Origin of the sequence: Pseudomonas medicaginis (assembly GCF_965119365.1) — a bacterium.
Taxonomy (GTDB): Bacteria; Pseudomonadota; Gammaproteobacteria; order Pseudomonadales; family Pseudomonadaceae; genus Aquipseudomonas.
This window is the reverse complement of record NZ_OZ221631.1, coordinates 1828219-1883453: the sequence shown is the minus strand read 5'-3', so window position 1 is coordinate 1883453 and position 55235 is coordinate 1828219. Positions and strand designations below refer to the sequence as shown.

The window sequence follows — 55235 nt, the reverse complement described above, 5'->3', positions numbered from 1 at the left end:
ACCACAGGGTCAGGCCGTACTCGTCACCCAGGGCCTGGGCGGCGCTGTTGTCCCGGGTGGCCATCAGCATCAGCGGCAGTTGCCGATCATAGGCGGCGACAGCCTGGATCACTGCGCGCAGTTGCGCCGGGTTGGCCATCATGTCGTTGTACATCGCCCCATGGGGTTTGACGTAGCTGACCCGCCCACCCTGGGCCCGGCAGATGCCGTCGAGGGCGCCGATCTGGTAGTGCAGCACGTCCTGCAATTCCTGGGCGCCATAGGCCATGGAACGGCGGCCGAAGCCCGCCAGGTCCTGATAGGCCGGGTGCGCGCCGATCCGCACGCCATGGCCCAGGGCCAGGCTGACGGTCTTGCGCATGATGCTCGGGTCGCCGGCGTGGAAGCCGCAGGCGATGTTGGCGCAATCGATGAAGGGCATCACCTCGGCGTCCAGACCCATGGTCCAGCTGCCGAAGCTCTCGCCGATGTCGCAATTCAGTAGCAGGCGGTTCACAGTGAACGCTCCTGTAGGTGCTTTCTTTGTTTAACTGTGGGGCTCATGCCCCACAGGTTATCAGTTACTCGGCTTCCAACTGCTTGCCTTGGGTTTCCGGCAGGCTCAGGGCCGCGAGGATCACCACACCATAGGACACCGCCGCGAACGCTCCGATACCCACGCTCAGGGGCACTTTCTGGCTCAGCAAGCCAATCAACAGCGGGAACAAGGCCGCCACCGCCCGGCCGATGTTGTAGCAGAAACCCTGGCCCGAACCCCGGATACGCGTAGGAAACAGCTCGGTGAGGAACGAGCCCATGCCGCTGAACATCCCGGAAGCGAAGAACCCCAGGGGAAAGCCCAGCCAGAGCATCACGTTATTGCTCACCGGCACCTGGGTGTACAGCAAGACGATGGTGAAAGAACCCACCGCGTACAGGACGAAGTTCTTCTTGCGCCCCAGGATGTCCGACAGGTACGCACTGATGACATAGCCCACGTAGGAGCCGACGATGACCATCGCCAGGTAGCCACCGGTGCCCAATACGCTCAAGCCACGTTCATTCTTGAGGAACGTCGGCAGCCAGGACGTGATGGCGTAGTAGCCACCCAACGCACCGGTGGTCAGCAGCGAGGCGCGAAAGGTGGTGAAGAGGATGCCCGGGGCAAAGATCTCGTAGAATTTCGCGGGATTTTCCGGCGTCAGCCGGGCCTTGGTCTGGTTATAGACTTCCGGGTCCTTGACCAGCCGGCGGACGAAAATCACGAACACCGCTGGCACGATGCCGAGGATGAACAGTGCACGCCAGGCGTCTTCCGGCGGCAATACCGAGAACAGCAGTGCATACAGGATCGCCGTCATGCCCCAGCCCAGCGCCCAGCCCGACTGCACCATGCCCACCGCCTTGCCGCGGTCCTTGGCCCGGATCACCTCGCCCATCAGCACCGCACCGGCGGTCCACTCACCGCCGAAGCCGAAGCCCATCAACGTGCGAGCGATCAACAGCTGTTCGTAGCTCTGGGCAAAGCCGCACAGGAAAGTGAAGAACGCGAACCACAGCACCGTCAGTTGCAGGGTGCGCACCCGACCGATGCGGTCGGAGAGAATGCCCGCCACCCAGCCACCGATGGCCGAGGCGATCAAGGTGCTGGTGTGGATCAGGCCGGCCTGGCCGGTGGTAATGCCCCACATCGCGATCAGGGTCGGCACGACGAAACTGAGCATCTGGGTGTCCATACCGTCCAGGGCGTAGCCGATCTTGCAGCTCCAGAAAGTGCGACGTTCCTGCTGATTGATGTTGCGGTACCAATCGAACGGGCCGGAACGGGCCTGGGGTTGGGGGACGCCGAGCGTGTCGGGTGCACTCATGGTGGTTCTCCACGGCTTTATTGTTGTGAGTCTCGACGACGATGACGTGGAGACCGTTGCCCCGATTCTTGAGCGCACAGCCGATCCCGTCCAACGAATAAAACCCTGGCTGGGTCATAAGAAAAACTTGATTGGTATAGGAGGGAGAGGCTGGCCGAGCACCGTTGTGGCGAGGGGATTTATCCCCGCTGGGGCGCGAAGCGGCCCCTGACAAGGCCACCACATGTGGCAGGCGTGATCATTTCTATCGTTGCATTGGGGGGCTGCTTCGCAGCCCAGCGGGGATAAATCCCCTCGCCACAACAACAACAACAACAACAACAACAACAACAACAACAACAACAACAACAACAAGGCCACTGTGGGCTACAGCCCGCGCAAATCCCGCTCTTCGATCGGCCGCCCCTGGCGCAGGCGCTTGCCGCCCAGCACCACCCAGTCGATCAGGCGGAACAGGCATTCCAGGCCGAACGACAGCAACATTGCGCCGCTGATGCCCCAGACCATGGCCTCGGGGGTCAGCAGGATCTGGTAGCTGTAGCCGTTCCAGGTCTCCTTGCGGATGTCCGGATCGGCGGCCAGCGCCACTTGCAGCAGGCGGATGTACCACGGCCCCTGCATGGCCTGGAATTGCTTGTCCAAGGCCTGCTGGCGCACGAGCAAGGTGTTCAGGCTGTCGGCATCGCTGCGAAAGATCGGGTCTTCGCTGGCGCGGTAATGGGCCACCAAGGCCTGCATGTCGCCCTTGAAGAACTGGTTGGCGGTGCCCTGGAAACCTTGCAGGCCGGTCTGCGCCTCGATCAGGTGAGCCTCGACCCGCTTGGCGTAATCATTGATGAAGCCCGGCACCTGGACACCCACCAACAGGCCCACCGCGAACAACACCAGCCGTAGATAACTGAGCAACATAGCGTGACGTCCTTATTCGGTCCGGCCGTGGCTGACGCATTCGCCGCGTCGCCACAGGCTCCATTGGCCCGGTTCGTAGCGGGTCCAGGTTTCGTTTTCGGTCAAGGGTTCGGTGGCGATCACCGTGACCACGTCGTTGGGTGTGGTTTCCGCCTGGAAATCGACAATCACATCCACGTCCTTGAGCCGCGCCGGGCCAAACGGCGCGCGACGGGTGATCTGGGCCAGTTTGGTCGAGCAATAGCAGAACAGCCAGTCGCCATCGCTGAGCAGGCAATTGAACACGCCTTTGCCGCGGTATTCGGCGCAGGCCTCGATCAACGACGGCAGCAGTTGTTCCACCTCCACCGGCTCGGGGAAGGCCTGGCGCACGCGGTTGAGCAGATCGCAGAAAGCCGCTTCGCTGTCGGTGTCGCCCACCGGGCGGTAGAAACTCACGCCGGGCCGGAAATCGGCGAGCTGGCCGTTGTGGGCAAAACACCAGTTGCGGCCCCACAACTCCCGCACGAACGGATGGGTATTGGACAGGCAGACCTTGCCGACGTTGGCCTGGCGGATATGCCCGATCACCACTTCGCTCTTGATCGGATAGCGCTGCACCAGGTTCGCCACTTCGGATTCACTGCTGGCGGCCGGGTCCTGGAACAGGCGCAGGCCACGGCCTTCATAGAAGGCGATGCCCCAACCGTCCCGGTGCGGCCCGGTCTTGCCGCCGCGCTGCATCAGCCCGGTGAAGCTGAACACGATGTCGGTCGGCACATTGGCGCTCATGCCCAGTAACTCACACATGCTCGAACTCTCGCTTCAAGGGGCAGGCCTGCTTACAGGCGCGGTTCGATTCGCGAACGCTGGGGGTTGCTCGGCACCGGCGGGCGACCGTAGCGGTCATCACCGGCCACGCCGAACGGTGGTTCGTCCTCCGGCTCATCGGCCGCCACGGCGGCTTTTGCAGCGACAGCCCGCTCCTTGCGCGCGTTGGCGGCCCGCTCGATGGGGAAGCGGACCAGCACGATCACCAGGTAGAGGCCGAAGGCGATCATGCCGTACATGAGCAGATCGGACGCCGCCCGCCAGACGTTGTTGCCGACCTTGAACAAGACGTCCAGGGCGACAATGGCCAAGGCCGGGGCCACTTTGTCCTTCACCGGGTCGACGACGGTGGGGCTGAACAGCAACACCGCCATCAGCAGGCGCAACGGCTCGCGCAACCAACGCCACATCCAGCGGGTCATGCGCATCCACACCAGCAGGCAACCCAGGGCGGCGAAGGCGTAGAGGCCCCAGGCGATCAGATAATCATTCTCGGTCATGGTGTCCATGGCAAGGCAGGCAAAGAGACGCTTATAGTAACGGCTTTTCGCGCGTCAGGCTGCCCCGGCGTCTGGCGAATGGCCTGTGCGGTGGCTTCTGTCCAGGTCGCGTGTCCCTTTTCGTACCACGTTCGAGAGCCTTTCATGTCCCTATCTGCCCACGTTTCCAACGCCCCGATTGCCCGCAGGGACGCCGGTGTTGACCCATACGCCTGGCTGCAGGAACGCGACACCGACGCCGTGCTCGACTACCTCAAGGCGGAAAACAGCTACCAGGAGACGCAACTCGCCGATCAGGCCGAACTGCGCGAAACCCTGTTCCAGGAAATCAAGGGCCGGATCCTCGAGACCGACCTGTCGCTGCCCTCGCCCTGGGGCCCGTACCTGTATTACACCCGCACCACGGCCGGCGACGAATACCCACGCCATTACCGCTGCCCGCGCCCGGCCGACGACAGCCTGACCGTGGACGAGAGCCGCGAACAACTGCTGCTGGACCCCAACGAGCTGGCCGGTGGCGGTTTCTTCTCTCTGGGCGCGTTCAGCATCAGCCCCGACCATCAGCGCCTGGCCTACAGCCTGGATACCACGGGCGAAGAGATCTACACCCTGTTCGTGAAGGAGTTGTCCAACGACAAGGTCAGCGAACTGTCCTTCGACAACTGCGACGGCAGCATGACCTGGGCCAACGACAGCCTGACGCTGTTTTTCGGTGAACTGGACGACACCCACCGCCCCCACAAACTCTGGCGCTATCGCCTGGACGGCACGGCCGCCGAAGAAGTGTTCCATGAGCCGGACGGGCGTTTCTTCCTGCATTGCTACCGTTCGAGTTCGGAAAAGCAGTTGATCCTGTCCCTGGGCAGCAAGACCACCAGTGAAGTTTGGGTACTGGACGCTGCGCAACCGCAGCGCCCCTTTACCTGCCTGGCGCCCCGCGTGGAAAACCATGAATACGACGTCGACCACGGCCTGCTCGATGGCCAATGGACCTGGTTGATCCGCAGCAACCGCGACGGGATCAACTTCGCCCTGTACCAGGCTGCCGACACGGGCGTGACACCGACCGAGGGCGACTGGCAGAACCTGATCCCCCACAGCGACACGGTGATGATCGACGGCCTGAGCCTGAACGCCTGGGCCATGACCTTGAGCCTGCGCGAGGGCGGCCTGCCGATCATCGAAGTGCATCCCCAGGGCTTGCCGGCGTATCGGGTGCAACTGCCGGACGCGGCCTATAGCCTGCACGTGCAGAACAGCCTGGAATTCGTCAGCGACCGCATCCGCCTGCGCTACGAGGCCTTGAACCGTCCGGCACAGATCCGTCAGTTGGATTTGGCCAGCGGCGCACAGGTCGTGCTCAAGCAAACCCCGGTACTGGGCCCGTTCGACGCCGATGCCTACGTCAGCCAGCGGCTTTGGGCGACTGCGCCGGACGGCACCCAGGTGCCCATCAGCCTGGTGGTCAAGCGCGAAGCCCTCGGTCGGCCAGTGCCGCTGTACCTGTACGGCTACGGTGCCTATGGCGAAAGCCTCGACCCGTGGTTTTCCCATGCACGGCTAAGCCTGCTCGACCGCGGCGTGGCGTTTGCCATCGCCCATGTGCGCGGTGGCGGCGAGCTGGGGGAAGCCTGGTATCGCGCCGGCAAACAGGAACACAAGCACAACACGTTCGGCGATTTCATCGCCTGTGCCGAGCATTTGATCGCCAACGGCTTCACCACCGCCGAGCAACTGGTGATCAGCGGCGGCAGCGCCGGTGGCCTGCTGATCGGCGCGGTGCTCAACCAACGCCCGGAGCTGTTCAAGGTTGCGATTGCCGAGGTGCCGTTCGTCGACGTGCTCAACACCATGCTCGACCCGGACTTGCCGCTGACCGTCACCGAATACGACGAATGGGGCAATCCAGAAGAGCCGGACGTTTATGATCGGATCCGAGCCTACGCCCCGTACGAAAACGTCAGCGCCCAGGCCTACCCGGCACTGCTGGTGATCGCCGGTTACAACGACAGCCGTGTGCAGTACTGGGAAGCGGCCAAGTGGGTGGCCAAATTGCGCGCCACCAAGACCGACGACAACCTCCTGCTGCTCAAGACCGAACTGGGCGCCGGCCACGGCGGAATGAGCGGGCGTTACCAGGGATTGCGTGACGTAGCGCTCGAATATGCATTTGTGTTGAAGGTTTTGGGATTGGGTTGAGGAACTCTGTGGGATGGCCGGGTCTTAGCTCCATGCGCTGGGCATCCCAGATCAGATAATTGTGGGAGCGAGCTTGCTCGCGATGGCGTCGGATCAGTCAGTATTGATGTTGACTGACACATCGCTATCGCGAGCAAGCTCGCTCCCACAAGGGTTCTTCTTCAATCCAAACCCGTAGCAGCCACAAGAAAAAGACCGTACCAACATGTCAGAACCGACCTTACTGAACAAAGAAATCCGCGACTGGCTGATGGACTGCGGTCTGTTCGACCAGTTGCTGGCTGTGGACTTCGCCGCAGCGGCCGGCTACTTCAGCATCAGCACCATCGCCGAGGGCGAGGCGATTTTCCGCGAGGGCGATGCCGGCAGCTTCATGTGCATCATCCACACCGGCCAGGTGGCCGTGCAGAAAACCGGCCCCGACGGCCAGCCCGTGACCATCGCCACGCTGCGCAGCGGCCGGGCCTTCGGCGAAATGGCCGTGCTCGACGGCGAACGGCGCTCGGCCAGTTGCATCGCCGCCAGTGATTGCCAGTTGCTGAACCTGGGCAAGGACTCCCTGGAAAAAATGCTCAACGACGCCCCCAAGATCGCCGCCAAGATCATCCGCGCCCTCGCCGTCTCCCTGTCCAAACGCCTGCGCATGGCCGATGGGCAGTTGTTGTCGCAGCAGGTCTGACAGCCAAACCACAATACCTGTGGGAGCGAGCTTGCTCGCGATGGCGGTGGATCAGCCAGCATCGAAGTCGACAGACGCACCGCTATCGCGAGCAAGCTCGCTCCCACAGGTTATCTGGCGCCTTGTCGATTTACCCCCCCGGCGACTTGGCCTTCACCGGCTTGGGCTCCATGCCCGGTATCGGTTGGTCCTTGGGCGGCCTGGGCATTTCGATGGGCGGCAGCAAGGGCGGCCCACCGCTTCCCGGACCTGCCTTGGGCACACCGTTGGGCGTGACCGGCGGATACGGCATGGGGGTGGCAGTGCCCGGCGAACCGGGGATGCTCGGCGGGTTGACCGGAATCGTCGGTTGTTGAGCCTGGGCGCAACTTATTGAGAGCGCCGCCAGGGCAATGGCCGTTAGAATGGTGCACTTCATCAATGGCTCCGTGGCTATTGTCTGCTTTAAGGCTAGTCGTTACCGCGCGGTTTGCCCTCCTACGAGATTTCCATGAAACGTTTCGTTCTGCTCGACACCACGCCCATCCCTGATAACGGCGGTGCCCTGTGCCTGTTCGAGTATGGCGAAGACTTCGTCATCAAGATCCAGGGCGGCGACGGCGGGCAGTTGATGAACACCCGCATGCACGGTTCCGAAGACGCCCTGGCGGAAATTCCTTGCCGCAAGGTCGCCGGTCGTGCCGGCTCGCGCGTGCTGATCGGCGGCCTTGGCATGGGTTTCACCCTCGCCTCGGCCCTCAAGCACCTGGGCAAGACCGCCGAAGTCGTGGTGGCCGAACTCGTGCCCGGCGTGGTGGAGTGGAACCGTGGCCCCCTGGGTGAAAAGGCCGGGCGGCCATTGTCGGACCCGCGCACAGTGATCCGCATGGAAGACGTGGCCAAGGTACTGCAAGCCGAACCCCTGGGGTTCGACGCGATCATGCTCGATGTCGACAACGGTCCGGAAGGCCTGACCCAGAAGGCCAACAGTTGGTTGTATTCAGCCGGTGGCCTGGCCGCCTGCGCCAAGGCCCTGCGGCCCAAGGGCGTACTGGCGGTGTGGTCGGCCAGCGCTGACCGGCAGTTTTCCGACAAGCTGAAGAAGGCCGGCTTCAAGGCCGAAGAGGTGCAAGTGTTCGCCCATGGCAACAAAGGCACCCGCCACACCATCTGGATTGCCGAGAAGCTCAAGGGCTGAGCTAAACTCTGTCCAACCGTCATCCGTCTTGTCTACAAAGGTGAACCCATGAGTTCGTCAACGCCACCGTCCAACACCGCCAAGCTGGACCGCATCCTCGCCGATGCCCAGCGCGACCGGGAGATGGGCTACCGCGACAAAGCCCTGAAAATGTACCCCCATGTCTGTGGCCGCTGCGCCCGTGAGTTTTCCGGCAAGCGCCTGAGCGAACTGACCGTTCACCACCGCGACCACAACCACGACAATAACCCCCAGGACGGTTCCAATTGGGAGTTGTTGTGCCTGTACTGCCATGACAACGAACACTCGCGCTACACCGACCAGCAATATTTCGGCGACGGCTCCCTGAGCACCCCGAAAATCGCCAAGGCGACCCACAACCCGTTCGCCGCGCTGGCCGGGCTGATGAAGAAGGACGAGTAATCCAGCCATTGTGGCGAGGGGATTTATCCCCGCCGGGTCGCGTAGCGGCCCCCCTGCGATAGGTCTGACACCACGCGGTGGCAATGAGACCTTGGGACTACTTCGCAGCCCAGCGGGGATAAATCCCCTCGCCACAGGAATTCCTTGAGCGACACGAATCCATTGTGGGAGCGAGCTTGCTCGCGAGGCGATCAAACAAGAACCACACATCTCGAAACTGACCACCCTCCCCCATTCCCCGTATAATCGCGCCTTTTCCCAAAGGCACCCCGCCCGTGGCCAACAAACGCTATAGCTGCATCGGTCTGTTCAACCCCAAGTCCCCGGAAAACGTCGGTTCGGTCATGCGTGCCGCCGGTTGCTATGGCGTGGCGTCGGTGTTCTATACCGGCAAGCGCTATGAGCGCGCCGCCGACTTCGTCACCGACACCAAGAAAGTCCACTACGACATCCCGCTGATCGGTATAGACGACCTGAAGAAAATCCTGCCCCTGGGTTGCGTGCCGGTGGCCGTCGAGTTGGTGGAAGGCGCTCGGCCACTGCCCGAATACACCCACCCGGACCGGGCCCTGTACATCTTCGGCCCGGAGGACGGTTCGCTGGACAAGGAGATTCGCGATTGGTGCGAGGACGTGGTGTATATCCCCACCACCGGTTGCATGAACCTGGCCGCCACAGTCAATGTCGTGCTGTATGACCGCATGGCCAAAGGCAACAACACCCGTTCGGGGCCGCAATTCCGCTGATCGGTGCAACATTCGATTGAACAAGGCAATCGCTCGGGCAGTCAGCTTTATACCAATCCCCACACTGGAGACAGATCATGAGCGATAACAATCCGTTCGAGCCGATCGAGAGCACCCCTTTCCAATCCCACCCGCCTCAAAACGTGCATGGCTGGGAACGCATTGGCTCACTGGCCGGCGGTGTGCTGATGATGGGCAAGGGCTTGCGCCGCGGCGGGGTCATCGGCCTGGCTCAACTGGCGATCGGCGGCCTGGCGATGGCGCGGGGCATCACCGGGCATTGCTCGGCCAAGAGCCTGTTGGAAAAGAATCGCCAGCATCTGCACAGCGCCCGCGCCCGCATCGAGCAGGCCGGTGACGAACTGAGCCGCTTGAAAGCCAATGCCGAGGCGGCGACTGGCACGGCTACGGTGACGGGGAATGATTCGCTGGATTCGCCGAAGGTTGGGCTCTGATTTTTGCAGCGTCGCTGATGGCCTCATCGCGAGCAAGCTCGCTCCCACAGGTTTTGTGAACGCCGAAAATCCAATGTGGGAGCGAGCTTGCTCGCGATGGCGGATCACTGAAGTAACCGGTTATCCAGCACGGTGGAGGCCCCACCCAGAACGCTCTCACTGAGCTGCACGAATTCCTCGGTATCGACCGTTTCCAGGCGCATCGCCCCTTGCAGCACATCATCCAGCGAACGCTTGTTGCGGGTTTTCAGGCGGATCTCGCGGTCCAGTTCCTGCAACAGCAACACCGCCTTGGCCACCGCCGCCGGGCCGATCTGCTCACCGCGCAAGGTGGTGACACCCTTGCTCTCGCGGGCCAGTCGGTCGTTCAAGGTCTGGTAACGCTCATCACTCAGGCCACCGGCGCGGCGCAGCAATTCAATGGCGTAGTACTCGGTCAACCCCTCACTGATCCAGTCGCTGCGATCCTGATCATTGACCCGGGCCAGCGCCTGCACCAACTCCCGCAACAACGGGCTGCTGCCCCGCTCGTTGACCAGCGGCGGTCGGCTGTGCAGGTAAATCGAGTCATGGCCAGCCTGGGCACCACGCCACAACGGGTCGCCCGCGCCGACAATCAGCAACTTGGCCGGATGACGCGGCACCAGCGCTTGCACCTGCGGCCAGACGAACGTCAGCAGCGTCAGCACATCCATCCGGCGCATGCCCTGGCCCCGGGGCGAGGCGACCGTCACTTCGGTTTCGCCCAGGCGTGTGCGGCGGCTGCCCAGTTTGCCGGCGAGCATCCAGCCGGTAGGGCGGTCGAACAGGCGCGAAGGGTTATCGATGCGGAAGCGTTGTTTGCCGATGCGCGGCCAGGGCGTCTCGATGCTTTTCCAGCCATTGGGCAATTCAACTTCAAGACGAGCCACCAGCTCGACGCCATCCTGCTGGTCGAGCTTGGCCGACGGCACCAGGTCGTCGCCGCGCAGCAATGCCCACGTCGGGGTCATGCGGGTTTCGAAGGTGGCGTTCTTGCGGGCATGGCTGATGCGCACGCGGTAGCTCAGGCTGGCCTTGTCGGCGGCCGGACGCCACACACCACGCGCCTCCTTGCCAGGGGTGAGCTGCCATTGGCCGTCGGCCTTGAAATCGCTGTAGCGGCTGCCGTCGCCGAGGTCGAAATCCAGGCTGCGCACTGCCGCCCCCCGGGCCAGGGTCAGGCGCACCTCGGCTTGATCGCTCTGTGGCAACAGGTGCACGTGATAATCCAGGTCGACCTTCTGCGCTGCCCACAGCGGCCCGCACACCGCCAGCAGCCCGGCCGCCAGCATCCGTTTCAATCCTGCAGCCATGGGTTCTCCCTGGTGGTGCGCCGCCCCGTGGTTCAGCCGGCGCGGAAAATCAGATGATCTTCCCAATCGTCTTCCGGCACGCTGCCTTCGGCCAGCATGCGCCCGGACTGGGAAATGCGTTCGTGGTGCACCGCATCGCGATCGCCGCAGACCAGGTGGTGCCACAACGGCAAGTCCTTGCCCTCGCTGACCAGCCGATAACCGCAGGTCGGCGGCAGCCATTTGAACTCATCGGCCTTGCCCGGGGTGAGCTGGATGCAATCGGGCACGAACTCACGGCGGTTGGGGTAGTCGGTGCACTGGCAGGTTTTCAGGTCCAGCAGTTTGCAGGCGATGCGTGTGTAGTAGACGCTGTTGTCATCTTCGTCTTCGAGTTTTTGCAGACAGCACAGGCCACAGCCATCGCACAGCGATTCCCACTCCTGCGGATCGAGCTGATCGAGGGTTTTGCGTATCCAGAACGGTTCGACTTTGGCGGCCATGGCTCAAGCATCAACATCAGGTGGTGAAAAGGCCGACAGTCTAGTGCCCGGGCCTCTTCAGGCCAAGCATTGGCGACTGTCGGTAGGCAGGGGCTTGTCAGGCCAGGCGGCGGGACGTAGGTTGCTGGATTGTCTTTTCAAACTCGAGCCAGGTAAGCCCATGAGCGCCAATTCCCGCATTGCCGATTACGCTATCCACCCTCAGTTCATCGAACGCTGGTCGCCCCGTGCCTTTACCGGCGAAAGCATTGCCGAAGACACCTTGTTGAGCTTCTTCGAAGCCGCGCGCTGGGCGCCGTCGGCGTACAACTCCCAACCGTGGCGTTTCTTGTACGCACGCCGCGACACGCCGAACTGGGAGCGTTTCCTGAGCCTGCTCAATGAATTCAACCGCGGCTGGGCCCAACACGCCTCGGCACTGGTGATCATTGTGTCGAAAACCACCTTCGCCGTTCCCGGTGCCACCGAAGAAACCCCAGCGCAGTCCCACACCTTCGATACGGGTGCGGCCTGGGGTCACTTGGCGCTGCAAGCCAGCCTCAGCGGTTGGCATACCCACGGCATGGCCGGTTTCGACCAGGAGTTGACCCGCAAGGAACTGAAGATCCCGGAAGGCTACGCCCTGCACGCCGCTGTGGCGATTGGCAAGCTGGGGGACAAATCGACGCTGGCCGAATACCTCCAGGCCCGCGAAACCCCAAGCCCGCGCCGGCCGTTGAGCGAACTGGTGGCAGAAGGCGATTTCAGCCTGTAACCCACTTTATGACCGCTGAAGACCCACTGTGGGAGCGAGCTTGCTCGCGATGGCGGTGTATCAATCAGCATCGATGTAGCTGATCTGACGCTATCGCGAGCAAGCTCGCTCCCACAGTTTGATCGGGGTCAGTTTCAGTAACCCCGGCTGAAATCCACTTCTCCGCGCAGCGCTTCGCCCGCCTGATAGGCCCGCAGGTTTTCCAGGAACAGTTGCGCCATCATCGGTGGCGAGGTCGGTGCCGAGCTGTGCCCGGTCAGCAGCAGGCCCCAGGCGGTCCAGAAGGGATGGCGCTGCGGCAGCGGCTCCTGACGGCAGACGTCGATCACCGCACCGGCCAGATGCCCGTCCTTCAGGGCTTGCACCAGGTCCGCGTCCACCACTGCCACGCCGCGGCCGACGTTGATGAACAACCCGGTGGGCTTGAATTGCTTGAACAACGCGGCGTCGTAGATGTCATGGGTATCCGGCGTGTTGGGCAGCAGGTTGATGACGTAGTCCGCTTCCCCCACCAGCCGCGGCAGATCCTCCAGTGCCCCCACTTCGATGAACGGCGCCAACTCACGGGCTTGACTGGCAATGCCATACAACTGCACGCCGAACGGTACCAGGAACTGCGCCACACGCTGGCCGATATCCCCCGTCCCGACGATCAACACCTTGCGCCCGGACAGGCCTTGCCCCTGGCGATTGTCCCACTTGCGCTCGACCTGGCTGACCAACCGGGCCAGCACCTCTCGCTCATGGCCCAGCATGTAGGTCAGCACGTACTCAGCCATCACCTGGCCGAAAATGCCCACTGCCCGGGTCAGGCGGTAATCGCGGCTCAAGCCGTCGGCCAGCAGCGGCGTGATGCCCGCCCAAGTCGATTGCAACCAACGAGGCTGGTGCCCTTGACGCAACAAGGTGGCCAGCAGATCAGGCTGGCCGAGCCAGACCGGGCAATCAGTGGCCAGTCGCGACAGTTCGGCGGAATCGCCGCTGGTCAGGACTTCAATATCGGGTGCAGCCTGACGCAGGAGCTGGGCATACACCGCGTGATCGTGTTCGGCAATCAGAACGCGCATGAATCAAACCTTTCAAAAACAGTGCAGACGACCGCCGGCAGAGTGTCGCTCCATCCCTGCGATCGTCGTCAATAAACCATTCCAGTGTTTCAAGAAAGTACCCAGGACAGGTACTTCAGATAACCGTCAGACCGGGTCGTTGCGGCGCAGCAACTCTTCGGGCAAATGCTCGATGTACTCATCCTCGGCCGGTGGCATCTGCAAGTGATAGCCCTGGGTGTCGAGGTTTTCCAGCACCTTGTTGATGTCTTCCCGGGACAGCTCACGCTCGGGGCTCAGCACCAGGTCGAAGGCGTGGATCGCCTTGCCAAAGGCGGCCATCAATGGCTCCGGCACGCGCTTCAAGGCATCGCTCTTGAGCACATACAGGTACATCTCGTTTTTCTTCGAGCTGCGGTAGATGGAGCAGATACGTTTCAAGGCTGTTCTCCGGCAGTGGCCAGGCTGTCGAGCAGCGCCTGGCCCATCAATTCGCGGCGCCAGCCACGCAGCGAATCGGGCAATTGGTAAGGGCCCTCGGGAAAGCCGCTCTTGATCAGCGCCTCGAGGGTTTTCTTGCGCAGCATCAGCTCCGGGGCAATCTCCAGGCGCTCGGCTTCAGCCTGCCCCAACGCCCGGAGGCGCTTGACCAGGGCCGAGGCCTCGATGGGCAACGGCTCGGCCACGGCCGGCGGCCACTGCTCGGGCGGGAGGCTGGCGGCGCGCTGGATCAGGTCCAGCAGGAACTGGCCGTCCTGGCGCACCGTACGCGGGTGCATGTCTTCGATCTTCGCCAGCGCACCGAGGTTATCCGGCTGGGTACGGGCCAGGGGCCACAGCGAATGCTCGCGGATAATGCGGTTGCGCGGCAGGTCGCGGGCCCGCGCCTCGCGCTCGCGCCAGGCACACAGCTCGCGCAGCACGGCCAATTGGGCGCGGGACAGTTTCCAGGCCAGCTTGGCCTCGCGGTAGACCTCGTACGGGTCGACTTCGCGACGCAGGTTGGCCACCAGTTCGGCGCCATCCTCCAGGACCCAGCGGTATTTTTCGTCGGAAAGCTTCGGGCGCAGTTGGACGAAAACTTCTGCCAGATGCACGGCATCCTCTGCCGCATAGCTGACCTGCGTCTCGGACAGGGGCCGTTGCAACCAGTCGGAACGGGTCTCGCCCTTGGGCAACTCGATACCCAGTACATCCTGCACCAGCCGCGAATAGCCCATGGAGAACCCCAGGTTCAGGTAGGCGGCGGCCAATTGGGTATCGAACAGCGGCGCAGGCAAGCTGCCGGTCAAGCGCAACAGCACTTCAAGGTCTTCGCTGCAGGCGTGCAACACCTTGAGCACGGCCGGGTTTTCCAGCAGGGCGGCCAAGGGCTGCCAATTGTCGATGGTCAAGGGGTCGATCAGGTAGGCACGCTTGCCGTCGCCGATCTGCAATAAACCGGCAATGGGATAAAAAGTGTCGACCCGCATGAATTCGGTGTCGAGGGCGACGAATGGCAACTGCTGCCACTCGGCGCAAAACTGACCGAGGCTATCGTTGTCGCGAATCCAGTGAATATCGATGGCCACACGGCTCTCCCTTGAAGAATGGCGCGCAGTATATATCGCCGCTGGCGATTGCGAGCATCCGTAGAGCAGCTGCCTGAGAGAAATCGCCTGCGAAAAAGCAAGAATAGTCCTACAACAAGATTTAACCGGTCTTACGCAGCACATAAACACGCGTCAGCGCGAAACCGGGCAGGAAATCCTGGTACCAAAGCACACTGAAACCGGCCTGGCGGAACTCTGCTTCGACATCGGCCTTGTCGGCCAGGCTCCGTTGCGGCACCTGGCCGAGCTTGAGGCGCCCTTCGACTTGCACCGAAACGATCACCGTGTCGCGACTGACCCGATGAAACTCGTGCAACAGCGCCAGGCGATGCTCGCTGGCCCTGACATGGCGAAACAGTTGCAAACAGAAAATACAATCCACCGCGTTGGCCGACAGCCCAAGGGTGAACGCCGAACTCGGGAAGGTCCTGACCCGCTGGAGCCACTCACCGCCATGGTGGGTGAGCGCATGTTCGAGCATGTCCGGCGACGGGTCCGCCGCCAGGATCACCCGGTTGGCATGCTCGGCCAGCACCGGCCAGAACCGCCCGGCGCCACAGGCCACATCCAGTACCAGCCCTGGCTCGCCCGCCACCTTCAGGGCGTTGCGCACCATGTGCGCGTCGCGCCAGAACGCCAGGCGCAAGCGCCGAGGCGTCGGCCGACAGCAAACCTGTGCGTGTTCCTGGTCATGCTGCCGGGCGTACTCAAGCTCGACGGTGGACGGGGGTAGCGCGGACATACAAACGGCTCTTGGAAAAGACTGGATGACAGGTTAACCAACCCTGCGTGAAAAAAAGGTCCAGGCGCTCATTTCCCTGCCAGGACACCGTCAATCACCGCGCCGCGACAATTGGCGAACAGGTCCAGGTCCCGGTTGTAGACCTGGCTGTTGACTTCCAGCAACCCAAGCATCGAATGGAACAGGTTGTCCTGGCTCAAGGGTTTTTCCCGGCTCAGTTGCAGGCAATGGGTGTCGACCGAAAAAGACTTCTGATAGCTGTCGGAAAACCAGGCCAGCATTGCCACGTGCTTCTGTTGCTCCGGGGCGAGCATGTAGGGCGTGCCATGGAGAAACAGGTTGTATTCGCCCAGGGACTCGCCATGGTCCGACAGGTAGAGCATGGCCGTGTCGACCTTGTCCTGGTTGGCCCGCAGCAGATCGATCAAGGTCGACAGCACATGGTCGGTGTACACCAGGGTGTTGTCGTAGCCATTGACGATGCTCTCGCGGCTGCAATTGTTCAGTGCATTGCTTTCACACACCGGGGTGAAATGCTCGTACTCCTTGGGATAGCGCTTGAAGTACTCTGGCCCGTGGCTGCCCATCTGGTGCAGCACCAGTACCGTGTCCTTGTCGAGCGTGTCGATGAAATGCTGCAGTCCCTGGAGCAGGATCTCGTCGCGGCACTCGCTGTTGGCGCACAAGGCCGGGTCCTTGAGATTGCTGACATCCTGCAGCGTGACCCGGTCGCAGGTGCCCTTGCAGCCGGACTGGTTGTCCCGCCAGATCACCTCCAGACCGGCGCGTTTGAGCACGTCCAGCAAACCCTCTTCGTTCTTGGCGATGCTGGCGTCGTAGTTCTTGCGTCCCATGTTGGAAAACATACAGGGCACCGACACGGCGGTTTCAGTGCCGCAGGAATGCACGTCGGTGAAGGCGATCAGGCCGGCCTCTTTGTCCAGTGTCGGTGTGGTATCGCGGTTATAGCCGAGGATGCCGAAGTTCTCGGCCCGGGCACTCTCGCCCACCACCAGTACGGTCAGGGATTTACGCCCGTGGGTTTGCCAGGCAGGGTTGCGGCTCGCGTCCTCGCCCAGCGCGATGAACGGCTGCTTGGCCGACGCGACCTGCTCACGCAAGTAGCCAAACGAAGCACCGATGTAATTGCTCGGCACGACCATCAAGCGCAACTCGTGGTGGTTGCGAAACAACGAAGACAGGCCTTGGTAGTTGGCCAGGGCGACCATGCCGATCACCGCGGCCGAGGCCACACCAACCAGCAACTTACTTAATAACTCTTTGGGCCAGCGACGGTAGCTGATCGGGGTCTTGAACAATAACCAGCAAGGCAGCACCCCCAATAACCCGAGGTAGATAAATAACTTCAGCGACAACAGATCGCGGACTTCCGTGGCATTGGTTTCAGCAAAGTTGCGCAACATACCCGCATCGATCAATACACCGTACTGGGCCATGAAATACGCCACGCCAGCACTGATCAGGAACAATAGCATCAGCACGGGCTTGAGCAGCGGACGGAAGGCCACGAGCGTCAACACCAGGTTGAACGCGCAGAAAATCATCAGGCCAAACGCCACGCACATCAGCAGACCACGAGCGTCAGCCGTCGTGATCGTCAGCAAGTGTTGCCAGAGCACGATGTTGAAACCCACTAACAAAAAGGCACTGGCGGCCAGTGTCACCCACTCGGGGCGCACGGCTTTAATAGTCAGCATGATGGTTGGCGTTTCCTGAAAGTTGCTCTTTGAAAAAGAAGTGCCGCAGGAAAATGTGAAAAATTCATTTCCAACGGCAGCACAAACTTTAGGTAGCCCACCATCAATTTTTCGTGAAAAAGTTGCTATTAAATAATTATTTAAGCGGCAACTCGACCCAGCAAATCCGCTTGAAACTTGAAGCTGCTCTTAAGCCTGATGCAGATACCAGCGCCAATCCTGCTCCCCGACTTCCCCCATGAACTGACGGTATTCAGCGCGCTTGACCGCCAGATAAACACCCAGGAACGCCTCGCCAAACGCTTGCCGCGCCCAGGCCGACGCCTCGAGGGCACGCAGGGTGGTGAGCCAGTCGGTGGGCAGCCGTTCGGTCGCCTGGGCATAGCCGTTGCCCTCCACAGGTTTCCCGGGATCGCACTGTTCACGTATGCCCCGATGGATGCCGGCCAATATCGCCGCCGCAGCCAGGTAAGGGTTGGCATCGGCACCGCAGATACGATGCTCGATGTGTCGCGAGAACGCCGGGCCGCCCGGTACCCTCAGGCTCACGGTGCGGTTGTCCACACCCCAGGTGGCCGCCAGCGGCGCATAGCTGTTGCTCTGGAAGCGCCTGTAGGAGTTGGCGTTCGGGCAAAACATCAACAGCGAATCGAGCAAGGTGGCGAGCATCCCGCCCACGGCATGGCGCAGCAGCGACGTGCCGTCGCCGGCTTCACTGGCAAACAGGTTGTGACCATCGCGATCCGCCAGGCTGACATGCATGTGCAGGCCGGAGCCCGCCAGGTGCTCGAACGGCTTGGCCATGAAACACGCCTGCATGCCGTGTTTGTGGGCCACGCCCTTGACCAGTCGTTTGTAGCGCACCGCTTCATCCATGGCTTGCAAGGCATCGCTGCGGTGTTCGAGGGTGATCTCCACTTGCCCCGGTGCGTATTCGGAAATCGCGGTCCGCGCCGGAATGCCTTGCAACTTGCACGCGGCGTACAGGTCGGCCAGGAACGGCTCGATCTGCTCCAGCTCACGCAAACCATAGACCTGGGTGGCCCGCGGTCGACCACCGTCGGCATCTCGCGCCGGCTGCGGCCGACCTTGGCTATCGCGTTGGGCGTCCAGCAGGTAAAACTCCAGTTCCGCCGCCATCACCGGGTAATAACCATCAGCCTGCAGGGCCTCGATGACCTGGCTGAGCAGATAACGCGGATCGGCGATGGTTGCTGGCATACCTTCCTGGGGATGCATGCTGACCTGCACCGCGGCCGTGGGGATCAACCGCCACGGCATGCGTTGCAAGCTACCGATGAGGGGATAGGCGCGGCAATCGATGTCACCGACGTCCCATACCAGCCCGGAGTTTTCCACATCATCGCCGTTGAGGGTCAGCCCGAGAATCGTACTGGGCAGCGGCCGGCCACTTTCGTAGACCGCCAGCAGCTCGTCCCGATGCAACCACTTGCCCCGGGGCACGCCGTTGTTATCGAGAATGAACAACTCGAACAGCTCGATATCGGGGTTCTGCGCAAGGAACGCCTGGGCGTGTTGCACGGGGGCAAAAAAAGTCTTGGCAAGGCTCATGAGAAGGCTCGTATTTACATGTCGGACGGGCGACTAGGCACCGTCAGTCTGTGCTCGCCATCGAGCGAACACGATGAATGATCAACAGCAAATACGGATATCTGGAGGGCGCGCATGACGGCAATGCCAGAGCGCCCAAAAGGCCAGCTCGGAAGGCAGTGCGCTGAGGGCTGGGGTCACCGCAGGCGTGAAGCGGCCGACCGGATCGACGGCGATGGATGAAGGGTATTGGAATGCCAGGGGCGAACCGTCCATGAGCACATCACAGGAAACACATCGCGCAAGCGTCCCACGGCACTCCAGGCGGGTAAACCTGGATTTGATGGAGCTTGGATCGACGCAAACTAAACATAGGCAAACGGATCAGTCGTTGATCGGCACGTCGTGTTCCCTACAGTATCTGTCCCGTTCCCGACCATGAAAGCGCCTGGCTGGCATTCTCTTGGCACCATCGTTCCGTTAGGATCATCAGCCTGGTTTGCGCAAGATCCGCGCAAGGAGCACAGCGAGAGACAGAACGGATGCTGAACAGTAACGCCCTCAGAAAGCTCGACATGCAGGACCTCATGGTGTTTAGCGCTGTGTACGAGCAAAGCAGTGTCACCGGCGTGTCCGAGGCATTGTGTGTCAGCCAGTCAACCGTCAGTTATTGCCTCAAGAAACTGCGCACCTGCTTCGAAGACGAACTGTTTATCAACACCCGCACCGGCATGCGCCCCACCGACAAGGCCGAGGGCATGTACGATCACGTGCGCACCATTTTGCAAAGCATCAATTTGTGCCACGCCGGCCCGCCAATCTTTGATCCGACCCGGCAAGCCATTACCTTCAACATCTGCGCACCGGAATATTTCGAACACCTGATCCTGCCGCAACTGCTGCAAGGCTTCGATTACGCCAACCTGCCGGTGGTGGTGAATGTGCACAAGCTCGAAGCCGACATTCCCGCCGAGGAGTTGCGCGACGGCAGCCTGGACCTGGTGATCTGCTTCGGCCCGCACTTGCACCGCAACCATGCCGATTTCAAGTCCCGGCAGTTGCTGGAGGACGATCTGGTCTGCGTCGTGGATAAGCGGGCGACGCCACTGGAAGCGCCGTTGAGTCTTCAATCTTTCGTGCAACGCCGACATGTGTTTCCGACACCCTGGGGGTCAGCGACCAACAGGGTGGAGGGCTGGCTGTCGCAGCAGGCCCATCAACGGCAAATCACCGCTCGCGCCAACAGCTACAGTGCCGCACTGAAGATGATCACCGGCACCGACTTCATCCTGACACTGCCCCGCCGCATTCAGAAATTGCTGGCAAACGAGGCGATATTCAATCACCACGAAGCGCCCAAGGGCCTGCCGGGATTTACCTTGTTCATGCAGTGGCACCCGGCCCTCGATCAGGACAGTGCCAACGCCTGGCTACGCGAACAGATCATCAAGGCCTGCGCCCACGCGACGCCTGATCGTCATTGACCGATCAGGGCCTTGGCATACGGTTCTCGGTCGATGTCGAGGATCTCCACGCACAGTTGCACGCTGACCTCGGCCGGCCATGGGCCCAGGTCCTGGACCACCGCCAGCAGGCTATCGGCCAACTGTTTCTTGATCTGCGGCGAGCGTCCGCTGAGCAACGCCAGCTTCACGTGCACGAAACCCCGCTCGCCCATCCCTGTGCCCACTCGAAAAGTCTCGAGCTTCACGGCCCGGCTCTTGATGTCGTGCTCGGCGGAAAATTGGCCGGAGGCCACCAAGGCATTGTTCAGGCGCAGCAGGGCGACCTCGGCCTTCAACTCGGGCAGGTTGGCGGTGTATTCCATGTGCAGGTGAGGCATGTGTTCGACTCCGATTCGAAAAGATGGCGAGGTGGTTTCAGCCGCCACAACCTTACCTCGACTTTATTCATTCAGGCAGGTTTTGTTTCACGGCAGGCCGCTGTCAGGCCTGTGCCGCGGGCACCCGTTCGCCCATGAAGGCCTCAAGTCGCGACCGCAGCCAGCGCTCGGCCGGGTCACTGTCGACATGGCTCAGCCAGACCATGGACAAATCCAGGGTCGGGGTCTTGAAGGGGAAGGGTTCATTGAACAGTTGCCCCGAAGCGGCCATGGCGGCGGCGGTATAGTCCGGCAGACTGGCGATCAGATCGGTGCCGGCCAGCAACGCCGGCAATGCGCTGTATTGCGGCACCGACAGTACGACCTGGCGCTTGCGCCCGATCTCGGCCAGCCATTCGTCAGCGAACCCGGCGACATTGGCGGTATGGGACACCAGCACATGGGGCCGCGAGCAGTACTCGTCCAGGGTCAGCGGCGTGTCCGATGCATCGGCGCGCAACACGCGAGGCTGGATGTGTCGCAACAGCTTGCGCTTGGCGTTGGCCGGCAGGCCCCGCGTCTGGCTGATGCCCACGGTGATGTCGCCCGATGCCAGCAAATCGGGGATGCGCCAGTAATCGACATGCTGGACCACAAACACGATTTGCGGCGCCTCATGCCGCAGGCTGCTCAACAGCGGGGGCAACAGGCCGAACTCGACATCGTCCGACAGGCCGATGCGAAACGTCATGGTGCTGTTGGCGGGATCGAAATCGTGGGTCAGGCTTAACGCCACCGACAGCGAATCGAGCGCTGGCGAGAGGTGCTGGATGATTTCCTCGGCCCGGGCCGTCGGCTCCATGCGGTGGCCGACGCGAATGAACAGCGGATCGTTGAACATCTTGCGCAAACGATTGAGGGCCGAGCTGATGGTCGGCTGGCCCAGGAACAGTTTTTCCGCCACCCGGGTCACGTTGCGCTCAAGCATCAGCGTTTCGAAAACCACCATCAGATTGATGTCGGCCTTGCGCAATTCGTTGCGGTTCATCCACTGCCCCCCCGATTCCTTGATGGGATGCAGTGTAGAAACGCCAGGGGCTGCGCGTCTATGCGCAAAAAGTCCGGGCGCCTGCGTAATACCCTCCATTCAAAGGATTGGAGGAGGTCCCTTGCTTTTGTGGCGCCTGGGAACAAGAGGCATGTCCGGAAAGCCCCCTTAAAAACTACTTGACCATTAACGATTTAAGCCCCAGCGCCATGACTCGTTCATCACCTCCCAGCCCCAGCGCTTTGGGGCTGATGGCATCGGGTAAATGGAAATGCACGCGCAACGGCTCATCCGCGCCCATCGCTTCACGAATGGCCGGTGTCAGGGGCAGTTCAAGGGTGTTGTCCTGCAGGCGGGTGAACTGCGTCGACAGTGCCATCACACCGTTGATCGAAACGTCCACTCGCTGGCGGGTGTGCTGGGGTTGCACGAACGCCGCCGCGTCGATCGAGAGGGCTCGCGCTTCTGGCGGTACGCGCAAGACGATCTCAGCCTCGGCCCCTTCCGACCACGTGCCCCAATCCTCTACGCGTCCCCAGCCACTGGCCAACATCGGGTTGATTCGGCTGAACACCTGGCGCTCGCCGATCTTCACCTGCAGGTCCAGCGTCTCATTGGCAAACGGTGGGCATCGGGCACATGATTTCCAACCCGGCGCCAGCACCACGAGGCCATCGATACGGGTCAACAGGTCAGTCTGGCGATTGACGCTCTTCGCCGCCTGGAGCGCGGCGCCAGGGTCGAGGATGTACAGCGAATCCGCTGCATACTCACCACGGACAAGCATCTGCTCGGCGTGCCGTCGGGCCTGTTCGATCTCCCGAGTGCCCATGCGTCCCAGATACACGCCGTCGGTCCCCAGGCCATGGTTCAGGGCGTACTGGCTGGTCAGCAGCCAGTTGTCCGGCTGGTTCTGTGGCAACAACGTCCGGACCTTCGAATAATGAGCGGCCGCGCTGGCCCAGAACGGATCGTTCAGCGACGTGGGCCAACTCGATGCGGCTGGCACCATCCGGCTCTTGCGCAGGCCGGCCCAACCCGCGTGGGTATCCAGGACCTGTACCACCAAGGCAATGGCCAGCAGGCACACCGCGGCCCGTGGCCTGTTGCCCCGGACCACCAGGAAGACCACGGCAAACACAATGGCGTAGAACACCGGCCAGAACATCCGACCGGCCGCGCGGAACACGTTCGCCAGTTTTTCAAGGCTGTCGGGAAGCCAGTAGTGCACATTCAACATGCCGACACCGAGGGTGTTGGTCAGTGAAAAGAGCGTCAATCCGATCAACGCCCACAACAACAGCCTTCTGTGGCGCACCGCCCTGCACAGACCGGTATTGCCTTGCAGCAAGGCCACGCCAGCGCAGATCGCCAGCATCAGGACACCCAAGCCCAGGTAGTTGAAGCCCTCGTAATCGCCCGCCCCCTGGGGCATGTCCCGCAGCAGGTACGACCAGCCACTGGGGTTGATCGGCGACATGAGGTTCAGGCGATACAACCCATAACCGCCCGCCACGGTCCCACCGCCCACGCTGAAGTAACCCGCCTGCCAGCAGCAGAACGCGACGAGCAGGAACAAGCCGCACAGCTCGACCAGGGCATTGCGCCGGGATAGCCGGGCCTTGACGGTACGGCTGGCAAGATCGGCCAGCCAGATCAACGCCACCATGGCCAGCAGATAGGCATGCACCAGTGCTGTCGCGGCCAGCAATCCGCCCCAGGCCAGCCGGCGCTTTTCCAGCCCGGGCCGCAACGCCAGGTACAGGGCCGCCAGGATCAGGAAATGCCCGGACAGCGACAAGTGCCCGCCCATGCGCAGAAACATCGGCGGCGAAAACACAAACAGGCCGGTCCCCAACAGCCGGATCCACACGGACGGCGTCAATAGGCCGACCAATTTCCAGGCAAACCAGGCTTGCAGGATGAAACAGGCCAGCAACCACAGGCCAAAATACTGGAACGTCTCGGGAAGCCAGGCATTGAAGGGTTTGAACAGAAAGGCCAGCAGCGGGTTGGAGTCGGAAAAAATGATGCCGTTGCCCAACTCCAAGCCATAGGACGGGTTCATGCCCAACGGAAAGGTCCAAGGCGAACTGCGGAAAAACGCCCAGCCCATGTAGTGGGTCGCCGCATCACCCTCCCCCAGCCAGGCGATGTTCGTCGGGTCCAGGACCCTGGGACCGATCACCAGCAGAAACGCCAGCGCACCCAGCAGTACGGGCAACAGGGAAAGCGGGTATGGCTTGCCGCGAACGGTCATCGATACGTCCAGAAATTATGCAAGATGAAGGTAAACACCGGGATGACCAGCGCGACGGCCGCGATGCCCGCCAGGTAACCCAGACCGACGCTCTGGGCCACCCAGGCCACGAGCATCGCCAGCCAGAAACCGACGGCAGAGACCACCAGGAAACGGCCGAGGGTCCGGCCGTGCAACCGGCTGGAAAAACTCCAGAGGGTGTTGATCAGGTACGACACCACGGTCGCGACCAGGAAGGCGAAACCATTGGCCAGCGGCGGGTTCGCCAGGATCAGGTGCATGAACAGCAGCGCCGCCACCACGTGGACCGCGGTGACGAGCAGGCCAGTCAGGGCAAAGCGCAAGGCACGTCGCAGCAATGGCGAGTGCGTCCAGGTCACGGCTTCTGCGCCAGGCAGAACACCGTCAGGCCGGCCATGCGATTGGCCCCCATGAACGGACGCTCCAGGCTGCACAGCGTCCTCAACACGCCATTGACCAGCGGATGATGACGCGCAAGCTGGGACTTGGCCGGTGCCCCGGCGGCTTGGCGTTGCAACAGCCGCAGGCCGGCAGCAATGGGAAACACCAGGCCGAAGTAATACGCACCTTGCTGGACCTGCAAACCGGCCTGCGCCACGACGGTTTCCAACTGTTTGAGGGTATAGCGGCGCTTGTGCTCGAGAAAATCGTCATGCCCGCTCCAGAGAAACTGGAACGCCGGCACGGTGATCAGGAAGCGGCTGCCGGACGGCACTTTGTCGACGTAGGCCTTGAGCAGCCCCACATCATCGTCAACGTGCTCCAGCACATCCATCAGCAACACCAGATCGGCATCCAACGAATCGATGGCGCGTCGGTAGCGGACCGGTTTACCGGCAGTGCTGGCGTCGGAGTCGACTGGATAGCTGATGTCCACGCACCAGGCCTGGGTCGTTGCGGTATGGGTCAGCAGGTGATGGGAGAAAAAGCCCGACCCGGCCCCCACGTCCAGCAGCGTATTGGCCGAGGTGCCCTTGAGCATGTGGAGCATGGCCCGCGCTTTCGATCGGTAGTACCAATGCCGCTCGATATCGGGACCGAGGATGTCGGTTTCCTTGAGGTCCATGATCAGTCCTTGGCGTCATAGATGCGCCGCACCAGGAAAACCGGTCGGCGCTTGGATTCGATATAGGTACGGCCCAGGTATTCACCCAGCACGCCGATGCCGATCAGTTGCAAACCGCCCAGGAACGTGACCGCGACCATCAGCGAGGCATAACCCGGCAGATCGACCCCGGAAATCAGGGTCCGTAACACGATGAATAGGGCGAAGGCGAAGGACACCAGGGAAACGCAGAGCCCCAGGTAGGTCCAGATACGCAACGGTTCGGTACTGAAACTGGTAATGCCTTCGAGGGCAAAATTCCACAGGCGCCAGCCATTGAACTTGCTTTCACCGGCCGCACGCCCAGGCCTGACGTAATCCACGTAGGTGGTTCGAAACCCGACCCAGGCGAACAGCCCTTTCATGAAGCGTCGGGATTCGGGCAGGGTTTGCAGGGCATCGACCACGCAGCGATCCATCAAGCGGAAATCACCGACGTTTTCCGGCAGCTTGTGGTCGGCAATTTTGTTGTGCAGCCGGTAGAAGCCATTGGCGGAAACCTGTTTGGCCCAGGAGTCGGAGTCTCGATTGATCCGATGCCCCAGCACCACCTCGGCGCCGGTTCGCCAGTGGGCAATCATTTCCAGAATCACTTCGGGCGGGTCCTGCAAATCGACATCGATCGGCACCACCGCCTGGCCACGGGCGGCTTGCAGGCCGGCACTCAAAGCCGCCTCCTTGCCGAAATTGCGGCTCAGGTCGACGATCCGGATACGCGGATCGGTCTGCTGCCTATCCAGCAGCAGCACCAAGGTGTCGTCGACGCTGCCGTCATTGACGAACACCAACTCCAGGTTCACCAGCGATTCATTGGCAAAGACCTGGTTGATCCTGGCGATGAACAGATCGATGGACTGGACTTCGTTGTAAACCGGAATGACAAGCGAAAGCGCTAGACGACCTTGCAGATCCGCTCCTGGATATTCAGTCACTTGATGGCTCTTTTTCTTATAGTGTTTTCAGTCCCATCGGGCTTCCGGCCCTTGGCGTCGAAATGTATTAAGCAGGACCGGACAGGGCAACGCAAGGATCAAACCTGAACTTATGGCAGTCATCTGCTCGCAACATGACTTTTTTCCAACATAGGGTCGAATGACTGATCCAGGAGCACGCCGACAACATTCGATAACCAATGGAAACGAATTTCCCATCGCCAAACCCTCCTGCTTGGCTAGGCTTGCAGCCACATGCTCAATGCATGTCTTGAGTGAATCAATCGCAGGGAGCGAACCGATGTACTTTGAGATCTATCGACAGACCCGAGGCACCCCGAGCAGCGGAAAAGGCCAATGGCGCTGGCGCTTGAGGGCCGGCAACCACGAAACGATCGCCAGTGGCGAATCCTATGTGAACAAGAGCGACTGCCTTCACGCCGTCAGGTTGATCAAGAACGTCCATGACGAGACACCCGTAAAAGAGATCTGAACAACGTCGCGTGATATTGACCCATTCCCCGGGCGACGAAACAGGTCGCTTGCTGGCCCAGCCTCTTCAACGGCTTGCCTGGATCACTGTGGCGAGGGAGCTTGCCCCCTCGCCACAGGTCGGTGTTTTGCTATGACGGAAGTTGTCAGGCAGGTAGGGTATACGGACAACAAGCAGGAGGCCGGTGCAATGACTCGATCCATCCACAACCGCGACTGGCTTGTGCGAGCGCCTGAATCGAGGAAAATGGAACGCATCGAGGCTTATTTCAGCGGCCATGGCTACACCACCCATCGCCATGACACTTACGCCATCGGAATCACGCTTTCCGGCGTCCAGAGTTTCAACTATCGCCACAGCCAACGTCATAGCCAGCCCGGCGGCACCATCGTCCTGCACCCGGACGAGGTGCACGATGGCGAAGCCGGGACGAGCGAGGGTTTTCGCTACCGGATGTTCTATATAGAACCCTCGTTGATCCAGCAGGTGCTGGGGGGCAAACCCTTGCCCTTCATCGAAGGTGGACTGTCCGACGACCCTCGTCTCAACATCGCGACCCGTCGATTATTGAACAGCCTGGACCACCCCCTCGACCCGCTGGAGGAAGAGGACGCCATCTACGATGTGGCCCAGGCACTCGATATCGCGGCGGGCAACAGGCGAGGACGGCGGTTGATCGACTACCCGGCGGCGGAACGTGCCCGCCTGTTCATCCACGATGCCCTCGACCAGGTGATTACCCTGGACGATCTGGTGCAGGCAAGCGGCAGGGACCGATGGAGCCTGTCCCGGGATTTCCGGGCGCTGTACGGCACCAGCCCTTATCGCTACATCACCCAGCGCCGCTTGAGCGAAGCCCGAAACCTGGCCTTCCACGGTACACCATTGAGCGAAGCGGCCCTGGCCTGTGGTTTTTTCGATCAGAGCCACATGACCCGGCTGCATACCCAGGCTTTCGGTATTTCACCGGCACGCTGGTTGAACATGCTGCGCTAAGGCATGGGCTGCGCGCCGCAAAAAGCTGCACGATCATCCAATACGCACGCGGGCTCGAACCATAAAGTAGGACGCACTACTCACCAAGGAGATGCCTCGATGACCCATTACGCCCCCATCAACTTCGCCCAGAAATACGCCCTGTTCCAGGAACAGTGGACGCCGAAAGTCGTGGCCGAGATGAACGACTACCAATTCAAGATCGCCCGGCTCGAAGGCGACTTCATCTGGCATGTCCACGCCGATACGGATGAAACGTTCATTGTGCTGGAGGGCGAGTTGCGTATCGATTTTCGCGACGGCGCGGTGACCATCGGCCCAGGCGAGATGTACGTGGTCAAAAAAGGTGTCGAGCATAAGCCCAGCGCCGCACAGGAAGTGAAACTGCTGTTGATCGAACCGCGCGGCGTCATCAATACCGGCGAAGAAACCAACGAGCGAACGGCGGTCAACGATGTGTGGATCTGACTGAGCCAGGCTCAATCGTATTCAGCTTCCTGGTGATCGCCCAACAACCGCCGCTGACGAGGTGTCGCGGCGACCAAGACCACAGGGTTGAACTGCCAATGCAAATAAGGTGAGAACTTCTGCGCGACCATCCGCCGACCATAGTGCACCTGAAGCAGGTAACGCGTGCGGTCGGCGGTCCGGTTATCGCTACCGGCGTGCCATAACTCACTGCGCAGTATCAGCACATCGCCCGCCCGGCACAGCACGGGCTGCGCGGGGCGCCCTTGCCACTGCATTTCGCCCTTCACGGGTGCCCGGCCGGCTTTGTGGCTGCCCGGAATGACCTGGGTCGGGCTCAAGTCGGCGTCGATGTCATCCAGGTAAAACTGCGCGGTAAAAACCTGCATTGGCAGTTCAAAGCCAGGGTCGGCCAACAGCCCTGGCGGCAATTGCATCGCCAGATAATCCAGGTGCAACGGTGCCCCGGTAAAACCGGGATGGCAGCGCCAGGCCGTTTGGCCGATGACATGGCAATCATCGCCCAGGGCCGCCTCGGCCAGCTCGATCACCCCCGCCACATCCAGGAACGGCAGCCAGAATGGATCGCGATTGAACACACATTTGTAATGATCGATGACACCGCTGTAGTCCCAATGCTGGGGCTTCAACTGGTCGATGGCATGGCGCAGGTCGGCGATCTGTCGGGCATCCAACACGCCGGGCATCAGGACGAAACCGTCCTGATGCAGCGCGCGGAGCTGGTCGTCAGTTGACACGGCCCCCCCTGTTTCAGGTGCGGAAGCGGCCGGTCAGTTCTGCCAGGTTTCTCGACAGGCTGGAAAGCTGTTGGCTGGCCTGCATGCTCTGGGCAGAGTTGGATGCCGCCTCGTTGGACAGATCACGGATGTCAGAAATATTGCGGGCGATTTCTTCGGTGACGCTGCTCTGTTCCTCACATGCACTGGCAATTTGCGCGGCCATGTCGTTGATCCGCTGGATCGAACCGCCAGTACCGCTGAGTACCTGGTCGACACCCGCGGCGCGCTCGACGCTGTCCCGGGCCTTGCCGCTGCCCACGTGCATGGCTTGTACAGCCTTGGCGACACCGCTCTGCAACCGCTCTATGCGAACCTGAATGTCCTTGGTCGAATCCTGTGTGCGCGCCGCAAGCGCCCTCACTTCATCGGCCACCACGGCAAAACCACGACCCTGCTCACCGGCCCGCGCGGCTTCGATGGCAGCGTTCAGCGCCAACAGGTTGGTCTGTTCAGCAATGCCACGGATCACCTCGAGCACGGCGCCAATACTGGACGTTTCCTGGGCCAATGCCTCGATCGTGCCCGAAGCGCTCTCCACTTCCTGGGCCAACTGGCGGATCGACTCGATGGTGCTGCTGACCACCTCGGCACCGTCACGAGACTGACTGCTCGCCTGTTGCGCGGCACCCGAGGCGTTCGCCGCGTTATGCGCCACTTCATGAACCGCTGCGCTCATCTGGGTAGCAGCGGTACTAACCTGATCGAGCGCCGCATGTTCGCTGCTGATCAACCGGTCATTCGTCGCGGCCATATCGGCCATGGCACGCGCTGCGGAATCGACCTCCCCGGTCACCCGCCCAACCTCGGCGATCAATGGCTGCAACTTGTCGAGAAAACGGTTGAAAGCACTGCCGAGTTGGCCCAATTCATCGGCCGAGCGTACCTCGAGACGCCCTTTCAAATCGCCACCGCCTTCGGCAATCTGCTCAACGCGGTGCAGCAGTCGACGCATAGGGTTCAGCACCACCAGTGGCAGGACGACAAGCACGAGGATGCAGCTGAGCAGGCCGATCAACAGAATCCCACCCTGTTGCACGCCGACGGCCTCGCCGTTTTCAATCGCTGCGTCGCCTTCGCGATGCGACGCCGCATCTTCCAGTTCACCCAGCTTGTCGATGGAATCCCGCATGGTTTCGAACAGGCGCTCGCTGTCACCAAAGCTCAGGGCACTGGCGCCCTGCGGATCACCTACAGACTGCTCGAGGACGCGCCGCGAAACCTGCATCCATTTCCCGAAGCTGTCATTGAACTGACTGACCAACGCCTGCGCCTCGGCACCGGGCTGCATCGCGGCATATTTCTGAACGCGGTCATAAGCCTGCTTCGCATTCTCGCCATGACTCGCGCTCAGGGCTTGCAGATGTTCCTTGGCATGACCATCCAGCAGGCTGCGCTCGGCGACAAAAGCTTGGTAGAGATCGCGGTCGGCATTGAGCAACAAGCTGATGGCCGGCAGATAACGCTTGGTCAATTGCGTGCTGGAGTCAGTCACCTGACCGATGCCGCGCATGCCCGTCCACCCCATCAGCACCAGCAACACAGCCAGGAAAGCGATCGGGAGGGTGATTTTCCAGCGAAAGCCCAGATCGGCAAAAAACCGCAGCATGGTGTCACTCCTTACACGGGGGGAATACCTGCCTATCGGCAGCCTTGTCTTGAGCTATAGACCATTAGTCTAATTGTTACAACGCTTTGGGTCTGGCAGACACCGGGGTTATGCAGGTCGCGGAGGGGGTTGGGCGGGATAAAAAAGGCGGGGGGAGGCAATTGCTGCGGGGAATTTTCTGACATTTCCCGCCCACATAATTTAGGGACTTTTCTGACTCCTCATCTGATTGATGATTTCTCCAGCGAGGCCCTATAGTCCAAGCGTCGTTCGTAAGAGCGGCTTGGGTTTGGCGACTCAATGACAAATGGTAAGAAAGCCCTCGATCAAATGGAGTTTGAAATGAATAGATACATGGCTCTTACCAGCAATGCCGACGATCAACCCCTCTTCGTCGATACCTCTGCGCCTTTGCACATCCTGCTCGACACGGCGGGCTATAGAATTCGCGCGGTCACCCAGCTTTTAGAGAACCTCGCAATGCGAGGGGACATTCCGAGCGACTCAGTGGTCCTCCAGGACTTTGCACAATTGTGCTGCATCTCCTTGAGGGATGGTTGCGACGTGCTCGATGTCATCGCCCGACGCTTGGATGCGGAACCTGTCTAGGGATAATACTTGTCAGTTAGACGTAATGTCTGTGGGAGCAAAGCTTGCTCGCGATAGCGGTAGAGTCGCCAATATCGTTGTCAGCCGGCTTACCTCAATCGCGAGCAAGCTTTGCTGCTTAACTGATTGGCGTTGACCCTAGGAGCTCATTTCGTCGAAACGAGCATGGTTCGATGACACCGAAACCCTCCGGGTTACCCGGAATCGATTAGTCACATAACCAATCAGCATAAATACACACACCTTGGAGGCTCCGATAGCTACCACAAAAAAAGTCGAAAAAGCGCGCAGAAAAGTCACTCACGAAGAGCTGACATTTCTTCACGTTCGACAAGCTGCACGTGATGGTCAGAAAGTGTTCGATAAATTTGTAATCACTGGCAAGCTTCCTATTGAAAAGTAGACTGGATGCCAGCCGTAAAAATCTCTGCCATTCTTGGAGAACGGGGACCTACCACGGTTATGTGTTTGATCTCCGAATAGTCGTCGGTAAATCGTATATTCCCGTCCTTGGGTTTGAAAAAGACTGGAGTTTATTAATTCAAGACTGCCCGTGATAAAAGGCAATCGTCTCTTTTAAGGACTCCGAAAACTCATAAATTTGATCGAGCGAATCAATAGGATGTCGAGTTTCATTTTTGTCTTTGTCAAAAATACCTAAATATTTTTGGGTTCTATTGAAGTGGAGTCTGGCGATTGGCTTTCGATTGTTATCGTCCAATAAAATCCCAAAGTAGCTCTGAGTGTCTCTGTGTGCGATTCGCTTCGAATCGATTACTGTGCGCACTATCGCTTTTATGATATGGAAACCCTCCAGTTCCTCCATCGTAGTAAGGACTCGATCCTCAGGCGCATCGTTTGTTTCAGGCTGGCTCTCGGATACAACCCGTTCAGCTGGAGTCGGTAGCGGAACACCGCTGATTGCGGACTTCAGGCGATCATTAATTTGATCGTTTAGGAACTGAGATGCAGCTTTTTTGGTAAGAAGCGCGAACTGCTCTCTTACTTTTTGAGTGATCACACCTTCATAGATTCGAGAAGCAAAGAAGCGCACAAAATCATCATCGGGCTGGGTAAACTGGGAGGCCATTTCCCTTTTTATCTGTCCTACGTACTTTAGTTCACCTGCCGCATTAATGATTGACTCAACGTCAAATGCGGATTTTGTGAGTTTTTGCAGCTCAGGTATCACGTGTTCGTCGACATCTAAAAGGTCTATTTCCAAAAATGGCTTTTCATCCATTTTGTTTGGAGCATCTAAATCGGTGAAAAATCTGTAGAATCTGCCGTTTGTTAAGATTGATATTCTTGCAGTAGTGACATGGAAATATCTGAATAACTGGCTCGCATGATTTATATTCAGCGATTCGCCAATTTTTTTAGTCTCAATAAGAATCTGAATTTGGCCATTTTTCAGGATCGCATAGTCAATTTTTTCGCCTTTTTTTGTACCAACATCACATATATATTCGGGCACGACTTCGGATGGGTCGAAAACGTCATAGCCAAGCACTGTGTGAATGAATGGCATTACAAAAGCAGTCTTAGTTGCTTCCTCAGTTTGGATTGTTGATGCTAACTGATTCACCTTCGCCGACATTGCGTTCAAGCGCTCTATAAATTCCATTTCCTAGCTCCGTAGCCATTTTCCCGAATGGGCCAATAGAGGCTTAACGCTACTACTTGTTAGGTTCGGTCGATACTGGATTTTCGTCCACGTTGGATACCCAAACAGTTTTAGAGCAATAACCAGTCCTCATGTAACGAAAAAACGGGGAAAGCGGGGACAGACCACGATTAGACAGGCTGATTACAGATGGACTCACAATCGTGGCCTGTTCCCAGCCTCCGCTGTCCAATCCACTCTTCAGACAGGTGAATGATTAACCGCATGCCCAGGCTGCGCATGAAGATCAATACCTAGCGCATGAATGACCTTGAGTACGGTATCGAATCTCGGTTTTGATCCGGGGGCGAATGCCTTGTACAAGCTTTCTCGCCCCATGCCGGAGTCTTTAGCAATTTGCGCCATGCCTCGGGCCTTGGCTACATAACCGATCGCTCGGAGAAACTCCTCGCTATCACCATCAGCCAACACCTGGGAAAGGTATTCACTGATTGCTTCGTCGCTATCGAGTAATGCAGCCATGTCAAATGTCGTCAGGTGTTGGCTCATGCTCAAATCTCCGAAACACCATCACCGACAGGTTTTCCTGCTGCGGCGCGATCAATGCGGCGGGCGATAGCGATTTTTGCTCGCAGATCACGAACCGATGAATGCCAAGAAAGTAACGTCTGCGTTTGCTGAATGAGATAACTCATGGGTAAACGTATCCAGTTGGATACTGAAAATCAAGATGCTGATGCTAGTCATCCCCCCGTATTCTCAATCAGGGCGGGGGAAAGAAACGGGAACAGATCACGATCTGATGATGAGTGAACTCAAACTGTGGCCTGTCCCCAGTCTTTCAAATCGAGGCGAAAATCATAGGTCAGGCGATCCGCGCCCCGACGTTCATGTTCGCGATGCTGCCGCACAATCCATGTCGCCGCGTTCGCCATACGCGACAATACGCCAAAAACGAAAAAGCCCCTGAAATGTTCAACCATTTCAGGGGCTTAGTCGTATTCAATTATGGCGGAGAGATAGGGATTTGAACCCTAGGTACTGTCGCCAGTACAACGGATTTCGAATCCGTCCCGTTCGGCCACTCCGGCATCTCTCCAGTGGCGCGCATCATACCAGCACATTCGCCGGAAGCGAACCCCCGAGCGAAATTTTTTCCGTGCTATCAGATGCTTGCGTCGATTACAGCGGTACACCCAGACGCTGGGCGACTTCTTCGTAGGCTTCGATGACGTCACCGAGGCCCTGGCGGAAGCGGTCCTTGTCCATCTTCTTCTTGGTGTCCTTGTCCCAGAGACGGCAGCCGTCCGGGCTGAATTCGTCGCCCAGGACGATGGAGCCGTCGCTGAACACACCGAATTCAAGCTTGAAGTCCACCAGCAGCAGGCCGGCGTCATCGAACAGCTTGGTCAGCACTTCGTTGACCTTGAGGGACAACTCCTTCATGCGGACCAATTGCTCGGCGGTGCCCCAACCGAATGCCACGACGTGGGATTCGTTGATGAACGGGTCGCCCTTGGCGTCGTCCTTCAGGAACAGCTCGAAGGTGTAAGGGTTGAGCTTCATGCCCTCTTCCACGCCCAGGCGCTTGACCAGGCTGCCGGCGGCGTAGTTACGCACGACGCATTCGACCGGGATCATGTCCAGCTTCTTGACCAGGCATTCGTTGTCGCCCAGCAGTTTGTCGAACTGGGTCGGCACGCCGGCGGCTTCGAGCTTCTGCATGATGAAGGCGTTGAACTTGTTGTTCACCATGCCCTTGCGGTCCAGCTGTTCGATGCGCTTGCCGTCGAACGCCGAGGTGTCGTTGCGAAACAGCAGGATCAAGCGGTCAGCGTCGTCGGTCTTGTAAACCGACTTGGCTTTGCCGCGGTAGAGTTCTTCACGTTTTTCCATGATGGGCTCCGCTTGCTAAGTAGTGGGCTAGGCGATATGTCGCCAGTCGAGCCCTGAATCTTGATCGGCCAGTTGCAGCCAGTCCGGGTCGCACCCGAGGGTGTCGACAAAACATTGCCGGGCCAGCTGCGGCAGGTTGTTCTTGCTGCTCAGATGGGCCAGGACCAGGTGTTGCAAGCCTTGCCAGCCCAACTCGGCCACCAGGAACGCGGCCTGGTGGTTGTTCAAATGTCCGTGCTCCCCGCCTACCCGCTGCTTGAGAAAGTACGGGTAGTAACCACGGGCCAACATGTCACGGCAGTGGTTGGACTCGATCATCAACGCATCGAGGTCCCGGTAACTGTCCATCACCCTGTCGCAATACGACCCCAGGTCGGTCAGCAACCCGAAGCGCCGCTCGCCGTCGCTGAACACATATTGCGTGGGTTCCCGGGCATCATGCGCCACGCTGACCACGCTGATGTCCAGGCCACCGATACGCAGCTGCTCGCCACCGGCCACGAAACCGGCCGGCTCGAGGGGCTTGCGCAGGCCTTCCAGTGTCCCACGGCTCAGGTACACCGGCAGATTGTAGCGCCGAGACAGCAAACCCACGCCATGCACATGGTCGGCATGTTCGTGGGTCACAAGTATCGCGCTCAGTTGCGCCGGGTGCACACCCAGGCGCAACAGGCGTTTCTCGGTTTCCCGCAGGGAGAAACCGCAATCGACCAACACGTATGTGCCAGCGCAGGCGACCAGCGTGCCGTTGCCCTGGCTACCGCTGCCGAGAACGGCAAAACGCATCGAATCAGCCCAGGTTATCCTGAATCACGCTCAACACCTTGCGAGCCACATCGGCCGGCGCCACGGTATTGATGTTCTTCTCGACGGTGACCTGTACGTTGTCGCCGACCTTGCTCAGGCGAACCTGATAACGCTCGGCGCGGGCCTCGATTTCTTCCTTGTCCGGCTTGCTGCCGAACAGGCCACTGAAGAAACCAGGTTTCTCGTCTTTCCTCTCGGCCTTTTCAGCGAGGTTGATGTAGTACAGGCCCAGGCTGCGGTTGATGTCTTCAACGCGCCACTCACCCTGCTCCAGCGCGCGGCCAACGCTCGACCAGGCACGGTCCAGGTCGGAGCCGACGTTGAGCACCGGGTTGCCACTGCCGTCTTCGCTCAGGCTGACGCGGCTCGGCGCGTCGAACTCCTTGGACGCCAGCATCGAGACCGAACCACCCTGCTCCGCGTTACGACTCATGCTGGCGAGCATGTCGTCCACCAACGCAGCGTCGAGGCCGGTATTGACCGAACGGTTGGTGAAGGCCACGTCGGCGGTGCTGCCGGCAGGTCGCTCGGCGCTGACCACATAGACCTCACTGGTGTTGCGCTGCACGCCCGGCTCGATACGCACCCGCACGCGGGTTTCGCTGTCGGCCGTGACACCGGCGGCGCTCATGCGCTTGGCCATGGCGGCGGACAGCTCATCGGAGCGCTGCCAGGTGGTGGTGAACTCGCCGGTTTGCGGGCGCTGCTCGTCCAGGCGGAAACCGTTGTCCTGGAAGAACTGGATTGCCACGGGCCAGACTTCGGCCGGTGGATGCTGGCCCATGACCCAGCTGGAATCGCCACTCTTCTGCAGGGTGTAGTCGCTGGCATCGGCCACGGCCGACAGCGGCTGCGGACGCGGGACGATGTATTCGCCCTTGACGCTGTCGTCCGCGACGTTGCGCGGAATCGGCAACAGCGGATCCAGGCGCTTGGCGACGTTGACGTCTTGCGGCAGTTGCATCGGTGCAGTCTGTTGCGCTTGCAGGTAGTCGCTACCACGGTCGCGGAAGTAACCTTCCGGCCCCCAGATCCATCCGCAGCCGCTGGTGCTGGAGATAATCAAGGCAAGTGCGGAAAGTCCGGCCATTCGCTTCATGCGTTGTACTTCCTCAATTAAACCAGGACGCCGGACTGGCGCATGGCCTGCCGCAGCGGTTCGTGACAGGGGGTGCTCAGCCAGGTCAGTGGCAGGCGGATGCCTTCGTGCATCAGGCCCATTTCAACCAAGGCCCACTTCACCGGAATCGGGTTGGCCTCGATGAACAGGTCCCTGTGCAACGGCATCAGTTTTTCGTTGATGGCCCGTGCGGCCTCGGCGTCGCCCTTGAGCGCGGCCTCGCACAGGTCGGCCATTTCCCGCGGGGCAACGTTGGCAGTAACGGAGATGTTGCCCTTGCCACCCAGCAGGATCAGCTCGACCGCTGTCGGATCATCGCCGGACAGCACGATGAAGTCCTTGCTCACGCCATCGAGGATGGCCTTGGCGCGCTTCATGTCGCCGGTGGCTTCCTTGATGCCGATGATGTTCGGCACGGTGGACAGGCGAATCACGGTCTCGGCCTGCATGTCGCAGGAGGTGCGGCCGGGAACGTTATAGAGGATCTGCGGGATGTCGACGGCTTCGGCAATGTGTTTGAAGTGCTGGTACAAGCCTTCCTGGGTCGGCTTGTTGTAGTACGGGACGACCAGCAGGCAGGCGTCGGCACCGGCTTCCTTGGCGTTGCGGGTCAGCTCGACGGCTTCGCGCGTCGAGTTGGCACCCGTACCGGCGATGACGGGGATGCGACCGTTGACCTGCTTGACCACGGCACGGATGACTTCGATGTGCTCATTGACGTCGAGGGTCGCCGACTCGCCGGTGGTACCGACGGCGACAATGGCATGGGTGCCGTTTTCAAGGTGGAAGTCCACGAGTTTGCTGAGGCTGGCCCAGTCAAGATGCCCTTGTGCATCCATGGGTGTGACCAGTGCCACCATACTGCCCGCAATCATGAAACCGCTCCTGCCGGAAAAAGAGAGCGGTAATGGTACTGGCGCCAAGATGCTTGTACAAGCGAACTACCATTCCCCTTGGCGATGGTTTTCGCTACCCTTCAGGCTTTGATCGGTACCGACAAGCTCATACGCCGGTTTCCAGCCTCCGTTTTCGACGCCACAAGCCCCGATCCTGGGTTTTTCCTGGTGCATTCCTGCTGTCACGGAATGCAGCGCAACCCCGGGCACAAGGCTTGAGCCGTTCGTTTTCCCGGGCCGGGCCCGTGTCGAGCGGCAAAAGTACCGACCGCTCATCGCTTTAGGAATGCTGCATGTCCACCCCCACAGTCCGCGAACAATTCCTTGTTATCAGTGCCCTCGGCGCCAACCCCATGGAGCTGACTAACGTCCTGTGCCGCGCCAGCCATGAAAATCGCTGCGCCGTCGTGACCTCACGCCTGACCCGCCACGGTGAATGCAGCGCACTCGTGCTTGAGATCTCCGGCAGCTGGGACGCCCTGGCGCGCCTGGAGGGCAGCCTGCCAGTGCTGGCCAAGAAGCATGCCTTTACCGTCAACGTCGTGCGCAGCGCCGCCCTGGAGAACCGTCCCCAGGCCCTGCCCTACGTGGCCTACGTAAGCTCGGCCTACCGTCCGGACATCATCAACGAGCTGTGCCAGTTCTTCATGGACCACCACGTCGAGCTGGAAAACCTGACCTGTGACACCTACCAGGCTCCACAGACCGGCGGCACCATGCTCAATGCCACGTTCACCGTGACCCTGCCCGCCGGCACCCAGATCAGTTGGCTGCGCGATCAGTTCCTGGATTTCGCCGATGCGATGAACCTGGATGCCCTGATCGAACCGTGGCGCCCACAAAACCCAATGTAAGGAAGCGTTCATGGCCGTTGCCGTCGACCAGCCAGTTACCGATTTCCAGGCACCCGCCACCAGCGGGCAGACCATCAGCCTCGCCGCCCTCAAGGGCAAGCAGGTGGTGATCTACTTCTACCCCAAGGACAGCACCCCGGGCTGCACCACCGAAGGCCAGGGTTTTCGCGATCAGTATGCGCAGTTCCAGGCCGCCAACACCGAAGTGTTCGGCGTCTCCCGGGACAGCCTCAAGTCCCACGAGAACTTCAAGTGCAAGCAGGAATTCCCGTTCGAGCTGATCAGCGACAAGGACGAGGCCGTCTGCCAGCTGTTCGACGTGATCAAGCTGAAAAAGCTCTATGGCAAGGAATACCTGGGCGTTGATCGCAGCACCTTCCTGATCGACAAGAACGGCGTGCTGCGCCAGGAATGGCGTGGCGTGAAAGTGCCCGGACATGTGGATGCGGTGTTGGCGGCGGCCCAGGCCCTCAACAAGGGCTGAAATTCTCGCTGCCTGTACTGGCGCCATCGCGAGCGAGCTCGCTCCCACACTGGATTGGTGGTGTTAATCAATCCCTGTGGGAGCGAGCTCGCTCGCGATGGCGCCATCAACCTCACCGACTCATTCAGATTGACCGCTACAACAACGGCGCCACAATCGGCTCCTTGCTCGGCCACGCATCCAGCACCGCCTTGAACAACGTCGCCAGGGGAATCGCAAAGAACACGCCCCAGAACCCCCACAGCCCGCCGAACAACAGTACCGCACAGATGATCGCCACCGGATGCAGGTTCACCGCCTCGGAGAACAGCAGCGGGACCAGCACGTTCCCGTCCAGGGTCTGGATAATCCCGTAGACGGCCATCAGGTAGATGAACTGATCGCTCCAGCCCCACTGGAACAGCGCAATCAAAGCCACCGGCACGGTCACCACCACGGTGCCGACGTAAGGCACCACCACCGAAATACCCACCAGCAGCGCCAACAGGGCGGCGTAATTGAGCCCCATGGCCACGAAGCCGATGTAGGTCACGCCGCCGCAGATGAAAATCTCGATGACTTTTCCGCGAATATAGTTGGCGATCTGCCGATTCATTTCCTGGGCCACACGGGTGATCAGCGTCCGCTCGCGCGGCAGATAGCCCCGGACCCAACGCCCGATCATTTCCCGATCCTTGAGAAAGAAAAACACCAGGATCGGCACCAGCACCAGGTAGATCATGATGTTGACCAGCAGCGGCAGGCTGGACAACGAAAACGTCAGCGCCCACTGGCCGAACTTGCCAATCTGCCCGCGCACCACTTCGATGGTCTGCAACACCTGCTCATCGGACACCAGGTGCGGATAACGCTCGGGCAGCAGCAACAACAGGGATTGCCATTTGGCGAGCATCCCTGGCAACTCGTTGAACAAGGTCACCAACTGGTGCCAGAGCAACGGCACGATCACCACGATAAACACCACCAGCACGCCCATGAACAGGGCGAACACCAGCCCGACGGCCGCGGCGCCGGGCAACCTCAGGCGTTCCAGCGTCGTGACCAGCCCTTGCATGAGGTACGCCAGCACCATCCCCGCCAGCACGGGCGCCAGCATGCCGCCCAGGGTGAGCACGGCGGTAAAGGCCAGGAACAGCAGCACTGCCAGGACCACCGCTTCTTCATCGGAGAAGTAGCGCTGAATCCAGTCGCGTAACACTTTGAACATTAAAAATCCTTAAGAGGCGCTGTCTTTTTTTTCAGGCCTTTTTCAGCCAGTAACGGTAGACGCCGTTTTCGTCTTCTTCACGCAGCAGCGTATGACCGGCCAATCGCGCGAAGGTGCGAAAGTCACGTTGCGAGCCCGCATCCGTGGCAATCACCTTGAGCACACTGCCGCTGGCCAGGCGGTTGAGTTCCAGCTTGGCCTTGAGCAATGGCAACGGACAGTTCAGGCCACTGGCGTCCAGTTCGGCATCGTGGGCTACAGCATCAGTCATGGGGCGCTCCGCGGCAGGTCGTTGAGCCGCCTAGAATATCTGGTCCCGGGCCCGGTGTCCGGCTACAGTAGGGTCTTTGTCAACTAAGGCCTCGTGCATGACATTTCTGCGCCCCACCCTGCTGACGCTCGCTTGCCTGCTTGCCTCACCGGGCTTCGCCGACGACCTGCCGTCACTTGGCGATGCCAGTTCTGCCATCGTCTCGCCAGAACAGGAGCACCAACTGGGCCGTGCCTGGCTGGCCCTGTTGCGCAGCCAGGTTTCACAACTCAACGATCCACAGCTTAAGGATTACGTCGAAACCAGCGTCTACAAGCTGGTGGAAACCAGTCAGGTCAACGACCGGCGGCTGGAGTTCATCCTGATCAACAGCCCGCAGCTCAACGCCTTCGCCGCGCCAGGTGGCATCGTCGGGGTCAACGGCGGCCTGTTCCTCAATGCGCAGACCGAAGGCGAATACGCCTCGGTCATGGCCCACGAACTGGCGCACTTGTCACAACGCCACTTCGCCCGCGGTGTCGAAGCCCAGCAGCGCATGCAAGTGCCAATGATGGCCGCACTGCTGGCCGGCATCGTGATTGCCGCCGCCGGTGGCGGTGACGCCGGGATCGCGGCCATCGCCGGGACCCAGGCCGCCGCCATTCAGGAACAACGGCGTTTCTCGCGTCAGAATGAACAGGAAGCCGACCGCATCGGCATCCAGAACCTGGAAAAGGCCGGCTACGACCCGCGCTCCATGCCGACCATGTTCGAGCGTCTGATGCGCCAGTACCGGTTCGACGCCAGGCCCCCGGAATTCCTGCTGACTCACCCGGTGACCGAGTCCCGGATCGCCGACACCCGCAACCGCGCCGAACAGGCCAAGCCGGGGGGCATCGAGGACAGCGTGCGTTATCAACTGATTCGCGCGCGGGTCCAACTGATCTATGAAGAAACCCCGGGCCTGGGCGCCAAGCGCTTCCGGGCACAGCTGGATGAGAACCCGAAGAACGACGTGGCGCGCTATGGCCTGGCGATCGCGCAGATCAAGGGCGGCCAGCTAAATGAAGCACGGGAGAACCTCAAGCCGTTGCTGGCCAAATCGCCCAACGAGATCATCTACAACCTGGCCCAGGTGGACCTGGACATCACCAGCAACAAACTGGCCGACGCTCAATCCCGCGTCGACCGAATGCTGGGCCAGTACCCCGGCAACTATCCGCTGAACCAGGTACGCGTCGACCTGCTGCTCAAGCAGAACCGCCCCGCCGATGCCGAGAAGGCCCTGGAGTCCTTGCTCAAGACCCGCCCGGACGACCCGGATGTCTGGTACATGGTGGCCGAAACCCGCGGGCTGTCGGGCAACATCATCGGCCTGCACCAGGCTCGTGCCGAGTACTTCGCGCTGGTGGGCGACTACCGTCAGGCCATTCAGCAGTTGGACTTCGCCAAACGGCGCGCCGGCACCAATTTCCCCCTGTCGTCACGCATCGATGCCCGGCAACGGGAACTCATGGAGCAGGAACGCATGGTCAAGGACATGATGGGCTGAGCATTTGCCAGACAATAAAAAACCGCCTCTATCGAGGCGGTTTTTTTGAGTCGCTAACCGGTCATTCGGCCAGCTTGAAGGTGATGAAGCTTGCACGCCCCTGGCGCAGGACCCGCATCGAGACCGAACGATTCTTCGGCAACGCCTTGGCGATGTCGGTGAACTCCTTGGCGGAACCGATGGCCTGGTTGTTCAGGTGCGTAATGATGTCGCCCGGCTGAAGGCCGATCAGGGCGGCAGGACCATCCTGCACCTCCTTGATCACCACACCGCCCTGAAGCTCCAGGGTGCGCTTCTGCTCTTCGGTCAGTTCGACCACGGCCACGCCCAGGCGGTTGCTGCTGCGCTCGACACCGGACTTGGGCAGCGAATCCAGCTCCTTGCCCTCCTCAGGAATCGCGCCAACGGTCAACTCGACGTTCTTGCGCTTGCCTTCGCGGATCACTTCCAGATTGGCTTTCGCGCCCGCCTTGAGGGCACCCACAAGGTGCGGCAGATCGGCGGACATGACGATCGGCTGACCATTCATGCTCAGGATCACGTCACCCACTTGCAGGCCGCCCTTGGCAGCCGGGCCACCTTCCTGGATCTGCGCCACCAGCGCACCGGCCGGTTTTTCCAGCCCGAACGACTCGGCCAGGTCCTTGTTCACTTCCTGGATCACGACGCCCAACCAGCCACGGCTGACCTTGCCTTCGCTTTTCAGTTGGTTGGACACGTCCATGGCAACGTCGATCGGAATCGCGAAGGACACGCCCATGAAGCCGCCCGAACGGGTGTAGATCTGGGAGTTGATGCCGACGACTTCACCCGCGAGGTTGAACAGCGGGCCACCGGAGTTACCCGGGTTGATCGGCACGTCGGTCTGGATGAACGGCACGTAGTTTTCGTTCGGCAGGCTGCGACCGATGGCGCTGACAATACCCTGGGTCACGGTGTGGTCGAAGCCGAACGGCGAACCAATGGCCACCACCCATTGCCCGGCTTTCAGGTCCTGGGATTTGCCCAGCTTGAGCACTGGCAGATCCTTGCCGTCGATTTTCAACAGTGCCACGTCGGAGCGCGGGTCGGTGCCGATCAGCTTGGCCTTGAGCTCGCTGCGGTCGGCCAGGCGTACCAGGATTTCGTCGGCATCGGCGATCACGTGGTTGTTGGTCAGGATGTAGCCATCAGGCGAAATGATGAAACCCGAGCCCAGGGATTGCGCCTCGCGCTGGCGACCACCGCCGGGCGAACGTGGCTGCTGCGGCATGCCGCGCTCGAAGAACTCGCGCAGCATCGGCGGCAGGCCCTCGAGGTCGGGCATTTGCTGATCCGATACGCGGCGATCCGGCAGCTTCTGGGTCGTACTGATGTTCACCACCGCGGGCGAAGCCTGCTCGACCAGTTGCGTGAAATCAGGCAATTCGACCGCCGCGGCAGGAACGGCCTGGCCGAGCACCAGCACGGTGGCAAAAATGGAGAGATAGGTTTTCAAGCGTGGTATCGACATACGGCTCCCGTTACGACGAGCATGGTTAAGCGATATGGAGCAAGGAATACCAGGGAAAAGATACGCCGGTATTTTTGTTCCGGAAACAGACAAGGCCAGAGCCGAGCGGCTCTGACCTATAGAAAAAAAACTGTTTTTTTGCAAATGAAAATACTGACAGGAAGTTTCGGCATTTCGATCAAACCCTGACGGCATCAGCCTCTCGCGCAAGCGAACCACCTGCGCAATCAGCCAGCTATTGAGTCGCCGTGACGTCGGAACGCATGGAGAGCGCGATCCGTTCCGCCGTACCGATCGGGATCTCACCGACCACCGTGACCATCATCTCGCCCTGGGGCGTCGTGAGCCTGCGGGAAACGGCAGCCGTCGGACCGAGCTGGGTGCGGGTATCGGTGGCGTTGGCACCGTTCAACGGCTCCAGGAACACCGAGAAGCGCGCCAGGCCGTCGTCATACATCAAGCTGCTGACCTGAACCTGGGTGTCCGGGTCCTTGCGCGCCGTACTGCTGGTCAGTTCGAAGCCAGGCGGTAGCCAGTCCGAGTGCCAGGCGGCCTTCGACGCAACCGCCTTACCGGGATCTTGCGCCACAGCCTTGCATTCGGCGCTGGCCTGCAGGTCACCGTCCGTGGGCACGGCAACGTTCAAGCGGGTGAACTGGAAGCGTTCGAGCAACTGGCCCTTGTCATTGAGCAACAGGGACTTGAGCGGCAGGCCGGTCTCTTTATCCAGGTGCAGCTCGAAGCCATAACGATGCTGGTCCTTGGGCGTCAATGCCACGATGACCGCTCGACGCCCGGCCACGCGCGACTCGCCAATGACGGCCAGGTCATACCAATTCTTGAGTTTTTGCGGATCGAGCGCACGTGAAGTGCTGTCCGGCGTATTGCCAAGCCCCGCAATCAAGGAGCCGCTGACGCATTGAGTATGTCCATCAATGCGCAGGACTTCCTGTGCCGAGCCGTCGAGCTGAAGCAACCGCTCGCGGACTTTGCCATCCTGGACGCGATGCCAGATGTTATGGGTAGAAAAACTACCGTTGCGCTCGTAAACGAAAGTGCCCTGGAAGCTCTGCTGTTGCTCGGCTTGACTCAGGCGGTTCAACCAGTCCTGAGCCTCATCGGCATGGGCTGGAATTGCACACCAGCCACCAAGCAGAAGCGTAAATAGAGGTATGGCGCGCAATGGCTTTCCTTATTAACGGTTTTCCAGGCTGGCGGCACGGGCGTAGGGCAACGCGCTTTCGGTACCTTTCAGGGCAGCTTGCTGGGCATGCTGACGCAGGTAGTTGGGCAGGCGCTGATCATGCCAGCCAGGCTGGCCTTGCAGAACACCGTTGACCATCGGGCCTGCGGTTTCCGAACCTTCGCTGTAACCGGCCAATACCGCTGGGCCTTTGACCTGTGGAGCGACCAAGCCAGGCTGGTTGGACTGCTGCGCCATCTGCACGCCAGCAATCTCATCCTGGTTGTACAGGCGCACACCCGCCAGCACGGCAACGGTGACTGAGGCAGCCACTGCCAAGCGACCCAGGCTGCGCCATGGTCCGCGGGAAGCCTTTGCCGGTACGGCTTCGTCAGCCAATGCTGCAGAAACGGCGGCGGCGATGTCCAGGCGGGGAAGCAACAAGTCCTTGTGCATGACAGCCCGGGCGATCTGGTAACGAGCCCAGGTCTCACGTGTTTCAACATCGTCGAAGGCATTCAATACCCGACGCAATTCAAGTTCGTCCGCTTCGTTATCCATAACTGCGGACAGCGATTCCTGCAGGGCTTCACGACTCATGGCGTTCCTCTCTTGGCTGTCGCCGCTGTCTCTAGTTTTCCTGCAACAACGGTTGCAGGGCTTTATCGATGGCCTCCCGAGCGCGGAAAATCCGGGAGCGCACGGTGCCCACAGGACATTGCATGACGCTCGCAATGTCTTCGTAACTCAGACCGTCGAACTCACGTAAAGTTAAAGCCGTACGCAAATCTTCAGGCAACTGCTGAATGGTTCGATGGACGGTGCCTTCGATCTCATCCCGCAGCAACGCACGTTCCGGTGATTCGAGATCCTTGAGGCCATGATCGCCATCGTAGAACTCGGCATCTTCAGAACTGACATCGCTATCCGGCGGCCGGCGGCCGCGTGAAACCAGATAGTTTTTCGCCGTGTTGATGGCGATGCGGTAAAGCCACGTGTAGAACGCGCTGTCCCCGCGGAAATTACCAAGTGCGCGGTAAGCCTTGATGAAGGCTTCCTGAGCAACATCCTGCGCTTCATGGGTGTCGTGCACGAAACGCACGATCAACCCGAGAATTTTGTGCTGGTATTTCAGCACTAGCAGATCGAAAGCTCGCTTGTCGCCGCGTTGGACGCGCTCGACCAGCTGCTGATCCTCTTCCTGGGTTAGCATGAACACTCCTCGATAAGCTCGAAGGAGGCTTGCATTACTAATTGTCCGGGCTTGCAAACATAGACTCGGGCTTTTCGCAAAAGTTCTCCCCCTTCCAAGCAAGTTTCCGGCGCGCTCTGATCTCGGCACGCACGAAAAACGCAGCAGGAGATTCCCCGGCTGCGCGAATAATCTGTCGCCGGGCCTGTTGGCAGAGACCTCAATTGAAATCTCGCACCCACCCGACGCTGCTCCCTTTTGCAGACAACCGTCTATTGAACGTAGGCGCTTGGCAAAAGTTCCCGCTATTTATAGCGCTGTGAATAGAATAATGGGCAACCATGACGGGATAAACAGCGTTCTGTCCTCGAAACGGCGGCCTTTGTCGATTCAAAGAAACACGGCGACCCGACGAAGCGTGTCGCTTTTCTGTCACGCTGGTTTCATATTGCCATGAATGCCCGACTATTGTGCCGATCCCCCCCTCTATATACTAGTGGGCTGCGTGGCTGCCCGACCCGTTGAAGCGGTGTCTGGCGCCAACCCCGACCCGGGTCGCCTTGAGCGGAAACCATTCGAATGAGCCAACAGTTTCAACACGATGTTCTGGTAATCGGCAGCGGAGCCGCTGGATTGAGCCTGGCCCTGACCTTGCCTGCGCATTTGCGCATCGCAGTACTGAGCAAGGGCGACCTGGCCAACGGTTCGACCTTCTGGGCCCAGGGCGGCGTCGCCGCCGTGCTGGACGACACCGACACCATTGAATCCCATGTCGACGACACCCTCAACGCCGGCGGTGGCCTTTGCGATCCGCAAGCGGTGCGTTTCACTGTCGAGCACAGCCGGGAAGCCATCCAGTGGCTGATCGACCAGGGCGTGCCGTTTACCCGTGACGAACAATCGGGCACGGAAGACGGCGGTTTCGAATTTCACCTGACCCGTGAAGGCGGCCACAGCCATCGGCGCATCATCCACGCGGCCGACGCCACGGGTGCGGCGATCTTCAAGACCCTGCTCGCCCAGGCTCGATTGCGGCCAAACATCGAATTGCTGGAACAGCGCGTCGCGGTCGACCTGATCACCGCGAAACGCCTGGGCCTGGAAGGTGATCGCTGCCTCGGCGCCTACGTGCTCAACCGCAGCACCGGCGAAGTCGACACCTACGGCGCGCGCTTCGTCATCCTGGCGTCCGGTGGTGCTGCGAAAGTCTACCTTTATACCAGCAACCCCGACGGCGCCTGCGGCGACGGCATCGCCATGGCCTGGCGTTCGGGTTGCCGAGTGGCGAACCTGGAGTTCAACCAGTTCCATCCCACCTGCCTCTATCACCCGCAGGCCAAGAGTTTCCTGGTCACCGAAGCCCTGCGGGGCGAAGGGGCCCATTTGAAGCTCCCCAACGGCGAACGTTTCATGCAACGCTTCGACGCCCGCGCCGAACTGGCACCACGTGACATCGTCGCCCGGGCCATCGACCATGAAATGAAGCGCCTGGGTATCGATTGCGTCTACCTGGACATCAGCCACAAGCCCGAAGCGTTCATCAAGAGCCACTTCCCGACGGTGTACGAGCGCTGCCTGGAGTTTTCCATCGACATCACCAAGCAACCGATCCCGGTAGTGCCGGCAGCGCATTACACCTGCGGTGGCGTGATGGTCGACCAACGGGGCCGCACCGACGTGCCTGGCCTGTACGCCATCGGCGAAACCAGCTTCACTGGCCTGCACGGCGCCAACCGCATGGCCAGCAACTCGCTGCTGGAATGTTTCGTCTACGCCCGCTCGGCGGCGGCAGACATCCTCGAGCAAATGCCGCAGATCGCCATTCCGGCCGCCCTGCCCTCGTGGGACGCCAGCCAGGTCACCGACTCGGACGAAGACGTGATCATTGCTCACAACTGGGACGAACTGCGGCGTTTCATGTGGGACTACGTGGGCATCGTGCGCACCAACAAGCGCCTGCAACGGGCGCAGCATCGAGTGCGCCTGCTGCTGGATGAAATCGACGAGTTCTACAGCAACTACAAAGTCAGCCGCGACCTGATCGAACTGCGCAACCTGGCCCAGGTGGCCGAACTGATGATTCGCTCAGCCATGGAGCGCAAGGAAAGCCGGGGACTGCATTACACCCTCGACTACCCGAACCTGCTGCCCGAGGCGCTGGACACTATCCTGGTGCCGCCCACCTACGCCGACTGAACCGGAGTCGCACCCGCAGGCGCCGATGGACGTCCGGCGCCAGTGCGTCGCGGGGCACGCACAGCGAGCGGACCCGCCGCTCGCCCTGCAGGCGAAAGCGCAGCACGATGATCGCCGGCAGCGCCAGGCTATCAGGGCGCAACTGCACAGCCCGCCAGCCGTCGGCCCGGCTCCAGAGCTGCCAGCCCGCGGCATTGCGACGCAACCCGCAAAAGGCCCGGCGATGGGTCAGCAATACTTGTCGAGGAATCACCCAGGCACCATGGGCCAGGCACACGATGACGCCAGGCACTGCGCACCAGGACGGCACGGACAACAGGCACAACGAACCCAGGGCGAACGCCTGGGCCAGCAGGTAGGCCGCCAGCAGTTGCCCGGAGGCCTGCCAGCGGCATTCGAAGCGATTACTTGGGTTGGACACGGTCCAGGATCATCCGGACCATGCGCTGCAGCTCAGGGTCTTCGGATTCGCTGCGTTCCATGAACCAGCCGAACATATCCTGATCCTCGCACTCGAGCAGGCGGACATAGCACGCACGGTCCACTTCATTGAGATGGGGATAGACCTCTTTCACGAACGGCACCAGCAACACGTCCAACTCGAGCATGCCGCGGCGGCTGTGCCAGTAGAGGCGATTCAGTTCAACATCTTCGACCATGGAGCGCTCCTCAAATAGAGCGCAAGTATACAGGCCCCGCCGCAGCGAAACAGACGGTTTTGGTCGGGCACACCGATCCTTTGTGAACTACCCATTTCAAGGGCGTCCCCTTATGATGTGTACCAGACTTTTTACCCTGCGATGACCCATGGCTGATTTCGCTTTTTTCTGCACCCTCTCCCACGAAGGCGTCCTCGCGGTCCGCGGCGTGGATGCCAGCAAATTCCTGCAAGGCCAACTGACCTGCAACCTCGACTACCTGAGCGACAGCCGGGCCAGCCTCGGCGCCCGCTGCACGCAGAAAGGCCGGATGCAATCGAGCTTCCGCATTCTGCTTGAGGGCGATGGAGTGTTGATGGCCATGGCCACCGAACTGCTCGAACCGCAACTGGCGGATCTGAAAAAATATGCCGTGTTCTCCAAATCCAAGCTCACCGACGAAAGCTCCGCCTGGGTGCGCTTCGGCCTGGAAAACGCCGACAAAACCCTGGCTGGCCTGGGCCTCGAACTGCCAAGCGACACCGACAGCGTGGCACGCCATGAAGCCTTGATCGCTATCCGCGTTTCTCCTGGCCGCGCCGAATTGTGGGCCCCCGCCGAACAGGCTCAAACGCTTCGAACCCGCCTGGGCGCAGAACTGGCCGAGGCGGACCTCAACCCCTGGCTGCTGGGCCAGGTCCGTGCCGGGATCGGCCAGGTCATGCCGGCCACCCGCGAACTGTTCATCCCACAGATGCTCAACCTGCAAGCCGTCGGCGGCGTCAGTTTCAAGAAAGGCTGCTATACCGGCCAGGAAATCGTCGCCCGCATGCAATACCTGGGCAAGCTCAAGCGGCGCCTGTATCGCCTGCAACTGGACGCCAGCGAACTGCCGGAGCCCGGCACAGCGCTGTTCTCCCCGACGCACGGCAGTTCCATCGGCGAAGTGGTGATTGCCGCCCGCAGCGAAGGAAACATTGAACTGCTGGCGGTATTGCAGGCCGAAGCTGCAGAAGATGACAATCTGCACCTCGGTGCCCTGGAAGGCCCTCGCCTTCAATTGTTGGACCTGCCTTACGAACTGGACCGCGACCGCGAAATCCAGCGCTGATCGCAGCATTTGTCGCAACACCCTAGAGAACCGAAATGAGCGATTTGGCGGAGAAGGTCCAACGGGATTTGGTGCAGGCCATCGATAATGATGACCTGGTTCTGCCAACATTACCGGAAGTGGCCATGCAGATTCGCCGGGCCGCCGAAGACCCGGAAATCAGCGTCATCAACCTGAGCAAAGTGATCGGCCGCGATACGGCCCTCTCGGCACGCCTGATCAAAGTGGTCAACAGCCCGCTGTTGCGCGCCACCCAGGAAGTCACTGACCTGCACACGGCCATCACGCGACTGGGCGTCAATTACAGCAGCAACCTGGCCATCGGCCTGGTGATGGAACAGATTTTCCATGCACGCTCCGAGGTGGTGGAGCTGAAGATGCGCGAAGTCTGGCGCAAAAGCCTGGAGATCGCCGGCGTCAGCTATGCGCTGTGTCGCGGCTACACCCAACTCAAGCCCGACCAGGCCGCACTGGGTGGACTGGTGCATCAGATCGGCGTGCTGCCGATCCTCACGTATGCCCAGGACAATAATGAATTGCTGTCGGACCCGGTCAGCCTCAACCACGTCATAGAGACGATTCACCCAGTGCTGGGGGACAAACTACTCAGTGTCTGGGAGTTTCCGGAGCGGCTGGTGAAGCTTCCGGGGTTGTACCTGGATTTCAGCCGGGACTCGCAGCAAATCGATTATGTCGACCTGGTGCAGGTCGCCGCGCTGTATTGCTACAAAGACACCGACCACCCGCTGTCCAGGATTGACGTGTTCGGCGTCCCGGCCTTCAAGAAACTGGGCATCGACCCGGAGAACAACGCCCGGTGCGCGGATATCGAAGCAGCGCGGTCGATGTTCTATTGAGCCCCAGGCTGACAACCACGAAACCTGGATCCGACGCTGACCTGTGGCGAGGGGATTTATCCCCGCTGGGCTGCGAAGCGGCCCCAACTGGCGATTGCGGCCTATTCAAACAGACGGCAAGGGGCGCTTCGCGCCCCAGCGGGGATAAATCCCCTCGCCACAACAGCGTCCGCCACTGGCTTAATCTGAACCTGGAATAAAGCTCACCCGCACCTTCAACCCACGCGCCTGCCCGTCGTGCAAAGTGATCTGCGCCAGATGGGCGCGGCAGATTTCACCGACGATCGCCAACCCGAGCCCCGAGCCGGCCACTTGCTGGTTGCGTCGATAGAATCGCTCGAATACCCGGTCCCGTTCGTGCAACGGAATGCCCGGGCCGTCGTCCTCGACTTCCAGCACGGCCGGCGCAGACACCCGCAGGATCACGTTGCCGCCCGACGGAGTGTGGGCCAGGGCGTTGTCCACCAGATTGCTCAACAGCTCGTTCAACAAGGTCGGCTCGCCCCGCAGCCATACCGGCTCATCGGCCTCCAGGGCCAGCGCCACGCCACGGGCATGGGCCAGCGGGGCCATGGCCATGCCCAGCTCACGGGCCAACTGGCTGAGATCGAGCAACTGGGCGCCACCTTCGGCAATGGCCCGGGCGCCATTTTCCACTCGCGCCAGGGACAGCAACTGATTGGCCAGGTGGGTCAATCGATCGGTCCCCTGGGCCGCGCTCTCCAGGGTTTCACGCCAGGTCGCCGGCTCGCTGGCGCGCAAGCCCAGTTCCAGGCGCGCTTTAAGCGCGGCCAAGGGCGTACGCAGTTCATGAGCGGCATCGGCGATGAACTGCGCCTGACGCTCGAATTGCCCGCGCAGACGCTCGGTGAAATGGTTGAGGGCGCGCACCAGTGGCCATAACTCGTGCTGCACCTCCACCAGTGGCAACGGCCGCAGATCGTCCGGCTGACGCTCCTCCACCGCCGTGCGCAAGCGCTCCAACGGGCGCAACGCCGCGCTGACCGCAAACCACACCAACAGCAGCGCGCCCACGGCCAGCATGCCCAGGCGCAACAGCGTGTCGGCCATCAGGCCGCGGGCCATGCTGACCCGCGCCTCTTCGGTCTCCGCCACGCGAATTTCCGCCATGCCATTCATGTTCGGCTCGCTCACCGCCTTGAGCAGGCTCACCACCCGCACGTCCTGCCCCTGGTATTGAGCGTTATAGAAGCGCGCCAGGGCCGGGTAATCGTCCGTACGGGGCGTCCCGGGCGGCGGACCGGGGAGGTTTTCGTAGCCGGAAATCAACTTTTTGTCGATGTCGTTGACCTGGTAATAAATGCGTCCGGCGCTGTCGTAGGCAAAGGTGTCCAGGGCCACGTAGGGCACATCCGCGCTGAGGCTGCCATCGCGCTGGGACAGGCCCGCGGCGATGGTCCGGGCCGAGGCCAGGAGAGTCCGGTCATAAGCGGTGTCCGCCGCTTCGCGACCGTTCCAGTAGGCGCTCAAGCCGCTGGCGAGCATCAATACCACCAGCAACAGTGCGAGGTTGCGAAGCAGCCGCCAGCGCAGGCTGTCGGGCTTATGCATGACGGTTTTCCAGCAGGTAACCCAAGCCGCGGAACGTCACGATCGCGACCGCATGCCCGTCGAGTTTCTTGCGCAGGCGGTGGACGTAGATTTCGATGGCGTCAGGGCTGGCCTCTTCGTCCAGGCCGAACACCTGGGCCGCCAGCTGCTCCTTGCTCATCACCCGCCCCGGCCGGGCAATCAACGCCTCCAGCACGGCTTGCTCGCGGGATGTCAGGGTCAGCAACTCATCGTCGAGGGTAAAACGACGGGTGTCCAGGTCATACACCAGCCCGCCACATCGCTGCTGTCGTTCGCCGCCCAGTACGCTGCGGCGCAACAGCGCCTTGACCCGGGCCTCCAGCTCAGTGAGTTCGAATGGCTTGGCCAGGTAATCGTCGGCCCCCAGGTTGAGGCCATGGACGCGGTCCTTGACGTCGCTGCGGGCGGTGAGCATCAGCACGGGCAACGTCTTGCCGCGCGCCCGCAGACGCGCCAGCACCTCGAAACCGTCCATGCGCGGCAGCCCGACATCGAGGACCGCCACGGCGTATTCCTCGCTGCTCAAGGCCAGGTCGGCCGCGACGCCGTCGTGTAGCACATCCACGGTCAAACCGGTGCTCTTGAGCGCCTGGGCAACGCTTTCGGCGAGCTGCAGATGGTCTTCGACGAGCAGGACACGCATGGGTTATTCCTCGGTTCAGGGATGGCCGGCGCCATTCTTTGGCGCGGAGTTTACAGCCGCATCCGTCACTGTGAAGCCAAAAAACACGCTGAAAGCTTTTGAAAGGTTAGTGAAAGGTTGGGCCGTTAGAGTCCTCCCACGGATGGTTTCAACTGCCCGTCGCGACGCACATCGCGAACGAAAAACGCCTCGACGCGTTTTCGCCCTATAAAAACAATAAAGCGGAGTACCACCATGCTGTCCATGCAGCCCCAGGCCCCAGCGCCCGCTCGCCTTTCCCGCTTCAACCAGACCGCCCTGGCCAGTGCCGCCGCCCTCGCCGGCTTTTCGCCGATGAGCCAGGCTGCCTTCATCGAAGACAGTACGGCAACCTTCGAAACCCGCAACATGTATTTCAACCGCGACTTTCGCGACGGCACCAGCGCGCAGCAATCCAAGCGTGACGAATGGGCCCAGGGGTTCATGCTCAACCTGCAATCGGGCTACACCGACGGCACCGTGGGATTCGGCATCGATGCATTGGGGATGCTCGGGGTCAAGCTCGATTCCAGCCCGGACCGTACCGGCACCGGCCTGTTGCCCACCCATGATGATGGCCGCGCCGCTGACGAATATTCCAAGCTGGGCCTGACCGGCAAAGTGAAGATCTCCGCCACCGAGCTGAAAATCGGCAGCCTGATTCCAGAATTGCCCATCCTCAAGCCCAACGACGGGCGCATCCTGCCGCAGACCTTCGAAGGCGGTCTGTTGACCTCCAACGAAATCAAGAACCTGACCTTCACCGGCGGCCGCTTGAACAACGCCAAGGATCGCGACGACACCAACTACGAGGACATCGCCCTCAACAACAAGAACGGCCGCTTCACCGGCAGCGTGGCCGGCGAGCATTTCAGTTTTGGCGGCCTGGACTACAAGTTCACGGACAAGATCACCGGCCGTTACCACTTCGCCCAACTCAGCGAAGTCTACAACCAGCACTTCCTCGGCCTGGTCTCTTCCCACGCCATCGGCCCCGGTACGTTCAGCACCGACCTGCGCCTGGCGATCAGTGATGACCAGGGTGAGGCACGCGGCGGCGAGATCGACAACAAGTCCCTCAACGGCCTGGTGAGCTACGCTTTGAGCGGCCACAAGTTCAGCGCCGGTTACCAGCACATGTCCGGCGACAGCGCCTTCCCTTATGTCGATGGCAGCGACCCGTACCTGGTGAACTTCGTGCAGATCAACGATTTCGCCGGGGCCGACGAGCGTTCCTGGCAGGCACGCTATGACTATGACTTCGGCAAGCTGGGGATCCCGGGGCTGAGCTTCATGAGCCGCTACGTGAGCGGCGACAACATTTCGCTGCGCAACGGCGACAGTGGAAAGGAATGGGAACGCAACAGCGAGATCAAGTACGTGGTGCAAAGCGGCACGCTCAAGGACGTTGCCGTACGCCTGCGCAACGCGACCTACCGTTCCAACTATTCGGCCCGCGATGCCGATGAAATGCGTCTGCTGGTCAGCTACAGCGTCGCACTCTGGTAACCGACGGCTGTCGGGGCCGCAAGGCTCCGGCATCACCCAACCTGCAACACACAACAACAACTCCTGTGGAGACAACAATGAACCTATCACTGCGTAAAGTAGCCCTGGCCGCCGGATGCCTGATGTTCGCCGGGCAGTTGCTCGCCGCTGATCCATCCAAAGAACCCAAGCGCCCCGAATGCATCGCCCCGGCGGCACCGGGCGGCGGTTTCGACCTGACGTGCAAACTGGCGCAAAGCGCGCTGGTGAACCAGAAACTGCTGACCAAACCCATGCGCGTCACCTACATGCCCGGCGGTGTCGGCGCGGTGGCGTACAACGCAGTGGTCGCCCAACGCCCGGCCGACGCCGGTACGCTGGTGGCCTGGTCCAGCGGTTCGCTATTGAACCTGGCACAAGGCAAGTTCGGTCGTTTCGATGAAAACGCCGTGCGCTGGCTGGCGGCCGTTGGTACCAGCTACGGCGCCATCGCGGTGAAGAGCGATTCGCCCTACAAGAACCTCGACGATCTGGTCCAGGCCCTGAAGAAAGATCCAGGCTCCGTGGTGATCGGTTCCGGCGGCACCGTCGGCAGCCAGGACTGGATGCAAACCGCGTTGATCGCCAAGGCTGCCGGCATCGATCCGCGCAAACTGCGCTACGTGGCGCTTGAAGGCGGCGGTGAAATCGCCACTGCCCTGCTCGGCGGCCATATCCAAGTGGGCAGTACCGACATCTCCGACTCCATGCCGCACATCCAGAGTGGTGACATGCGTCTGTTGGCGGTGTTCTCCGACAAACGCCTGGACGAGCCGGAAATGAAGGACATTCCGACGGCCCGTGAACAAGGCTACGACATCCTCTGGCCAGTGGTTCGCGGCTTCTACCTCGGGCCGAAGGTCAGCGATGAAGACTACGCCTGGTGGAAGGACGCCTTCGACAAACTGCTGGCTTCCGAAGAGTTCGCCAAGCTGCGTGACCAGCGCGAGCTGTTCCCGTTCGCCATG

Annotated in this window: 59 protein-coding genes, 1 tRNA gene and 1 pseudogene (2 of these 61 only partly in view); 20 read left to right on the top strand and 41 right to left on the bottom strand. The window is 60.7% G+C overall.

Going from position 1 to position 55235, the window contains the following annotated elements; genetic code table 11:
• From ACMTA2_RS08435 to ACMTA2_RS08415, 5 genes are all read right to left on the bottom strand, one after another.
• Window positions 1–496: the 5' portion of a 5-oxoprolinase subunit PxpA gene (locus tag ACMTA2_RS08435; RefSeq protein ID WP_413794486.1), read on the bottom strand. Its footprint begins 257 nt before the window's first position; 496 of the gene's 753 nt are visible here — the first part of the coding sequence; its start codon is at window positions 494–496; its stop codon lies beyond the left edge, outside the window.
• Between the two features lie 64 nt (window positions 497–560).
• On the bottom strand, window positions 561–1847 hold the full coding sequence (locus ACMTA2_RS08430) for an MFS transporter (RefSeq protein WP_413794485.1): 1287 nt from the start codon (window positions 1845–1847) through the stop codon (window positions 561–563).
• A gap of 366 nt (window positions 1848–2213) precedes the next feature.
• The gene (locus tag ACMTA2_RS08425) at window positions 2214–2756 is read right to left on the bottom strand and encodes a DUF2937 family protein (protein ID WP_018607553.1); all 543 of its coding nucleotides are present in this window, start codon (window positions 2754–2756) and stop codon (window positions 2214–2216) included.
• Between the two features lie 12 nt (window positions 2757–2768).
• Window positions 2769–3545, bottom strand: a complete 777-nt coding sequence (locus tag ACMTA2_RS08420) for a class II glutamine amidotransferase (protein ID WP_413794484.1) — start codon at window positions 3543–3545, stop codon at window positions 2769–2771.
• Window positions 3546–3577: 32 nt separating this feature from the next.
• A complete protein-coding gene (locus ACMTA2_RS08415) occupies window positions 3578–4075 on the bottom strand; it encodes an MFS transporter (RefSeq protein ID WP_413794483.1) in 498 nt (165 codons plus the stop codon).
• Between the two features lie 135 nt (window positions 4076–4210).
• Between ACMTA2_RS08415 and ACMTA2_RS08410 the strand changes: the two genes are divergently transcribed.
• Window positions 4211–6265, top strand: coding sequence for a S9 family peptidase (locus ACMTA2_RS08410; protein ID WP_413794482.1), 2055 nt, complete (start codon window positions 4211–4213; stop codon window positions 6263–6265).
• A gap of 205 nt (window positions 6266–6470) precedes the next feature.
• A complete protein-coding gene (locus ACMTA2_RS08405) occupies window positions 6471–6944 on the top strand; it encodes a cyclic nucleotide-binding domain-containing protein (RefSeq protein WP_413794481.1) in 474 nt (157 codons plus the stop codon).
• A 130-nt stretch (window positions 6945–7074) separates the two neighbouring features.
• Here ACMTA2_RS08405 and ACMTA2_RS08400 read toward each other — a convergent pair whose 3' ends face one another.
• Window positions 7075–7362, bottom strand: coding sequence for a hypothetical protein (locus ACMTA2_RS08400; protein ID WP_413794480.1), 288 nt, complete (start codon window positions 7360–7362; stop codon window positions 7075–7077).
• A 72-nt stretch (window positions 7363–7434) separates the two neighbouring features.
• Between ACMTA2_RS08400 and ACMTA2_RS08395 the strand changes: the two genes are divergently transcribed.
• The 4 genes from ACMTA2_RS08395 to ACMTA2_RS08380 all read left to right on the top strand — a co-directional run bounded on the left by ACMTA2_RS08395 (window position 7435) and on the right by ACMTA2_RS08380 (window position 9745).
• On the top strand, window positions 7435–8121 hold the full coding sequence (locus tag ACMTA2_RS08395) for a spermidine synthase (RefSeq protein WP_413794479.1): 687 nt from the start codon (window positions 7435–7437) through the stop codon (window positions 8119–8121).
• A 48-nt stretch (window positions 8122–8169) separates the two neighbouring features.
• A complete protein-coding gene (locus ACMTA2_RS08390) occupies window positions 8170–8544 on the top strand; it encodes a YajD family HNH nuclease (protein ID WP_003184246.1) in 375 nt (124 codons plus the stop codon).
• A 275-nt stretch (window positions 8545–8819) separates the two neighbouring features.
• The gene (locus tag ACMTA2_RS08385) at window positions 8820–9290 is read left to right on the top strand and encodes an RNA methyltransferase (protein WP_413794478.1); all 471 of its coding nucleotides are present in this window, start codon (window positions 8820–8822) and stop codon (window positions 9288–9290) included.
• A 77-nt stretch (window positions 9291–9367) separates the two neighbouring features.
• Window positions 9368–9745, top strand: a complete 378-nt coding sequence (locus ACMTA2_RS08380; RefSeq protein ID WP_413794477.1) for a YgaP family membrane protein — start codon at window positions 9368–9370, stop codon at window positions 9743–9745.
• A gap of 104 nt (window positions 9746–9849) precedes the next feature.
• Here the strand turns inward: ACMTA2_RS08380 and ACMTA2_RS08375 are convergent, their stop codons facing one another.
• A complete protein-coding gene (locus tag ACMTA2_RS08375) occupies window positions 9850–11079 on the bottom strand; it encodes a hypothetical protein (protein ID WP_413794476.1) in 1230 nt (409 codons plus the stop codon).
• A gap of 32 nt (window positions 11080–11111) precedes the next feature.
• A complete protein-coding gene (locus ACMTA2_RS08370) occupies window positions 11112–11561 on the bottom strand; it encodes a YcgN family cysteine cluster protein (RefSeq protein WP_413794475.1) in 450 nt (149 codons plus the stop codon).
• Window positions 11562–11721: 160 nt separating this feature from the next.
• Between ACMTA2_RS08370 and ACMTA2_RS08365 the strand changes: the two genes are divergently transcribed.
• Complete coding sequence (locus ACMTA2_RS08365) at window positions 11722–12315, top strand: nitroreductase family protein (protein ID WP_413794474.1); 594 nt, start codon at window positions 11722–11724, stop codon at window positions 12313–12315.
• Window positions 12316–12449: 134 nt separating this feature from the next.
• Here ACMTA2_RS08365 and ACMTA2_RS08360 read toward each other — a convergent pair whose 3' ends face one another.
• The 6 genes from ACMTA2_RS08360 to ACMTA2_RS08335 form a co-directional block, all read right to left on the bottom strand.
• Window positions 12450–13382, bottom strand: a complete 933-nt coding sequence (locus ACMTA2_RS08360; protein WP_413794473.1) for a D-2-hydroxyacid dehydrogenase — start codon at window positions 13380–13382, stop codon at window positions 12450–12452.
• A 126-nt stretch (window positions 13383–13508) separates the two neighbouring features.
• Window positions 13509–13802 carry a YcgL domain-containing protein gene (locus tag ACMTA2_RS08355; protein WP_053120094.1) on the bottom strand — a complete coding sequence of 98 codons (294 nt, stop codon included), beginning with the start codon at window positions 13800–13802 and terminating at the stop codon, window positions 13509–13511.
• Window positions 13799–14932: a ribonuclease D gene (gene rnd, locus ACMTA2_RS08350; protein WP_413794472.1), complete on the bottom strand. Its 1134-nt coding sequence runs from the start codon at window positions 14930–14932 to the stop codon at window positions 13799–13801. Before rnd ends, ACMTA2_RS08355 begins: the two co-directional genes overlap by 4 nt.
• Window positions 14933–15053: 121 nt before the next feature.
• Window positions 15054–15695 carry a class I SAM-dependent methyltransferase gene (locus ACMTA2_RS08345; RefSeq protein ID WP_413794471.1) on the bottom strand — a complete coding sequence of 214 codons (642 nt, stop codon included), beginning with the start codon at window positions 15693–15695 and terminating at the stop codon, window positions 15054–15056.
• Window positions 15696–15763: 68 nt separating this feature from the next.
• Window positions 15764–17413 carry a phosphoethanolamine transferase gene (locus ACMTA2_RS08340; protein ID WP_413794470.1) on the bottom strand — a complete coding sequence of 550 codons (1650 nt, stop codon included), beginning with the start codon at window positions 17411–17413 and terminating at the stop codon, window positions 15764–15766.
• A gap of 189 nt (window positions 17414–17602) precedes the next feature.
• Complete coding sequence (locus ACMTA2_RS08335) at window positions 17603–18985, bottom strand: glutamine synthetase family protein (protein ID WP_413794469.1); 1383 nt, start codon at window positions 18983–18985, stop codon at window positions 17603–17605.
• 521 nt (window positions 18986–19506) lie between these two features.
• Here ACMTA2_RS08335 and ACMTA2_RS08330 point away from each other — a divergent pair.
• The gene (locus ACMTA2_RS08330; RefSeq protein ID WP_413794468.1) at window positions 19507–20448 is read left to right on the top strand and encodes a LysR family transcriptional regulator; all 942 of its coding nucleotides are present in this window, start codon (window positions 19507–19509) and stop codon (window positions 20446–20448) included.
• Here the strand turns inward: ACMTA2_RS08330 and ACMTA2_RS08325 are convergent.
• The 6 genes from ACMTA2_RS08325 to ACMTA2_RS08300 all read right to left on the bottom strand — a co-directional run bounded on the left by ACMTA2_RS08325 (window position 20442) and on the right by ACMTA2_RS08300 (window position 26152).
• Window positions 20442–20807: a 5-carboxymethyl-2-hydroxymuconate Delta-isomerase gene (locus ACMTA2_RS08325; protein WP_413794467.1), complete on the bottom strand. Its 366-nt coding sequence runs from the start codon at window positions 20805–20807 to the stop codon at window positions 20442–20444. The genes ACMTA2_RS08330 and ACMTA2_RS08325 overlap by 7 nt on opposite strands.
• A 103-nt stretch (window positions 20808–20910) precedes the next feature.
• Entirely contained in the window at window positions 20911–21834 is a 924-nt protein-coding gene (locus tag ACMTA2_RS08320) for a LysR substrate-binding domain-containing protein (protein WP_413794466.1), read from the bottom strand.
• A 175-nt stretch (window positions 21835–22009) separates the two neighbouring features.
• Window positions 22010–24094, bottom strand: a complete 2085-nt coding sequence (locus tag ACMTA2_RS08315) for a DUF6311 domain-containing protein (RefSeq protein WP_413794465.1) — start codon at window positions 24092–24094, stop codon at window positions 22010–22012.
• Entirely contained in the window at window positions 24091–24474 is a 384-nt protein-coding gene (locus ACMTA2_RS08310; protein ID WP_413794464.1) for a GtrA family protein, read from the bottom strand. The genes ACMTA2_RS08315 and ACMTA2_RS08310 overlap by 4 nt, the downstream gene beginning before the upstream one ends.
• A complete protein-coding gene (locus ACMTA2_RS08305) occupies window positions 24471–25181 on the bottom strand; it encodes a class I SAM-dependent methyltransferase (RefSeq protein WP_413794463.1) in 711 nt (236 codons plus the stop codon). Before ACMTA2_RS08305 ends, ACMTA2_RS08310 begins: the two co-directional genes overlap by 4 nt.
• Before the next feature lie 2 nt (window positions 25182–25183).
• The gene (locus ACMTA2_RS08300) at window positions 25184–26152 is read right to left on the bottom strand and encodes a glycosyltransferase family 2 protein (RefSeq protein WP_413794462.1); all 969 of its coding nucleotides are present in this window, start codon (window positions 26150–26152) and stop codon (window positions 25184–25186) included.
• A gap of 301 nt (window positions 26153–26453) precedes the next feature.
• On the opposite strand from ACMTA2_RS08300, the gene ACMTA2_RS08295 reads away from it, so the two are divergent.
• The 3 genes from ACMTA2_RS08295 to ACMTA2_RS08285 all read left to right on the top strand — a co-directional run bounded on the left by ACMTA2_RS08295 (window position 26454) and on the right by ACMTA2_RS08285 (window position 28109).
• Entirely contained in the window at window positions 26454–26645 is a 192-nt protein-coding gene (locus ACMTA2_RS08295; protein ID WP_092332679.1) for a YegP family protein, read from the top strand.
• A 189-nt stretch (window positions 26646–26834) separates the two neighbouring features.
• A complete protein-coding gene (locus ACMTA2_RS08290) occupies window positions 26835–27641 on the top strand; it encodes an AraC family transcriptional regulator (RefSeq protein WP_413794461.1) in 807 nt (268 codons plus the stop codon).
• 99 nt (window positions 27642–27740) lie between these two features.
• The gene (locus ACMTA2_RS08285; RefSeq protein WP_413794460.1) at window positions 27741–28109 is read left to right on the top strand and encodes a cupin domain-containing protein; all 369 of its coding nucleotides are present in this window, start codon (window positions 27741–27743) and stop codon (window positions 28107–28109) included.
• Window positions 28110–28120: 11 nt separating this feature from the next.
• On the opposite strand, the gene ACMTA2_RS08280 is transcribed toward ACMTA2_RS08285, so the two are convergent.
• From ACMTA2_RS08280 to ACMTA2_RS08270, 3 genes and pseudogenes are all read right to left on the bottom strand, one after another.
• On the bottom strand, window positions 28121–28867 hold the full coding sequence (locus ACMTA2_RS08280) for a phytanoyl-CoA dioxygenase family protein (RefSeq protein WP_413794459.1): 747 nt from the start codon (window positions 28865–28867) through the stop codon (window positions 28121–28123).
• Between the two features lie 13 nt (window positions 28868–28880).
• A complete protein-coding gene (locus tag ACMTA2_RS08275) occupies window positions 28881–29660 on the bottom strand; it encodes a methyl-accepting chemotaxis protein (RefSeq protein WP_413795610.1) in 780 nt (259 codons plus the stop codon).
• 78 nt (window positions 29661–29738) lie between these two features.
• Window positions 29739–30515: pseudogene (locus ACMTA2_RS08270) on the bottom strand (MCP four helix bundle domain-containing protein); the annotation flags it as partial.
• Window positions 30516–30857: 342 nt separating this feature from the next.
• On the opposite strand from ACMTA2_RS08270, the gene ACMTA2_RS08265 reads away from it, so the two are divergent.
• Complete coding sequence (locus tag ACMTA2_RS08265) at window positions 30858–31124, top strand: short-chain dehydrogenase (RefSeq protein ID WP_253478440.1); 267 nt, start codon at window positions 30858–30860, stop codon at window positions 31122–31124.
• A gap of 541 nt (window positions 31125–31665) precedes the next feature.
• On the opposite strand, the gene ACMTA2_RS08260 is transcribed toward ACMTA2_RS08265, so the two are convergent.
• The 8 genes from ACMTA2_RS08260 to dapA all read right to left on the bottom strand — a co-directional run bounded on the left by ACMTA2_RS08260 (window position 31666) and on the right by dapA (window position 37449).
• On the bottom strand, window positions 31666–32751 hold the full coding sequence (locus ACMTA2_RS08260; RefSeq protein ID WP_413794458.1) for a type I restriction endonuclease: 1086 nt from the start codon (window positions 32749–32751) through the stop codon (window positions 31666–31668).
• 240 nt (window positions 32752–32991) lie between these two features.
• Window positions 32992–33300 carry an addiction module antidote protein gene (locus ACMTA2_RS08255; RefSeq protein WP_158455315.1) on the bottom strand — a complete coding sequence of 103 codons (309 nt, stop codon included), beginning with the start codon at window positions 33298–33300 and terminating at the stop codon, window positions 32992–32994.
• Window positions 33301–33302: 2 nt separating this feature from the next.
• The gene (locus tag ACMTA2_RS08250; protein ID WP_413794457.1) at window positions 33303–33446 is read right to left on the bottom strand and encodes a hypothetical protein; all 144 of its coding nucleotides are present in this window, start codon (window positions 33444–33446) and stop codon (window positions 33303–33305) included.
• A 314-nt stretch (window positions 33447–33760) separates the two neighbouring features.
• Window positions 33761–33850: transfer RNA gene (locus ACMTA2_RS08245), tRNA-Ser, on the bottom strand.
• Between the two features lie 83 nt (window positions 33851–33933).
• Entirely contained in the window at window positions 33934–34647 is a 714-nt protein-coding gene (purC, locus tag ACMTA2_RS08240) for a phosphoribosylaminoimidazolesuccinocarboxamide synthase (RefSeq protein ID WP_018606833.1), read from the bottom strand.
• 27 nt (window positions 34648–34674) lie between these two features.
• The gene (locus ACMTA2_RS08235; protein ID WP_413794456.1) at window positions 34675–35433 is read right to left on the bottom strand and encodes an MBL fold metallo-hydrolase; all 759 of its coding nucleotides are present in this window, start codon (window positions 35431–35433) and stop codon (window positions 34675–34677) included.
• Between the two features lie 4 nt (window positions 35434–35437).
• The gene (bamC, locus tag ACMTA2_RS08230; protein WP_413794455.1) at window positions 35438–36553 is read right to left on the bottom strand and encodes an NlpB/DapX family lipoprotein; all 1116 of its coding nucleotides are present in this window, start codon (window positions 36551–36553) and stop codon (window positions 35438–35440) included.
• A 17-nt stretch (window positions 36554–36570) separates the two neighbouring features.
• Complete coding sequence (dapA, locus tag ACMTA2_RS08225; protein ID WP_413794454.1) at window positions 36571–37449, bottom strand: 4-hydroxy-tetrahydrodipicolinate synthase; 879 nt, start codon at window positions 37447–37449, stop codon at window positions 36571–36573.
• Between the two features lie 314 nt (window positions 37450–37763).
• Here dapA and ACMTA2_RS08220 point away from each other — a divergent pair, with 314 nt between their 5' ends.
• Together ACMTA2_RS08220 and ACMTA2_RS08215 are read left to right on the top strand one after the other, a co-directional pair.
• A complete protein-coding gene (locus tag ACMTA2_RS08220) occupies window positions 37764–38324 on the top strand; it encodes a glycine cleavage system transcriptional repressor (RefSeq protein WP_003184325.1) in 561 nt (186 codons plus the stop codon).
• A gap of 10 nt (window positions 38325–38334) precedes the next feature.
• The gene (locus ACMTA2_RS08215) at window positions 38335–38808 is read left to right on the top strand and encodes a peroxiredoxin (RefSeq protein ID WP_024616115.1); all 474 of its coding nucleotides are present in this window, start codon (window positions 38335–38337) and stop codon (window positions 38806–38808) included.
• 136 nt (window positions 38809–38944) lie between these two features.
• On the opposite strand, the gene ACMTA2_RS08210 is transcribed toward ACMTA2_RS08215, so the two are convergent.
• Window positions 38945–40015, bottom strand: a complete 1071-nt coding sequence (locus ACMTA2_RS08210; protein ID WP_413794453.1) for an AI-2E family transporter — start codon at window positions 40013–40015, stop codon at window positions 38945–38947.
• A 31-nt stretch (window positions 40016–40046) separates the two neighbouring features.
• Window positions 40047–40286, bottom strand: coding sequence for a sulfurtransferase TusA family protein (locus ACMTA2_RS08205; RefSeq protein ID WP_053120054.1), 240 nt, complete (start codon window positions 40284–40286; stop codon window positions 40047–40049).
• A 97-nt stretch (window positions 40287–40383) separates the two neighbouring features.
• Here ACMTA2_RS08205 and ACMTA2_RS08200 point away from each other — a divergent pair, with 97 nt between their 5' ends.
• Window positions 40384–41817 carry a M48 family metalloprotease gene (locus ACMTA2_RS08200; RefSeq protein WP_413794452.1) on the top strand — a complete coding sequence of 478 codons (1434 nt, stop codon included), beginning with the start codon at window positions 40384–40386 and terminating at the stop codon, window positions 41815–41817.
• Window positions 41818–41878: 61 nt separating this feature from the next.
• On the opposite strand, the gene ACMTA2_RS08195 is transcribed toward ACMTA2_RS08200, so the two are convergent.
• The 4 genes from ACMTA2_RS08195 to rpoE all read right to left on the bottom strand — a co-directional run bounded on the left by ACMTA2_RS08195 (window position 41879) and on the right by rpoE (window position 45705).
• Window positions 41879–43309 carry a DegQ family serine endoprotease gene (locus tag ACMTA2_RS08195; RefSeq protein WP_413794451.1) on the bottom strand — a complete coding sequence of 477 codons (1431 nt, stop codon included), beginning with the start codon at window positions 43307–43309 and terminating at the stop codon, window positions 41879–41881.
• 235 nt (window positions 43310–43544) lie between these two features.
• Entirely contained in the window at window positions 43545–44492 is a 948-nt protein-coding gene (locus ACMTA2_RS08190) for a MucB/RseB C-terminal domain-containing protein (protein WP_413794450.1), read from the bottom strand.
• Window positions 44493–44504: 12 nt separating this feature from the next.
• Window positions 44505–45092: a sigma-E factor negative regulatory protein gene (locus tag ACMTA2_RS08185; protein ID WP_046065129.1), complete on the bottom strand. Its 588-nt coding sequence runs from the start codon at window positions 45090–45092 to the stop codon at window positions 44505–44507.
• A gap of 31 nt (window positions 45093–45123) precedes the next feature.
• On the bottom strand, window positions 45124–45705 hold the full coding sequence (gene rpoE / locus ACMTA2_RS08180) for an RNA polymerase sigma factor RpoE/AlgU (protein WP_003172477.1): 582 nt from the start codon (window positions 45703–45705) through the stop codon (window positions 45124–45126).
• A gap of 558 nt (window positions 45706–46263) precedes the next feature.
• Between rpoE and nadB the strand changes: the two genes are divergently transcribed.
• Complete coding sequence (gene nadB / locus ACMTA2_RS08175; protein WP_413794449.1) at window positions 46264–47880, top strand: L-aspartate oxidase; 1617 nt, start codon at window positions 46264–46266, stop codon at window positions 47878–47880.
• Here the strand turns inward: nadB and ACMTA2_RS08170 are convergent.
• Window positions 47849–48301, bottom strand: coding sequence for a protein YgfX (locus ACMTA2_RS08170; protein ID WP_413794448.1), 453 nt, complete (start codon window positions 48299–48301; stop codon window positions 47849–47851). The two genes, nadB and ACMTA2_RS08170, sit on opposite strands and share 32 nt — an antisense overlap.
• Window positions 48285–48539, bottom strand: coding sequence for an FAD assembly factor SdhE (locus ACMTA2_RS08165; RefSeq protein ID WP_003184348.1), 255 nt, complete (start codon window positions 48537–48539; stop codon window positions 48285–48287). The genes ACMTA2_RS08170 and ACMTA2_RS08165 overlap by 17 nt, the downstream gene beginning before the upstream one ends.
• A gap of 148 nt (window positions 48540–48687) precedes the next feature.
• Here ACMTA2_RS08165 and ygfZ point away from each other — a divergent pair, with 148 nt between their 5' ends.
• Window positions 48688–49629: a CAF17-like 4Fe-4S cluster assembly/insertion protein YgfZ gene (gene ygfZ, locus ACMTA2_RS08160; protein ID WP_413794447.1), complete on the top strand. Its 942-nt coding sequence runs from the start codon at window positions 48688–48690 to the stop codon at window positions 49627–49629.
• A gap of 35 nt (window positions 49630–49664) precedes the next feature.
• Window positions 49665–50486: an HDOD domain-containing protein gene (locus ACMTA2_RS08155; protein ID WP_413794446.1), complete on the top strand. Its 822-nt coding sequence runs from the start codon at window positions 49665–49667 to the stop codon at window positions 50484–50486.
• A 180-nt stretch (window positions 50487–50666) separates the two neighbouring features.
• Here the strand turns inward: ACMTA2_RS08155 and ACMTA2_RS08150 are convergent, their stop codons facing one another.
• Both ACMTA2_RS08150 and ACMTA2_RS08145 read right to left on the bottom strand, forming a co-directional pair.
• On the bottom strand, window positions 50667–52058 hold the full coding sequence (locus tag ACMTA2_RS08150) for a sensor histidine kinase (RefSeq protein WP_413794445.1): 1392 nt from the start codon (window positions 52056–52058) through the stop codon (window positions 50667–50669).
• The gene (locus ACMTA2_RS08145) at window positions 52051–52722 is read right to left on the bottom strand and encodes a response regulator (protein ID WP_413794444.1); all 672 of its coding nucleotides are present in this window, start codon (window positions 52720–52722) and stop codon (window positions 52051–52053) included. The genes ACMTA2_RS08150 and ACMTA2_RS08145 overlap by 8 nt, the downstream gene beginning before the upstream one ends.
• A gap of 234 nt (window positions 52723–52956) precedes the next feature.
• On the opposite strand from ACMTA2_RS08145, the gene ACMTA2_RS08140 reads away from it, so the two are divergent.
• Together ACMTA2_RS08140 and ACMTA2_RS08135 are read left to right on the top strand one after the other, a co-directional pair.
• On the top strand, window positions 52957–54249 hold the full coding sequence (locus ACMTA2_RS08140) for an OprD family porin (RefSeq protein ID WP_413794443.1): 1293 nt from the start codon (window positions 52957–52959) through the stop codon (window positions 54247–54249).
• A gap of 77 nt (window positions 54250–54326) precedes the next feature.
• Window positions 54327–55235 carry the 5' portion of a Bug family tripartite tricarboxylate transporter substrate binding protein gene (locus tag ACMTA2_RS08135; protein WP_003198777.1) on the top strand. Its footprint extends 84 nt past the window's final position, so 909 of the gene's 993 nt are visible here — the first part of the coding sequence; it begins with the start codon at window positions 54327–54329; its stop codon lies beyond the right edge, outside the window.

Bases quoted from the DNA above. Each gene is read 5' to 3' on its own strand.
- ACMTA2_RS08430 (WP_413794485.1), bottom strand. From the start codon at position 1,847: ATGAGTGCACCCGACACGCTCGGCGTCCCCCAACCCCAGGCCCGTTCC.
- ACMTA2_RS08425 (WP_018607553.1), bottom strand. From the start codon at position 2,756: ATGTTGCTCAGTTATCTACGGCTGGTGTTGTTCGCGGTGGGCCTGTTG.
- ACMTA2_RS08420 (WP_413794484.1), bottom strand. From the start codon at position 3,545: ATGTGTGAGTTACTGGGCATGAGCGCCAATGTGCCGACCGACATCGTG.
- ACMTA2_RS08415 (WP_413794483.1), bottom strand. From the start codon at position 4,075: ATGGACACCATGACCGAGAATGATTATCTGATCGCCTGGGGCCTCTAC.
- ACMTA2_RS08410 (WP_413794482.1), top strand. From the start codon at position 4,211: ATGTCCCTATCTGCCCACGTTTCCAACGCCCCGATTGCCCGCAGGGAC.
- ACMTA2_RS08405 (WP_413794481.1), top strand. From the start codon at position 6,471: ATGTCAGAACCGACCTTACTGAACAAAGAAATCCGCGACTGGCTGATG.
- ACMTA2_RS08400 (WP_413794480.1), bottom strand. From the start codon at position 7,362: ATGAAGTGCACCATTCTAACGGCCATTGCCCTGGCGGCGCTCTCAATA.
- ACMTA2_RS08395 (WP_413794479.1), top strand. From the start codon at position 7,435: ATGAAACGTTTCGTTCTGCTCGACACCACGCCCATCCCTGATAACGGC.
- ACMTA2_RS08390 (WP_003184246.1), top strand. From the start codon at position 8,170: ATGAGTTCGTCAACGCCACCGTCCAACACCGCCAAGCTGGACCGCATC.
- ACMTA2_RS08380 (WP_413794477.1), top strand. From the start codon at position 9,368: ATGAGCGATAACAATCCGTTCGAGCCGATCGAGAGCACCCCTTTCCAA.
- ACMTA2_RS08375 (WP_413794476.1), bottom strand. From the start codon at position 11,079: ATGGCTGCAGGATTGAAACGGATGCTGGCGGCCGGGCTGCTGGCGGTG.
- ACMTA2_RS08370 (WP_413794475.1), bottom strand. From the start codon at position 11,561: ATGGCCGCCAAAGTCGAACCGTTCTGGATACGCAAAACCCTCGATCAG.
- ACMTA2_RS08365 (WP_413794474.1), top strand. From the start codon at position 11,722: ATGAGCGCCAATTCCCGCATTGCCGATTACGCTATCCACCCTCAGTTC.
- ACMTA2_RS08360 (WP_413794473.1), bottom strand. From the start codon at position 13,382: ATGCGCGTTCTGATTGCCGAACACGATCACGCGGTGTATGCCCAGCTC.
- ACMTA2_RS08345 (WP_413794471.1), bottom strand. From the start codon at position 15,695: ATGTCCGCGCTACCCCCGTCCACCGTCGAGCTTGAGTACGCCCGGCAG.
- ACMTA2_RS08340 (WP_413794470.1), bottom strand. From the start codon at position 17,413: ATGCTGACTATTAAAGCCGTGCGCCCCGAGTGGGTGACACTGGCCGCC.
- ACMTA2_RS08335 (WP_413794469.1), bottom strand. From the start codon at position 18,985: ATGAGCCTTGCCAAGACTTTTTTTGCCCCCGTGCAACACGCCCAGGCG.
- ACMTA2_RS08330 (WP_413794468.1), top strand. From the start codon at position 19,507: ATGCTGAACAGTAACGCCCTCAGAAAGCTCGACATGCAGGACCTCATG.
- ACMTA2_RS08325 (WP_413794467.1), bottom strand. From the start codon at position 20,807: ATGCCTCACCTGCACATGGAATACACCGCCAACCTGCCCGAGTTGAAG.
- ACMTA2_RS08320 (WP_413794466.1), bottom strand. From the start codon at position 21,834: ATGAACCGCAACGAATTGCGCAAGGCCGACATCAATCTGATGGTGGTT.
- ACMTA2_RS08315 (WP_413794465.1), bottom strand. From the start codon at position 24,094: ATGACCGTTCGCGGCAAGCCATACCCGCTTTCCCTGTTGCCCGTACTG.
- ACMTA2_RS08305 (WP_413794463.1), bottom strand. From the start codon at position 25,181: ATGGACCTCAAGGAAACCGACATCCTCGGTCCCGATATCGAGCGGCAT.
- ACMTA2_RS08295 (WP_092332679.1), top strand. From the start codon at position 26,454: ATGTACTTTGAGATCTATCGACAGACCCGAGGCACCCCGAGCAGCGGA.
- ACMTA2_RS08290 (WP_413794461.1), top strand. From the start codon at position 26,835: ATGACTCGATCCATCCACAACCGCGACTGGCTTGTGCGAGCGCCTGAA.
- ACMTA2_RS08285 (WP_413794460.1), top strand. From the start codon at position 27,741: ATGACCCATTACGCCCCCATCAACTTCGCCCAGAAATACGCCCTGTTC.
- ACMTA2_RS08275 (WP_413795610.1), bottom strand. From the start codon at position 29,660: ATGGCCGCGACGAATGACCGGTTGATCAGCAGCGAACATGCGGCGCTC.
- ACMTA2_RS08265 (WP_253478440.1), top strand. From the start codon at position 30,858: ATGAATAGATACATGGCTCTTACCAGCAATGCCGACGATCAACCCCTC.
- ACMTA2_RS08260 (WP_413794458.1), bottom strand. From the start codon at position 32,751: ATGGAATTTATAGAGCGCTTGAACGCAATGTCGGCGAAGGTGAATCAG.
- ACMTA2_RS08255 (WP_158455315.1), bottom strand. From the start codon at position 33,300: ATGAGCCAACACCTGACGACATTTGACATGGCTGCATTACTCGATAGC.
- ACMTA2_RS08250 (WP_413794457.1), bottom strand. From the start codon at position 33,446: ATGAGTTATCTCATTCAGCAAACGCAGACGTTACTTTCTTGGCATTCA.
- purC (WP_018606833.1), bottom strand. From the start codon at position 34,647: ATGGAAAAACGTGAAGAACTCTACCGCGGCAAAGCCAAGTCGGTTTAC.
- ACMTA2_RS08235 (WP_413794456.1), bottom strand. From the start codon at position 35,433: ATGCGTTTTGCCGTTCTCGGCAGCGGTAGCCAGGGCAACGGCACGCTG.
- bamC (WP_413794455.1), bottom strand. From the start codon at position 36,553: ATGAAGCGAATGGCCGGACTTTCCGCACTTGCCTTGATTATCTCCAGC.
- dapA (WP_413794454.1), bottom strand. From the start codon at position 37,449: ATGATTGCGGGCAGTATGGTGGCACTGGTCACACCCATGGATGCACAA.
- ACMTA2_RS08220 (WP_003184325.1), top strand. From the start codon at position 37,764: ATGTCCACCCCCACAGTCCGCGAACAATTCCTTGTTATCAGTGCCCTC.
- ACMTA2_RS08215 (WP_024616115.1), top strand. From the start codon at position 38,335: ATGGCCGTTGCCGTCGACCAGCCAGTTACCGATTTCCAGGCACCCGCC.
- ACMTA2_RS08210 (WP_413794453.1), bottom strand. From the start codon at position 40,015: ATGTTCAAAGTGTTACGCGACTGGATTCAGCGCTACTTCTCCGATGAA.
- ACMTA2_RS08205 (WP_053120054.1), bottom strand. From the start codon at position 40,286: ATGACTGATGCTGTAGCCCACGATGCCGAACTGGACGCCAGTGGCCTG.
- ACMTA2_RS08200 (WP_413794452.1), top strand. From the start codon at position 40,384: ATGACATTTCTGCGCCCCACCCTGCTGACGCTCGCTTGCCTGCTTGCC.
- ACMTA2_RS08195 (WP_413794451.1), bottom strand. From the start codon at position 43,309: ATGTCGATACCACGCTTGAAAACCTATCTCTCCATTTTTGCCACCGTG.
- ACMTA2_RS08185 (WP_046065129.1), bottom strand. From the start codon at position 45,092: ATGAGTCGTGAAGCCCTGCAGGAATCGCTGTCCGCAGTTATGGATAAC.
- rpoE (WP_003172477.1), bottom strand. From the start codon at position 45,705: ATGCTAACCCAGGAAGAGGATCAGCAGCTGGTCGAGCGCGTCCAACGC.
- nadB (WP_413794449.1), top strand. From the start codon at position 46,264: ATGAGCCAACAGTTTCAACACGATGTTCTGGTAATCGGCAGCGGAGCC.
- ACMTA2_RS08165 (WP_003184348.1), bottom strand. From the start codon at position 48,539: ATGGTCGAAGATGTTGAACTGAATCGCCTCTACTGGCACAGCCGCCGC.
- ygfZ (WP_413794447.1), top strand. From the start codon at position 48,688: ATGGCTGATTTCGCTTTTTTCTGCACCCTCTCCCACGAAGGCGTCCTC.
- ACMTA2_RS08155 (WP_413794446.1), top strand. From the start codon at position 49,665: ATGAGCGATTTGGCGGAGAAGGTCCAACGGGATTTGGTGCAGGCCATC.
- ACMTA2_RS08150 (WP_413794445.1), bottom strand. From the start codon at position 52,058: ATGCATAAGCCCGACAGCCTGCGCTGGCGGCTGCTTCGCAACCTCGCA.
- ACMTA2_RS08145 (WP_413794444.1), bottom strand. From the start codon at position 52,722: ATGCGTGTCCTGCTCGTCGAAGACCATCTGCAGCTCGCCGAAAGCGTT.
- ACMTA2_RS08140 (WP_413794443.1), top strand. From the start codon at position 52,957: ATGCTGTCCATGCAGCCCCAGGCCCCAGCGCCCGCTCGCCTTTCCCGC.